The sequence below is a fragment of the Eubacterium oxidoreducens genome (assembly GCF_900104415.1).
GTDB lineage: Bacteria > Bacillota > Clostridia > Lachnospirales > Lachnospiraceae > Eubacterium_C > Eubacterium_C oxidoreducens.
This window is the reverse complement of sequence record NZ_FMXR01000013.1, coordinates 69,052-124,220: the sequence shown is the minus strand read 5'-3', so window position 1 is coordinate 124,220 and position 55,169 is coordinate 69,052. Positions and strand designations below refer to the sequence as shown.

The following is a 55,169-nucleotide window of genomic DNA, read 5'->3' as shown; positions in this document are numbered from 1 at the left end:
AAATCAGCAACAAAGTGCAGATTTCTGCCCAATATAACAAGTAAATAGTGCTGACGGTATCTGGGAGGAGCCAATATGACAAGACGGTTCGAGCCAACTGCGTTCTCCCTATGTGCGCACGGGAAACCGTGATCCACGATAATAGATAGCAGGGCTCTCGGCGGACCATTAGCCTGTTGGTAACCAATCCACGAATAACAGAGTGGCTACATGCCGGAGACTGTTAAACTGGCTCTTTCCAGATGCTGTCAGACAATAACAAATGTGACAATTATCAGGTGGAAAGTTTGTTGAGGCTTTCCTGCTTGACAAAGGTCACTTCATAACAGGGAAGAAGATTCTCTGAGGCAATAATCATATTGCATTCAATACTGTCCATGTCCTCATATTCCATTGCATTTTCATCGGAACTATCCGATGGGCAATAATTAAATATCTCATCATCGTCAAAATTTTCCATAAAGGCATTCATTTCATTTTGTTCCTCAAGACTAAGCGCCGCATGCTGTGTGCAAATATACCAATTATTCGCCTCTATCATTTCCGCGCATTTGACGCCGTCCTTTAATCTTAAAGCGTTATCGATCAATTGGGTTGATATAACAAATGCAACTACTGTCAAAATCACTTTAAACAATATAGTTGCAGAAAATATGAGCTTATTATTCTTTTTATTTTTTATAGAATCTATATATCCCGCATTTTTAATAAAAACAACCGCTACCGCTGCAACGCAAACATACACAAGATTCAACATCAGGAACAAAAAAACAGCATGGTCAAATAAGACGGTATTTTACTGATATCCCTAAATATTATGTATAAAACAAATACGATTGCTCCCGGAACAAATCCATATGCGGTATTCTTCAAAATATTTAAATACAACCGCACAGAAATCCTTTGTTCCGACCAGCCATTTAATTTTAATATTCCAATTTCTTTTAATCTGGAAATGTAATATACTACGGTACAAAACAAACTCAGACAAAATATTGACACAAAAAACCCTATATTAAGAGGACTCACCAACATGCTGGGCTTAAACACAATCGGTTCCAGATAAAGGACCCACGGCTCATATCCATTTTCTTCTAATAGGCTTCCTAATGCCTTGATTTTGTTGACATCATGATCTTGTACTATAAAATATCTAACTGTTCTTCCTTCCTTTTTTTCATTTGGCACAATTTCTATATGCTTATTGGGAAATAAGTCCTTCTTCGTCCCATATTGAATATCTTCCGTAGGATTAATAATCTCAATTTTACACTGAACATTCCCTAAGGAATACTCATTAATGGTTCTGATTTGAATCGACACTTCACTTTCTTTCGCAAATTTTTCAAGGCTGTCCAATCCAATTTGCTTTTCAAGGGAAAAATCAGCCTCCTCTTCATTGCTCATATAATCGGATTTATCCGCTACAAGCAACATAAAATATGCCGAAAAAACTACAAGTATTACACCAATTAGCCAAAAGATCTTTTTCATACGTCTCCCTACTTACTCCTCTTATATTTTATATTTAAAGAACCTTGATGTCTCCTTTCGTACAATTTTTATTGTACAGTACATTTTTATTGTTATCAACTGCAATAAATACTAAATATACGCCAAACCATTGTCCGTCATACTATATATAGAAAAGCCACCAGTATCTCTACTAGTGGCTTTCAAACTTTTTCATTTATTCTTTTTCCGCGTGACAATAAAACGACAATACATTTTGCAACCATTTTGCGACCACGCGTTTCTGAAATGTCCTATTTACAAGAGCCAGAAGGAATAGTAGTCTACTCCATCTCCACAGTTTCAAATCTGTTTCTCGTGTGAAATACCGATAAATTCTGCGTTTCTATTTTTTTATATTCCATGAAGCACCTTGTATTTCCTGTGCTTTTTGAAAAAATAGAATCATTTTAGAATCATTCATATGATTCTGTTATTCTATTTTTCCCCACCTTTGTGTGGTTCAGACAAATATTTTTTACAATAATTCATCCAGTCATTTTCTGACATTTCTTCAAATGCAGCTGTCACATCAGCGAAATCAATTGTTTTAACATAATCCTTAGCAATGTCAAAACTATTCTCAAGTGTTATTGCTCTTCCGTTCAAGAACTCCAAGTATTCGCTGTACATCGCCGGATCAGCTGATCCTATATCTGCCCACACAAAAGGATTCATATCGCTTAAAACAGTACTAATAAATGAATCCTCAATATCTTTTTCAAAATAAGCATCCAATACAAAATATATCATTGTGAATAGTTCATATTCGTTCATATTCGTCACCTACGCTTCACTATATTTTTGCTTAACCCAGTAAACTCATCCCAAAGTTTCGGTGGTCTATAAATGATATTTCAATCATATCACAATCACTCGTCCAACAGTATTTTTCCTTTTTTTGCCTTTGCTTTAAGCCTTGCCATCTGTTCCTGCTCAATCTGTTGAATGCTTTTCTCAGGTGTAGGTAAATCTTCCGGCATAGTGCCACCGATTTTCTTTATGGCTGTTCTTACTTCCTTTCCAACATTATAATGAATGCTTGTAGCATTCTCAGCTCCCTCAACTCTATCCTTGCGTAGCTTTTCTTCTGTTTGCGATATTCTGAATAAATTGGCAATCAATTCAGTACTGCCCATATAATCAAGAATCTTCTGTCCTACTTCAAGTTTTTTTCGCTTATGAATATCATCAACATCAAGGCCACCATACAACCCCATATATCCCGCATTTTGAAAAATTGCAAACTCCTCATTTGATATAACTCCTGCATCATATGCCGTCTCTGCAAGTAGCTGATTCCACTGCTTTATATCTCCTCGCACAACTAATCGTCGTCTATCCTCGTCAAGTTGATTAAAATGGTCCGCCACCTCTTGACGATAAGTCTGTATTGCAAAGTATGTCTGTCCCAATGCGATGACTTCTTTACGCGGATCACCATTTTGAACGATTAAATAACACGCGTAACGTGACAGCTCATAGTCTTTTACTGGCTTAGATGTTGCACCTGCATCAACGATTTTGCTGACCTCAGCAAAATCGTCCAAAACACTGTGTCCACTATTCTCACAGGCAATCATAGCCCTTCCTATTACTTTAGAAAAATTCCTCCATTGAGCATACTCCAATATCGGCGCAAGTTCTCTGGCGCTCCAATACTCGGTCCCATCATTTCTTACATGTTTAATATCCTCAAATCTCTTATACTCACTTGCTTTCAGTTCCATCATAACATCTCCACATCTTTATTCCCCACCAATTCCTCATATTTCAGCTGATATGCTATAAGTCTTGGTATGTACTCCGGAGGTGTACGACGACCAGCCTCCCAATCCTCAAGTGTCCTAACCGGAATCCCAGTGTGCTCTGAGAATTCTTTTCGATTCATTTTCACACCCTCACGTAATTCTTTAATCACCTTTGCAATATCCATTTCATTCTCCTCGCATTGCGTTTTTCTTGATTATATCACATCTGTCCTTTACACGCAATGTGTGGTTTGAGAAAGCGATTTATAGAATCAATTTAGAATCACTATTAGAATCATTACAAAAAAGAGCTGGGAGCAAATGCTCTCAGCCCTTGATCTTACTGGTTTTCAATGTTTTTTCGGATATATTTATTTGATTTATATTATTCCTCTGTATATCTTATTCTCCAATTCTGTCATAAAAATCCACATCTATAATTCCTCGTTTTAAAGTATATCCTGGACACAAACATTTATGATACTTTGTCTGATTTCAATGTGGAGATGATTAATTCTGATATATTGGGAGAAGCATTCGAGCCTGAAGAGAGATTCGAAAATCCGGACGTAAGTGATATTGCGTTTGATAGGGACTATTTTGGAAATACAAGAGGGTTTGATAATATTCCGAGACCTTTTGCGACTGCTAATAATATGATCAGCTTATAGGATACTAGTTAGGAAGTTTAACTCAGTCGGGGTACAAGGTCCGACTGAGTTAAACGCTCCGCGAGGATGCGCACGGATTCGGACAGGAATTTGTCTGCTGAAGCAGACCCGAATCCGGCGCGCAAGACTCGCGAGCGAGTCTTGACTAAAAATCAATTCAAGGTATATATATACTAATCGATAATCATGGCAGAAATGCCGGGATTATTGATATTTGCACCCATAAAATCTACCATAGCCTGATAAAATTCATCCAGGGATTCTTTACATTCATTTCTAAACCATTCCATAATTCCATTAAGAGTAGCGCCGGAGGCAAAGTAAAGATTATATCTCTTTATTGAATTATATGGTATTTCTCCTCCAAGTTCTATATTAGCCTCATTGAACATGGTTTGTACCATTCCAAGATAGCCTGTATTATCTAATAGCAGAAATTGTGCGCGATATTTTTTCATAATTGTTAGAAATACATAGCCATATTCTTTTGACCAAAATCCGCATTCTTCTGGTAAAGATTCTTTAATTTCATAAAAAACAGACTCAAGAAAATACAAAATAATATCGTTTTTGCAATTAAAGTTTCTATAATAAGCCATCCTTGAAACTTTAGATTGCTGTGAAATCATAGTGATAGAAATGTCATCAACGTTATATGACTTCAACAATTCAAAAAATCCTTCAACTATTGCATTTTTTACCCGTAAATTTTCTATGATTCTTTTATCCATTTTCTCGACCTTCTAAATAATATTTTATGATAATAGTAAGCTTATATATCTGTTACAAAAATGGGCTAATTGCTACGTGTTGTTATATTGATATATTCAGAATGGCTGATATGATATTAATATAACCCGTTACAAATTGTAACATATTATAAAGCGATATAAAAGTAGATTCTATAAGGAGGTCTAATATGAAATCCAAATTAGTACTATCAGCTGAGGAGGCCAGGTTAGAGCCTACGGCTATTATGGGCAATGAATCCGGTATTTATTTTACATTTAAGAGTGATTTAGCAGTAATAGCGGATATATTACCAGAACCTTTGGAACCGGCATTTCCACTTGTTTCAGGATATGTTGTGGAGATAAATAACCCTTCTTTTGGCGAACCCTATAAAGAAGCGATGCTAGGAGTGTATGTGAAAGTAAATGGAGTGGTTGGAATGTATCCGGTATCCTTTCTGTTAAGTGGCCCCGGGGCTGAGATGGCTACATATCTAGGAAGAGAAAAAACAGGACTTTCTAAGAAAATTTGTGATAAAGAAGATGACATTAAACTGGAACAAAAAGGAGATGTCCTTAGAGGTACTGTAAAAAGAAAGGGAGAATTGCTTTTAGATGTTTCCCTTAAACTTGGAGAATATAATGATCCTTCTGTAGGAAATATTTATAATAATCCGGCGCCGGAGAAAAAATGTAGTGGAACTAGCTTTTACTTTCATACATTTCTAGAACCGGATGAGAATGGAAAAGCAACATATAAAAAGGTAAATCTTATCTCTAATGAAGCGGAATATACCTATAAAGTGTGGAAACCGGGAAAGGTTTCAGTAAGACTGTATTCCAGTCTAAATGATCCATGGGGAATTTTCCCTGTGTTTGCAAACATGGGTGGAGCCTATAGTGAAAATGATCTAGAAATGAAAGATTTGTTTATTATAGGAAATCCTTCGCCTGAAAAAGTAATGCCAAAGTTAATGAGTGTGCGTTTTGATAAAGCAGCGTTGGTGAAAGGGGATAAGAAATATGGGTATAGAAACACAAGGCAAAATAGGAAATTTAACGATAAAAAATAGATTCATAATGACTGCTATGGGCGTCGGCTTAGGAGAACACGAGGGTCGCGCAACAGATGATTTTATAGCCTTTTACGGCAGAAGAGCTAAGGGAGGTTGTGGACTTGTCATAACAGAAATCACAAGAATCTGTGAGGGAAATGGAATAGGTGAATATGACCAGCTGTCATTATCCTCTGATGATAATATAGAATCATTTAGAAAACTTGCTGATGAGATTCATAAATATGGTTCAAAAATATTTGTACAGCTGCAACATCCAGGGCGTGAAACTTATCTTAAGCTAACAGGTACAGATATGCTGGTTTCATCATCGAGCATACCATCGGTGGTATCAAATGAGCCTACACGAGCACTTACTGTATCTGAAATTAAAGAGTTGGAAAATCAGTTTGGTGATGCTGCCTTCAGAGCTAAGAAAGCAGGTATTGATGGAGTAGAAATTCATGGTGCCCATGGATATTTGATACAGCAATTTTTCAGTGCAAATGATAACAAAAGAGATGATGAATATGGTGGAAGTCGCGAAAATCGAAGAAGATTTTTGATGGAGATAATAGAGAATATTCAAAATAAGTGTGGGAAAGATTATCCAATATCTGTGCGTCTTTCTAGCACTGAATTCCTGGATAAAGTAGGTATTAAATCGGGCATTACCGTCGAGGAAACTATAGAAACAGCAAAAGCACTTGAAAAGGCAGGAGTTGCGCTTTTAAATATTTCAGCCGGTACGCATTTTACGGGGTCAACAATTGTTGAGCCTACATCGTATGACCAGGGGTGGAAAATACCTTTTGCGGAAGAAATTAGAAGACATGTATCGATTCCGGTGGCAGCTACAGGTGTCATTAGAGAGGCGTCTTATGCCAGGGATTTGATTGACAGCGATAAAATTGATTTTGTTGCATTAGGTAGACCATGGTTATGCGACCCGGATTTTGGTAATAAGGCTATAGCGGGAAATGATGATGATATACGAAAATGTATGAGTTGTGTATATTGTTTTGATACTGCTGGTGAAAGCTTGGTTTCGGGAGGAGAGCATGCTAAATGCGCTGTGAATCCTGAAATGGGAAATGAAACGGTATATACAGAATTAAAAAAAGATGGAGAAAGAAAAAAAGTTGTTGTAGTAGGTGCGGGTCCTGGTGGACTAGAGGCTGCAATAACTTTGGCAGAAAGAGATTTTGAGGTAGTCTTATTTGAGAAAAATGAATATCTCGGAGGTCAGCTATATCTTGCATCTTTACCGCCACACAAGCAGAAGATGAGATATTTTATAGACTATGCTACAAAAAAATTAAAAGATGCTAATGTTGATATTAGATTAAATACAGAAGTATCTGCCGAAGAAATAAAAGCATTAAATCCTTATGCGGTGATTATAGCTACGGGCTCTTCGCCGGTTAAGCCTTCACGGATACCGGGAATCCATAATAAAAATGTATATACACCGGTAGAGATACTAAGAAAAGATGTAGAACTAAAGAATCAGAGAGTGGCAGTAATTGGCTCTGGATTAACAGGCATGGAAACAGCGATTACTTTGCAAACAGCTGAAAATGATGTTGTTATTGTGGAAATGATGGATGTATGTGGCACTGGTGGAGGACAAACAGTCATTATGGATGAGAGGAGCACCTTGGCAAAAATTGGTGTGAACACTATGCCTGGCCATCGTTTAATAGAAATAAAAGAGCACTCTATAGTGGTAACCGACAATGCAGATATTGAAATTGAGATAGCGTGTGACAGTGTTGTGGTATCACTTGGTGTGAAATCAGAGAATCCATATGTAGATACTTTAAAAGATATGGATAATGTATATGTTATTGGCGAAGCACAGGCAGCAGGGAGAAGAATCGGTGATGCTGTACATGCTGCCTATCAACTTGCCTATAGACTGTAGGATGATTCGAAGTTAAGAAAGGAAGTGCTAAGATGCGATATGAAGGAAATATTTATAGGCCACCAAGTGAATGGCAGAGTTATATACTACAGGTGACAATAGGATGCTCCCATAATGCCTGTACTTTTTGCGGAATGTTTAAGGATAAGAAATATCGTGTTCGTCAACTATCAGAAGTACTTGAAGATATCGATATGGCAAAGTCATATTATGGTTCGGTAGATCAGATTTTTTTATGTGATGGAGATGCAATATCCCTTGATACAAAAGATTTGCTGAAAATATTACATAAGATAAAACGAGTTTTTCCGGATATAAAAGAAATAGCTACATATGCAAGTCCTAAGGGAACCTTGAAAAAAAGCAAAGAGGAATTGGAACTTTTAAGGGAAGCCGGCCTGACTAAAGCATATCTTGGTGTAGAAAGTGGCGACGATCGCGTATTAAAGGCCACTCACAAAGGTGTAAATGTTGCACAGATGACAGAGGCTGGTAGAGTCTTAGTTGATGCAAATATAGAATTATATGCGATTATTTTGGTGGGACTAGCCGGTAAGGAAGGCTCAAAGGAGAATGCCAGGTTGACTGCTAAAATAATAAATGATATAAAACCCCAGCATTTGGCAGCTATGACTTATATGCCTGTTCCTGACACACCTATGTACAAGGATTTACAGGAAGGAAAATTTACAGTTCTAACAGAAAAGGAATGTCTCCAAGAAACAAAATGGTTAGTAGAAGGTTTAGATAGATTTCATATGCATTTTAACAGTTCTCATGCATCCAATTATCTACCAATTGATGGAGATATTTATAGTGAAAAAGATAAAATTATAAATATACTAAATGAAGCCTTACAACATGACATAACGAATCTAAACAAATCATATAGAGCTTTATAAGTGATTGAATTGCAAAGAATTTTACTAAATTTCTTTGTGACATCAACAATTACCGGATTTTGAGGTAACCCCAAAAAGCCTAACTTTTTGGGGTTACCTCATTTTCATTGCAAACTGCTTTTCCCCTTGTTCGAACTTAAGATACCATCATTAGAAAAACATTGGCGGCGGTTTGACCGGATAATCATCGATCGGTACGTCCTCTGTCGAGAACTTCATCTCGCCATTGTCGTTTTCTACAACGATCCACTTCAGCCAGTTTTCATTGTCCATACGCGGGAAGTCTTCTCTTAAGAACCAGCCGCGGGACTCTTTTCTCATGGACGCTGCCCTGAAATGCATCTCTGCTGAGAATACCATCGCCTCTGCTTCATGACAGGTCAGAAGGTAGTGGAAATCATCCGCCTTCATCTGATCCACCATGGCCTTTACCTTTTCGAGCTTGCGTAGGCAGACATCAATCCGGTGCTGACTCATGTATACGGAGTTCTCTACCGGGCACATGATGTCCTGTACCTTATCAATGACTTCTTTCGGATGGATGCCTTCTTCTCTGAACAATGGTGCATATACTGCTTCTTTGAGCTCTGCGACCTTTGCCTCATCGATTGGCTGCTGCAGGACGTCTGCAGCGGTTTTTGCTGCTTCCTGTCCGCTGACGATACCTGCAAATACCGCATTCAGGATACCTGATCCTCTGTTTCGTCCCGGAGGTGCCGGTACGGCGCCAGCTGCACAGGATCCGTCATAGCAGACATCTCCTGCTGCATACATGCCTTCGATCGTCGTCTGCATATCTTCATCAACTCTGACCGGAGACTGCTCGCCAACCAGACCCGGAACGACTTCAAGCGCACCATTGTACTCTTTGTCAACCAGCTGGTCTTTCTCAAAATCCACTTCCCAGAAACGCAGACCGTACGGACGCTCCCATGCATGGAACATCATCGTCTCATTATCGGTCATCGGGCTCTCATGCGGATGGATAAAGATCGGGCCTTTGCCTGCAGCCATCTGATTGTACCACTCTGCAATCGCACTCGAACTGATGTCTGCTTCCAGGAAACGGCGGAAATTCTTCGTGATGTTCTGTCCGTAATTGTCATACATAACGTTCTCGCAGAACACACACTCTCTGTTGGAGTTCACACGGAACAGCTGCATGAAGTTGCCGAATTCCGGATTCCGCATTTTCGCACCCGCACGGAATGCTGCATGGTATCCGTCACCGCGTCCGTTGCTCCACATCGATGCCACGCGATAGTTCTGGCTGCCGGTGCAAAGGATTACTTTCTTTCCTTCAAACACATAGAATGTACCGTCGATGATGCTGTAACCGACAGCGCCAGCGATCTTTCCGTCATTGGTTAAAAGATCGGAGATGGTTGTCTTATCAATAAAGCGTACGCCCAGCTTTGTTGCTTTCTGACGCATTTTTAATGTAATATCCAGATCCAGTCCGATCATATAGGTCATCGGGCCTGTCGGGATACGTTTCTTCGGAACATTCACGCCCCACTCTTCGAGCTTGTCAAGCATCTCGTTGTTCATTCTGACATATTTCATCAAAAGATTCTGATTTGCCAGATAACCGCCGACTGCGTTGGCATGATACTCGTTAAACATTTCCGGCGTTACTTTTTCCAGATCAAAATACTGCAGAACGCCGCCGCCTTTGTTGGCCTTTCCGGAATAACCGGATGTCTGCTTCTCAACAATCAGGACATCTGCATCCGGGTTCACTTCCTTAGCTCTGATCGCTGCGGTCAGGCCGGCAATTCCGCCGCCGATGATCAGGATATCTGCGGACATTCTCTTTGTTTCAAATTCCTGTTTCTGCATCGTTTTTCTCCCTTCCTAGCGAATGATCAGCTCTTTGTTGTTCTTTGAGTAAATGTCAAAGGTCTGGCGGAAGCTCTGGCTTGCAAAATCAGGAATGACTTTGATGCAGCCCTTCGGACATTTCACTTCACAATAGTTGCAGTGCTCACAGTCTTCCACATATTTGAAGACCGGTTTTTTCTTTTCGGCATCCCAGCGGATGACATCTACAAAGCAGGCTTTATAGCAGATCTGGCATCCGACACATTTGCTCTCATCAAATTCGATTTTATGATTGGTGTAGATCATCTTTTTACTCCTCCACGATTATTCCCAGTTGTCCTTTTCTTCTGCATAAAGGCTCGGCAGGATCGCTGCCAGATTGGTAAACTCTTTTACATTGTGGATCGCCAGTCCCATCACTGCAAAATCCGGATATCGGTCGCCATCCTCGATTTTCTTGACGTTGCGGCCATTTTCATAGTTCCATCCCATCCAGAAGCGGGAACGCAGCTCAATACCGCCCTCGATCTCACGTACAAAATGCGTCATGAATGTATTCGGTACCGCAAACGGAAGCTGACCATGACCGTAGCCCTTTCCGCATACAATCGTAGAGCAGGCTTCTGTGCCAAGCTTGGAAGCATCAAATCCGACATCGCCAGGATACTTGAAGTTGATTGCAAAACGGTCAGGACCCGCACCAGTATCTTCGAGGATCTCATGTGTCGTATCCCAGAGTTTCTCTTTATAAGTCAGATCCGGATCCAAAGCCTTAATACGGTTCTGTGTCACTGCTTCATAATGCTCCTGCGGATTCCAGATCTTGTAGCGCAGATTGTTGAGACCATGCCATGCAAAATACCAGTCAAACATATCTGTAGTGACGCCAGGCATCTTTGTCAGGTTTGCAATATAACCTGTTCCGTCAGGCATTACACACCATCCGGTCTCCACATCATGATAGCCCGGCTCAAACAGGCGGTTTCTCTCCGAAAATTTAAGTGCTTTATCCGGGGAGATCGGGCCTTTTAACATCATCCCGATGTGTTCCGGCGCAACCGGTGCCATCTCCTGCTCAAAATATTTATAATAGCTAAGCTTTTTCTCTTCTTCTGTTACCGGGACAAGATTCTTTTTTTCCATCGTAACCTCCTTTTTTTGTATCCCCACTGACGGATCTTTAGAACTCGAAGCCGCTGATTTTTGCCAGCACTTCTTTTGCTTCTGCGATCACGCCATCGATAATCTCTGCAACCGTTTTCTGCTCTGTAATGAGCGCTGCGATCTGACCAGCCATAACGGCACCGTTTTCCATGTCGCCTTCTGCCATCGCTTTACGAAGGGAGCTCATGGAGATTTCCTGAACCTTCGGTCCGGATACGGCTCTGACATTTTCTGCTTCAATCTTCAACAGCTCATCGGAAAGCTTGTTCTTAATCTGTCTGCATGGCTCACCTGTGCACATTCCGGTGATAACGGTATCCATATCACCACAGTCAAGTACTGCCTGTTTAACATTCGGATGAACCGGTGCGTCTGTCGCTGCCATGAAGATCGTACCCATTTCCACGCCTTCTGCGCCAAGTGCGATCGCTGCCGCTGCACCTCTGCCGTCAGCAATACCGCCGGATGCGATGACCGGTACGGAAACTGCATCTGCTGCCTGCGGCACAAGAACGGTTGTCGCTTCATAGGAAACATGTCCGCCGCCTTCCCAGCCTTTGAGCATAATCGCATCTGCGCCGGCTTCTTCTGCTGTAATAGCATCTGCTACGGTTGAAGCCTTTACGACAACCTTGCAGCCGAGATCATGCCAGTTCTTGAAATATTTCATCGCCAGATCTTTTTTCTCACAAAGATTGATATAGGTATCTGCGTAAATGACCGGCGGACGGAGATCTTTGATGATTCTTGTTGTCATCTCCAGATCACCGACATACATATCGACATTCATACCGAACGGTTTGTCTGTCAGCTCTTTTGTCGCAGCAACCTGCTCACGGATGAACGGTTCCGGTGCAAATGCAACACCCAGCACACCGAGTCCGCCTGCAATTGATGCTGCTGCTACAAGTGGTGCTGTAGAGATCCATGCCATCGGTCCCTGAATGATTGGTTTTTCGATTCCTAATACTTCACATACACGGTTCATAAGATATCTCCTTGTTTTGATCACTTTTTCGTTGGTTTTATGTTATCATCGATCTCTCTGATTCGTTCTTCCAACAAAAAGAAATTGCAACACCCAATCAGGTGTTGCGAGTTATCTTGTTCTTTATTATTAGATTTCTTACGATCCCTAGAGTTCCTTACTCCCCATCATTTGCGCAATATTCTTTGCCTTTACGGTATATTTGGGATCCTTCCATGCGACCACGACCTCTGCCCCTTCCATATCCGGATCTTCCAGCGGATAAAAGGCGAGCTTATCCTCCATGCCGTCGAGCACACGCTCATACATGACCCCGATACATTTTCCAGTCGCCAGAGCGATCTGCAGATTGTAAAACGAGTTAAACTCTCTGAGATCCAACGGATGTATGATATCATGTCGCAAAAACCAGTCCTGGATCCGATTTTTATGATCCCCTGATAACCCTTGGCCCAAAACCGCGATCGGTTCATTTTGAATTTGCTCGATCGTAATCTTTTTTCTCCTGCAAAGCGGATGTTTTTTACTCAGTATGATCCCTACCCGAAACGCCGTATCATTCACGGGCTGAACCGATAGCTCAGATTCATGCAGAAGCTCTGCACCGTAAGTAATGATCATGTGCAGGCGATCCTGTTCCAATGCCTCCCGCATCCGCGGGTAGGTGTCGATTTCATATTCCACATTCAGATCCGGGAATCTTTCATTGAACAAGAGAAGGGTACGTGCAACCTGCGATACAAGGTTCCCGATATCGGACACCCCAATCCTGACATTCTTTTGTTGTCCATAAAACAGGTCAGATGCCTGATCAACAGAACTTCGATATTCCGCCAGAATGTTTTCCCAACTGTGATAAAGAATACTACCCGCAGGCGTCAGCCGAACACCGACGTTTTTTCGTTCAAAGACCGGAAATCCCAGTTCTTTTTCCAGCGCCTTAATCTGACGGCTCATCGTCTGCTGACTGATATAAAGATGATCGGCGGCTTTCGTTAAATTCAGCCATTTTGCCGCTTCTACAAAACACTCCATCTGTATAATTGTCATGCCATACCTCTTTTTCTGCAGCGTAATTTCAATAGCCGCTACTAACTATTGTATCAAATCAACAGCAATAGTGAAAGAATTCCGGCCTCCTTATTAGAAAATCTGCTTGTAGTATAACAGAAGTTTGTGAAAAAACTGTCCACAAATCTTATTCTTTGTATATTACTGATTGATCTATTTGAGAAAGTGCTTTATCTATCTCTTCCAAATACTGAACACCTATTTTACTCATGACAGAGTTTTTCTTTGTGATATATCCAATCTCCATTATACTGTTTGGATTTTCTTCGTCCTCTTTATATGGCACAACGATGTAGCCATCACCGTTTAAATCACCCCACACAATTCCAGAGCAAAGAGTATATCCATTCATGCCTCTTACTAAGTTGAGCATGGTTGATCTGTCTGTTACACGAAGTGTTTGCGGATAAATATTTTCACTAAGAATTTCTTCTGCGAGAAACTCACTGTTTTCCCCCTGCTCAAAAGAAACACAAGGATAATCTTTCAAATCATCAAAACTGATTGATTCCATTTTGGCAAGTGGATGTTCTTTCCAAAGGTATACAAAAGCACTGCATTTAATAAGTGGGTGAAATTCCACAGAATGCTCGTTAAAAAGCTTAGTCATTGCTTTTCTGTTATGCTCACTTATGTATAAAACACCTATTTCGCTTTTTAAAGTGCTAACGTCATGAATAATATTTTGAGTAGTAGTTTCTCTTAAGGCAAAGTCAAACTGATTCATGTCGTATTCCTTTGCCATGTCCACAAAGGCCCGAACTGCAAATGTATAGTGCTGTGTAGATACACCAAATTTTCTTTTATAGGTGCCCTCATCTCTGTACTTTTGCATTACAATATCATACTGGCGATAAAATCCTCTGATATCCTCTAGAAACTCTGCCCCCTCCGGGGTAACAATTACGCCCTTGTTGGTTCGCATGAAAATAGTGATACCAATTTCGTTTTCAAGTTCCTGAATAGCACTAGTAAGTGTAGGCTGAACAATATAGAGCTTCTCAGCTGCCTTATTCATTGAACCATATTCTTCAATCGTTAGAGCATATAGTACCTGTTGGATTGTCATGTTTGCCTTCTTTCTAACGGGTGAATCCGTTTGTTAAGTCTTTTATCACTTCACTGGCAAGTACAAGTCCTGCCACCGCTGGTGTGAACGCTATGGAACCGGGAATATCTCTTCTTTCTGTACATTTGTGCTCTGCTCCCGGAGGGCAAATGCAGTTTGTTCTGCAACTGATTGCCATGTCCTCAATTGGGCGAGTAGGCTTTTCATCTGAGAATACTACCTTAAGGTGTTTAACACCTTTTTTTTCATCTCTCGACGCATGACCTTGGCAAGCGGACACATTGTTGTCTTATATATGTCTGCAACCTTGAATCTGCTAGGATCCAGCTTATTCCCCGCACCCATACAACTGATAACAGGCACATCCTCTGCCTTGCATCGCATAATGATTTCTATTTTAGCTGTTACAGTATCAACAGCATCAACAACATAGTCATATGACTTGAAATCAAAATCAGCAGCGTTTTCTGGCAAAAAGAAACATTTATGAATGGTAATATCCGCATCAGGATTAATTTCCAACATCCTTTCCTTCATTACCTGAACTTTATCTTTGCCAACTGTCTTTCTGGTAGCAATTATTTGACGATTAATATTTGTCAGGCATACCTGATCATCATCCACTAAATCAAAATGCCCCACCCCTGTTCTCACAAGTGCTTCGCATACATAACCACCAACACCACCTATACCAAATATAGCCACTCTTTTATTTTTTAAATCCTCCATGGCCTTTTCGCCAAGGAGAAGCTGTGTTCTTGAAAATTGATTTAACATAATAACCTCAACAAAAAAAGAAATACCCACTAACTTAGTAGGTATTCCTATGATATTTTTTTATATTAGATTTGTCAATCGTTTATATTCAACATTTAAAAAAGTGTCCTTTACGTTACTTAGACTTAGTCAAGACTCGCTCGCGAGTCTTGCGCGCCGGATTCGGGTCTGCTTCAGCAGACAAATTCCTGTCCGAATCCGTGCGCATCCTCGCGGAGCGTTTAACTCAGTCGGAGCTTGTACCCCGACTGAGTATAGTTTGTCATAACCCCCACCTACGCTAACGCTTAGTGAGGTGGGGGATTTCTCCGACTGAGTTAAATATTGATGTATCCAAATCTTTTTTTGCATATAGCAATACTACAATACCTACATCATTAAGCTCCACAGTAATAGCTCTCTGACCCTTCCAATTGCTTCTGGCTTCTCTGTCAATTACAGTAGCGGCTACTCCTGCCTCATCCTTATAAACCTGATTAACTACACCGCAGGCAGATGTCATATTGGTAATTCTATCAATGAGGATCAGCTCACCAAGTGTTTTGTGCTTTGCAAAGGTATCTACTACAATGCTATCAGCCAGCTGTAATTCACATACAGCTATTTCATTTTTTTCTAGAGAAGTAGCTTCCTTCTTCTCACCTGTATTTACATCGATTGTGATGCCCTGCTCTCGTTCTGCCATAAGTCCATCTAAAAGTAGGGAATAATCAATAGCACCGCCTCTACTACCTTCCTTTGAATCAAGCTCCAGTGCCTTTTCCTTATCTGCATAAAGAAGCTTTCTACTACAAGGATTAATAAACAAAAGAACAGACCTTGGAAAGACAGTTTAGTGATTTTTCAAGGTCTGTTACTATTGTTTTATTATATTCTTTCAGGATAAGACAGTTTACCTCTTGGAGGATAATCTGCTTTGCCATAACATCCTTTTCCTCTGGATTAGATTCTGCAATCATAAGTGTAAATTGTATAAGCTCATCATCTCTCTCCTTTTATCGTAGAATAGCAAACACCATGTCAGCCAAGTATATCAAGAGCATAATCGCCCCTTCTCGTTTTCCTATGGTTCTTTTTGTACAGGAAAAAATATATACAATTACACTTACTATGACCAGAATTATCAAATCCCACAATGATGCCATATTTACATCAATTGGATGAATCAGTGAGGAAATCCCCAGAATAAACATCATATTAAAGATGTTTGATCCAACAACATTTCCGACAGCCATTCCAGTCTCACCTTTTTTAGCTGCAACAATAGATGTAACCAATTCAGGGAGTGATGTTCCTACCGCAACTATCGTAAGTCCAATTAAAGTCTCAGTCATCCCAAAGGTTCTCGCAATTGCCTTTGCAGCATATACAACAGCCTGCCCCCCACCTATAATCAACATAATCCCAATGATTATCAATACAACACTTTTCCATAAAGGCTGTACATCTTATCACAAAATCTCCCACGTGTGAATTGCTTAGCATCACGAAATCCCCTTTATATCATCCTTCTTTTGTAACCTAAAAAGGCAATCCGCAGAGAAACGCGAACTGCCTTGGGATTCGTATTACCTGCAAACCACTGGGAACAACTCTACTCCATCTCAAGGATTTCATCCTTGTCACTGGTTGCTTGTCATTGCAAAATCGTTTATTTTTGGGGATTTTCCCCGTGTCTTTCTATTTAATTTTCGTGAGTTTCAAGAGAAAAGGTATCAAAATTCTAATCTTGTGATACCTGCTGAACCTTTCCTATTCCTCAGGTAAGTATATATTATTATACCAATTATTGCTCAGTTATTCTATATTTTTACAGTCTGGGACTTTTAATCAGCAAATCACCACTCCTGCATTTCTTTGTCAGATCCAAATGTTATCTCCAAAAGTTCTTCGGCTATTTCTCTGCTACAAACCCTCATAAGATTATCATCTGCATCTTCCTTTGATAGTAAATTCATACTTCCATACCAGACAATTTCATCGTCTATTACCGCATAATGCTCACATGAATCCTCAACAAGCCTGATTTCAAATCCTGCCTTACGAAGTCTCTCCATAAGCTCCATCCGGGTATCATCTCTGCCATATTTGTATGAGTCAGGATGCCATGTAACAACTGTCGCCTTGATGCCCAGTTCCAGTCGTTTTCCGAGCACTTTAATGATATGATTAACTTTTTGATTATTTAGCGTCGGGCTGGATACAATAATGGAAAACTTAGCCTCCTCGAGATCTCGCCAATAGACTTCTGCATAGTTTTCAATATCATAGATTGCGTTTACCTTTTGCTTTTCGCCATCCATGTTAACACAAAGTTCATATCCGATCTTTTTATACGCCTTCATCCGTGAAGCATACATTTTATCGAACTTAGGAATGTGGCTGTCCACATAATCATAAACAATTACATTTTCCTTGCCTTCATAATCCCTGTTAAGTCGACCGACATACTGCTCCACTACATTTTCTCCAGAAACCGGAGTCGCCATGAAGAGAGTATCAAGGCGCGGATAGTCAAAACCTTCCCCCAGCAGAGATCCTGTTCCAACAATAATAAGGCTTTCCGCATCATCAACATTATTCAATTTCTCAACCTGCGCTCTGCGTACTTTGGTACCGTTTGCACCCGTCAGAAGGATCAATCTGTCTGCATATTCCTTAAGCCTCGCGGAGAGTTTCTTTGCATGATCAACATATTTTGTAAGAATAACAGGAGTTCTTCCTGCCTGTACACACTCAACTACATCCCTGATGATTTGCTCATCTCGAACATCGTTATTCCTTATCAATTCAAAGGCCTCATTGCCATATGGTGTTTTTGACAGATGATGCGGCTTTACAGTCTTTGTAAAACGTGGATATACCAGATGATCTATATTCTGCTCCTCGGCTCTATCCTTTGCCGTAAATCTATATCTTATAGGGCCAAGCAGAAATTCATTTATCTTTTCCTTGCCATCACCACGTTTCGGAGTCGCCGTTACCCCATACACATATTTTGCATTTATCTCCTGAAGTACCTCTATTGCACTATTTGAGGCAGCGTGATGACATTCATCAAAGTATACCTGTGAATACTCCTTCAGCATAGGGTGGAACCCATCTTTTTTCTTTATAGATCGTATCATCGCCACATCAACTATTCCCGTCAGTGTATCGTGCGCCCCCTGAAGATTTCCGATCAATGTTTTTCTTTTTCTTGTGCGTCCGGACTTTGTCTGATATTCCGGCAAATCCTCATCGATATCAAGGAACTCATCCAAACGCTTAAGCCATTGATTCATCAGATCCGCTCTGTCTACAAGTATCAGAGTACTAACACTCCTTCTTGCGATCATATCGCAACAGACTACTGTCTTACCAAATGCCGTTGCCGCATGAAGTATACCCGTTTCATTTTTAAGCATCGTTTCCACAGCGGGAATCTGCGAGTCCCGCAAATTTCCTTTGAAAGAAATATTGAGTTTCCGCCCTACAGTTCGCTTATCTTCTACCTCATATCTAACTCTCGCATCATCAAGCTTCTTCAGAATTTCCTCTCGAAGTCCGCGAGGCAAAACAATATATTTTCCTGCATCCCTTCTAAGATAGATAAATCTGGACGCATCGTAGTTTGGAATATCCATAGCCTGGTTTTGGAAATACTGCTTATTTGCGAAAGTCGCCATACGTCGAAGCTGTCTCTTCGTTTTATTAGTCATTCCCGAAGAATCTATGTATATGCTATCAGAAAGAACGATGTGAACCACACCATCTACACCACCGGATTCAATTTCAGTACTCTTATCCCAAGGCGTATCGTTTCCATCATCTTTACTGGCAGACCCTGCACTATACCATAATGAAAGATAATCTTCGATTTCTTGCCTTGTCAGGCGTCTTGTACCGGCAAGCACTTTCAACTGATCCTCATACGCGTTCCAATTATCATCTACAAAAGCGCTGTTTCCGGATTTTAATGCCAAGCCCTGCAATGGAAGGGCAATCACATTTCCAAGTCCGCCATCTGGAAGAACGTCCTGAGTTGGTATCATCCGATCATAATACCTGAACGATTTAAGATTCACAGATTCTGCCCCTTTTTCAAGAAGTGCAAACCCAAATCTTCTCGCAAGTCTGGCAGGAATCATTTCTTTGAAGAAAATCCATAGATGCGCCCCTCGCCCCGATCTTGAACGTTCAACTACCGCATCTACATCCAGATTCTTACAAATACGTCGCAGAGCATTTATTTCTTCTTTCCAACTATCATCAATATTCGCATGGTCATCCTGCTCTGCCCCTTTTGCATGATTATCAAAATCAAACACAAGTAGCTGACAAAGATTATTCTCAAGCATCGGATAGATTGCTACCACATCATTTCCATTAGGATCCGTTCCCGTCATATGCGCTTTTATTAACGGCAATGTAATCGGCTTATATGCCCTCAGTTCACAATCTTTGCACCGAACGCCATCTCTTTTTTGAATATGGCAATCTCTATCCCACCTATTAAAACATTGCGTATAGTATCCATTTTTTCCTGTCTTGGGATTCGTATAACGAAGGTCATATACATCCTTCCTGCCGCGACAAAACATCACAAAAAAATCTCGTGCAACTTTATCTGTAATCTCAAATCTTTTAATACGTGCCCCCTGATTCTGATCATACGATTCCGCCACTACTTTATCATTATCTGATACTATATCCGCATAAGAAACACCGGCTTCATCCATACGTTCTTTCAAAAGCCGGTTCTCCATTTCCAGTTCAGATATTTTATTTCTTAATTCTATAATCTGCGTTTCTGAATAATCCATCATACTTCCAGCAACCTATATGGGTTACCTGCCAGTTCCTCCTTGAGTATATCAAGTACTACCTCGCGAGATTCCAAATAAAGCTCCGTTCCTTCATCCATCAAAGCTTCATATACGGTTGTCTTTATCAAAAATTCGACAGCCTCATCTCTTGAAAAGCCCTTGTTATTCATAATATATTCCACCAGGAATGTTGCTATATTTCGCATGGCTTTTTTCTGATCTGCGCCTGTAATCATTATCCAATCACCTGCCTTTTTATCCTATCAAAACTTAAGGTCTTTACTGCCTCCTGCGTTCTGAAGTAATACTGTTTGGGCAGATTTTTCGGCCGAAACATCGATCTCATCAAACTCGTAGATTGTCCCATGATATAACGGCTTCAATTAACTCTACATCCCTGCATTTCTATATAATCTTTAAGATCATCAATGATCCCCTGATTGCCTGTTGAATTATAATTCTCATAACAAACATCAATATAGCTTAATACGTCATATTTCTTAAAAATATCTGATAACTCTGAATACGTTTTCTTCCAGGCATCAGCCAAAATTGGTATTAGAACTAACTGCATATCAAGTACTTCTTTTTCTCTCATACTCATACTGAAGCCCTCCTTAATACTGAACGGTTACTACATATACAACCTTTCTGTTTTCATTAATTCTGAAAATAGCAATGTAGTTATCTATAACAAGCTGCTTGTATCCTTTTCCTGCGTATCTTCCAACTAGCCTATCCTGATGCGACTGCAGAAGTTCAGCTAATCCAAGAATTGCTTTTCTAATTCGGCTAACCTGTCCTTTTGCATTTTCAGGAGCTAGCTTTTCATGTGCAATATAAGCATATATATCTTCAATATCTCTATATGCTCTTTTCATCAATTTAACTTGATACTTATCCAAAATACTTTTTCTCCAATTCCGAAAAAGCCACTTCGGCATCAACAGCTTCTCCTGTTTCTGCAAATTCCTGTTCTGCCTCAAAAATCGCCTGGTCAATACGATTTTCTCTAGCAAATCGCTCAAAGTACTCTGCACTCATAACAACCAAATCACTATAACCATTCTTTGTTATAAAAATAGGTTCCTGTTTTTTATGCGCAAGTTCTGAAAGAGCACTTGTATTTCTCATGTCTCTAATAGGCATAATTGTTGGCATAAAAACACCTCCTTTATACAAATACAGTGTAGCATAATTATGCTACACCGTAAACAGAGTTTTATTTCGTATCTGTCATTGAAGAATCATCTTGTTTTTCTTGCATTTCGTCTTTATCATCTTTTTTTGCCCCGATTCCATACTCAAAACAAAATGCTAAAACGCCCATAGCAACTACTGCTACCGTACATATTATTACTACCCAATCTATATTCATAATACAGCGCCTTTCTATTCAAATTATTAATAGCCTGATATTGTATTATGATTTTTCCTTCCATCCTTTGCGTGCATGTAGTTTAGAATCCTACGCCTAAACGTAATGTAATCATCATGAACCACATCTTGATAAAACAGCCAAAACATTACTATCGGTAGAAACTTCAACATCCAAAACACGGCGTTCACAAAGAACATTAATAAAGGGCTCACTTGGTGAGATTCCAGTTCTAATTCCTGGCCAACTCGTATAGGTTCATCCTGCATATCAATGTTTATACTTGCTACAGAGATGATTCTTTGCGTACTATCTTCTCTTTTATCAAATGAAGAATCCGGAGTTCTCCCTATTTCATAGCTATAAGACACACCCACAATGATTAAAAGGAACACAATAAAAATAAAGCGTATTTTTTCATCGTTTTTCCTCTAATAAGCATAATTAACAATCTAGATCAATGACTCTGCTATATTTTGACTATGCTCTGTTATACGCCTTAGTCCTGAAAGATAATCTGAAATATAATTGTATAAGCTCATCATCTCTCCTTTTATCGTAGAATAGCAAATACCATGTCAGCCAAGTATATCAAGAGCATAATCGCCCCTTCTCGTTTTCCTATGTTTCTTTTTGTACCGGAAAAAACATATACAATTACACTTACTATGACCAGTATTATCAAATCCCACAATGATGCCATATTTACATCAATTGGATGAATCAATGAGGAAAGCCCCAGAATAAACATCATATTAAAGATGTTTGATCCAACAACATTTCCGACAGCCATTCCAGTCTCACCTTTTTTAGCTGCAACAATAGATGTAACCAATTCAGGGAGTGATGTTCCTACCGCAACTATCGTAAGTCCAATTAAAGCCTCAGTCATTCCAAAGGTTCTCGCAATTGCCTTTGCAGCATATACAACAGCCTGACCCCCGCCTATAATCAACATAATCTTGCAAAGTAATGCAATCATTGAAATAAGTTATAATAATCACTAGATGATACTTGAATAATCCGAAAATATATGTCTCAATTCTACCTTTCCTGACTGTATCTGATACAAGCACTTATAATTTTCTGTCACTCTTCCACTATTTACTAGTTCAAAATCACCATACATATGTTCATTGGAATCAGCATTTTGTATTCCTTCGATCAACTTAGCATTAGCGGAAATATCAATCTTTTTTACTACAAATGCAAGCATTATATTTCTTCCATAATACGAAGAATATTTTTCTGTAACAAATCTTGCCACACCCTCCTTCACGTACTTTTTATTCAAGTCAGATGACCCATCAATTCTCTTACATTCTACAATGTAGTATGCATCATCTTTTTCAAAATCGCTCTTTAACAAAATACGAATATCAACTCTTCCTATATGTTGTCCACCTCCAACATAATTCTCTGGCACTTCAGGTTCGAATTTATACCCTGACATGCCATGAACATCCTTATACTTATTCATATATTCTTCGAGCATAATACTTCTTATTTTATTTTCATCATTTGGTAACTTTAACTGCTTTTTTTCGTAATCTTCTACAATCAAGTCACATATATCGAGAATATAGGTTATAATTTTCTCGAAATTTGCACGATATAATGCCCTCAAAATGCTTCTGCTTAACATGCCACTCATATGCAGTCCTCCTTTCCTAGAAGTACTGCATTTAAAACCTTATGACTATCTTTAATAGCCATTGCGGGATGCCAATTCTTAGCCTCTATAGGTTTTACAATCACAAATGAATCTTCCGAAAACTCTACAATATTTTTCGTTTGATAAAAACTATCATTTAATTGATAAATCATAAAGTTGGTAAGCATGCTAACATCTTCATCTACATTATCAACAACACAAATATCCTCCATCTGATTTTCAAAAGAAAGTTTCACCTGTACTGCTGCAAACTTACCTTTTATATCTGGGTAAATAGTTATCGAATAATGCACATCGCTTTCCCCAAAATGTTCATCCCACATCCTAGATAATATTGATGTATACTCTTTAATCATTTTCACATCACATTTCGTCTCTCGATAGGTTCCACAAAGTAGCGGGATTTGAACCGATAAAACATAATCAACAAAATAATTATCTTGTAAATCGTACATCTTCATAACAGATTTGTTTAATTTGTCCTGTAATTCATTGCTATTTTCATTACAATCTTCTTGTTGAATTTTCTGAACTAATTCAACAAGCTCATCACTATACGCATATGGATAATAGGCTAACTCTTCCAAGAACACTTGTTCTCTTTCTATTCCCGCCGAAGATCCCAGCATTAAATTGAAATAAGAAAATAGCGTAGAATTAAGTAAACCACATAAATTTAACAAAATCTTTTTATCTGTTTTTTTACCTTTTATGCAGTTTATCGTCTCTCTATAAAGGAAATCTTTTTCCGTATACACTGCCCTTATAGAATAATTTGAGCAATCTAATCCTTTTTTAAAAAGAACATAAGGTCCGTTATATATCTCAGGTGTTCTAGGGCGATGTATTTTATTTTTGTTAAAAATTGAATATGCATTATCATTAAAGAAGAAATGATCAACCGCCCCATCCGAATCCAAAATTTTTCTTCCAACCAAATGAGATGAGTCTTTTTTATCACCATCATTATCCTGGAGCCCTTTTTTCATTATCAAATTATGTTCCGATGCAATATCCTTAATAGTTCTAAACTTTTCACGAATACTGTTAAGTATTTCGAAATCCCAATAACCACCATAAACCAGTATCTTCCACAAATCATCGTTTTCCAAAAATAATGTCTGTTTCACATACTTGATGTCATCCGATTCTATCATTATTACACCAAATAACTTCAAATATTTATTGGGCTTCAGACTTATATATTCCACTTTATGGTTCAGTGCACATTTTTTGCATAGAAACGAAAGCACTGCTGCCGGAGCCACAGCACCTTTAAAAATCTGTTTTCTTACAGCTGAAATTTCCAACACTTGTTCTAATTGCGTATCAGTCAATAATCTTTTTCTCAGGGCTACCGAAGGACTCTTTCCCTTATACAATATTTTTGATGGAATTACCAAACTACATTCTGTATTTGGATTCCCAATCTCCTGAACCTTCAACAAAAATGCAACACTGATTTCTCTGTCTTGAGCAATAACATTTCTATCATCACAATACTTCTTATAATTCTGCTGATTAACGATTCCCCATGGCGGATTTCCCAAAATAAATTTAAAGTCTATTTTTTCAATTGGTTTCATTTTTTCTTCATCAAAAAAATCTCCACAGAGAATATTCTCATTCTTTAATAAAGGCAATCTAAAATCTTCTAAGCTTTTGGGATCTTGATAATCAAACAGCGTGACATAAAGAGAAAAAACAGTAACATCTACAGCTTCCTCATTATAATCTACACCATATATATTCTCTTTAATTAATGTATTAATTTTATCTTTATCTTGCAAAAAACCATTCGTTTCTGCATTACGTTCTAATATTTTTTGAAGCGATTTAACCAAAAAAATGCCCGATCCACAGGAAGGATCTAATACTTTACACCCATTTTCCTTAATAAGATACTTTCCCACAGTCCGATCCACAATATAATCTACTAAATATTCTGGCGTATAAAAAGCCTTATCTTTGTTCTGCTTTTCTTTACCTAACAATATCTCATAAATATTACTTATCAATTCGATTGGAATAATATTAAAATCATAAAAAGGAAACAGGCACAACTGTCCTGTTTTCATTTCTTCTCTAGCCGTCAAAAAATCATGTAACACAGCAAGAGATTCTTGCGTTATTTCATTCTTTTCTTTCTGTTCATCTATTTCAAACAGATTTCCATTAAATCTTCCTTTCAAATATTTGACTAATTTCAAAAATTCATCTTTATCTTGAATAATGTTTAGAAATGTTTCCTGCGACTTTTTTACATTATCGTCAAGTCCCATATATCCGATATTAACACCACGATCAATCAAATAACGGATAAACAGTACCCTTAACATTAACTTGTTTGAAAAGGAAATATTATATTCATCCTTCAACCTTTTAGTAATGAATCTAAGATTGTCAATCAAAAAATCGTTTAAATTCTTTGTCCCCATACTTTTTTCGTAATGGTCTAGTGACAAACTATTAGTCACATTCCAATACGAAAATTCGGTTTTGTCGTCACATTGGCTCAAGTCGTATGAAACAATATCTCTCAGTCTGATTTTTTTATCAACACTTAAGTCCATGCTTTTTCCATTATAAATTTTTATAAAGTTACCTTCATCAGAAATCACAACCGGTATCTGTGCATTCCATATCTTTCCATGAAGATCTACACCCTCCCTATTGTTCAAATCATCAAAAAAAACTGTAAGCACACTACCATCTACAACATAAGTAGCATACGGAGCCAATTCACGCAAAACCCTTCTATCATGCCATGACAAATCGGTGCACTTATCAATTTCAGATAAATAGAATAGTTTTTCTGATTTATCATATCCTAATCTCTGAATGACAGTTTCGATAGTCCTCATTTATCCGCCTCCTTGAAATCTTTGGAATGTGTTTATATTCGTATCATTAATCTACCAAATATTGTGTACTATAAGGCGCTCTTATTTATTCAACAAATATCCCTGCTTTATGCCCCAATACTCCTAATATATTATAACACATATATCTTGCAAAATATATATTTACATGGTTTGAAACTTTGACTCAAGAATTCAAACTGTCATAGTAATCAACAAATTCCGCACTCCGATCAAACTCTTCCATTTCTTCCTTCGTTACATTTCCTATTCCATCATATCTGTAAAATCTGCCGGACTCTGCCTGGAATTCAATGATACAATAGTCTTCATCCTCCACGCCCTGCGGATAATACTGTTCATCTCCATCTTTCCAACACATCATTTTATATTCCTTGTCAAAATGAACCTTCACTTTTCCCGTAAAGCAAATCCTCTCAAAAGTCTTGCTATTATCAAAATAAAAGCTTGCAGATGGATTTTTCAAGAGCGCCTGAACATGCATGGAGGATGTGTTCGTGGAAATCAGATGCGTTCCCACGCCTTTATGCCATGTACAGAACACTTTTCTGATTCCGGGATTACCGTCCGCATCAATGAAACCGATATTTGCAAACATAGAATCGTTAATCAGTTTGCTTATCTCTTCTAAAGTCATACTTGAATCCCCCTTGCTTTTTCGTATTAAAGTTGAACCTTACCTTTTCTATATCTTCCAAAGAAAATGCCATCATCAACATACTTGGCTGTTTTAGACACCCACATAGGGAATTCACCCTTTTCCATTATAGTCTGTCCATTCAAAACACCTGCATGAAAAGAGAGATGCCTAAATTGTCTTAAAATCAATTCCATTCTTGTATATCTGCAGATCTCCAGTTTTACACAAAGCATTTCATCCGTCAGCGAATCCTGATATCCCCAATTATGCTCCTCTCATTTCCATGGTCTTTTCTTCCCACACCAGCCTTTTTATTTCCAATAGTCTACATCTCTTTTATTAAATCCATTTTTTGCATTAAATGCATTATAAAGAAGAATCCTTTTGTCTTAATTCCCGGTTTTGCTTTGCCATTTCTTTTTACTATTTTTCTCGCAAGTACAGTTGTTGCTTTATCTATGGACTGCTTGTTCCTTTCGTTCACCCCTCTCCAGTCAACTGCTGCTACACCTTTTCCATATTTATACATCCTTGCAATGCCCCCAAAAAACAGACTATCCGCCATATCTTTATTTGCAGATTTCATGCCTGCTCCTGCCGCAGTGCTTATGCACACTCCCTGTTTTGCAAACATACTTTCTTCCGGTCTATGATTCATCCAACGATATCCATAATAATCCAGAAACGCCTTCATCGCCCCTGTAGCGTGAAATACATAGACAGGGCTGGCCAATATAATAACATTCGACTTGTCTATTGTTTCAGTAATGTATTGAAGTTTTGCATAGTGAGGGTACTTCTCCTCTCCATCAATAAAACATGTTACACATCCAACACAGAATTCTCCGAAATCCTTTGGCAAGTAAAATTCTGTTATTTCTCCACCTATTTTCTCAGCTAAACTTTGTGCGATATGATATGTAGACCCCTTATGGATTTGTCCATGAATAATCACTGTTCTCATTATTTAACATCTCCCCCAAAAATGAATGGGCTTGCCACAAAATCTTTTTGTTCATCGTTCACGGACAGTTTCAAAATATCCCAAACGTTTGCTCCATTTACTTTTTCAAGTCGTAACATCTTTATTCCCCACCAATTCCTCATATTTCAGCTGATACGCAATAAGTCTCGGTATATACTCCGGAGGGGTGCGTCGTCCTGCTTCCCAATCCTCAAGTGTCCTAATTGGAATCCCAGTGTGCTCTGAGAATTCTTTTCGATTCATTTTCACACCCTCACGTAATTCTTTAATCACCTTTGCAATATCCATTTCATCCTCCTCGCATTGCGTTTTCTTGATTATATCGCATCCATCCTATGCACGCAATGTGTGGTTCAAGAAAGCTATTTATAGAATCAATTTAGAATCACTATTAGAATCATTACAAAAAAGAGCTGGGAGCAAATGCTCTCAGCCCTTGATATTACTGGTTTTCTATGCACTTGCAAACCACTTGGTATCCCTGGGCACATTACTTTATCCTCCCAAGGGCAAAGCAGCTTATCCTCCACCCATAGATAAAGAGTACCCATAATACTTATTAATGGTTATCTGTAAAAGATACTCAAATAAGAGTAATAAATCCCATCAACGCCTTATACTACAAGGATTAATAAACAAAAGAACAGACCTTGGAAAGGGGTCTCGTTGGTCCTTTTCAAGGTCTGTTACTATTGTTTTATTTTATTCTTTCAGGATAAGACAGTTTACCTCTGGGAGGATAATCTGCTTTGCCCTATGACAGCGGGTCTACTCCATCTCTAGTCACGATACTTTATATAGACTCTATATCGTACTATCGTGTCTAGATATTGTGGTGAAATTCCACTCATTCTACGTAATTTTGCTTTTTCTAAAAGTTTTTGCAACCAAATTGCAACCACTGACTTATGCTTCCGTATGTCTATCTTGCAATCTTTTATGCAGATCAGATGCACCATACAGCACATCGGTCACTGTTACTACACCCGGATCAATAACGTAACATACGATATAGTTATCAACCACCATTTTATGTACTCCCATAGAATGCTCCGGTTCGCATTCAAACAAACCAAACCTATCCGGAAAAGAATCTAATGTCAGTATTGCATCCGCAATACGATTGTACTGCCCCATCGCATTCTCCGGTGCCTTTAGTTTTACTACGATATGCTGATAAAGAGCTTCCATATCCGCGAGAGCTTCATCTGTAATGTCAACAACATACTTTTCCATCAACTATGACTCTCCCTGAATTTTTCAAATGCGGCAGCTGCATTCTGTGTTCTTCCAGCCTTATATGATTCATAACCTCTTTGTATTCTTGCATGAATCTGTTCATCCGTCATTCTTGTTGTGTCTATACCTTCCGGCGCATTAGGAAGTGTAACAGAAAATGGAATTCCACCTACTAATACGATTTGATTAAGGAACATATCCACCGCTGTGGACATCGGAATGCCCAATCGTCCTAATACTGATTCTGCATCCCGTTTCAATGCAGGATTCACTCTCAAATTCAATGTTGCTGATTTTTCCATGACAGCACCTCCATTCACTTATATTGTAACGACATTGTTGTTACTTGTCAATGCATTATTTACGCCTTACATGCATCAGTTACAACATAAATGTACCTTTTATGCTTTATTTTATCCATTCTGAATCTGTCTATTCCTTATATGAACTATAACCATCCCTATCAATCAAGGAAATGATTTAATCCAGTTCGGGTCCTCTGATTTTTTAGGTGTATCTTCATAAAGACACGAAAAGAGAGCCGCTGTTAAACGACTCTCCAACGAACTCTTGTTATCTTCAAAAATACTTATTTCTCTTTTACCGGAATCCAAACTTCTGCATAGTAGTTTGAATCCTGCATACCCTTTTCAAAATCTTCCGGATTGCTGTAATACTCGATATTATATCCTTCAGCAATCTCATAATTGCTTGCTGGAAGCCACTCGGAAAAGATTTTACGGTTAACTTCCTGAAGAGGAAGCGGCATTGCACCCAGGCACGGAAATACAGCCCATGTATGTTCCTTGATTTCATGCACATCCAGCTTCTTCGCCGTCCAGAACCTCGTTAAGGAAAAACAGCGATTCATCAATGTCCTGTTCAAGAAGTATTCCACGATGACGCAGGAGAAGGTATTTAGCGATACCTTCAGCACTACCGCCTTGGCTGTCTACGAAGAGTTTGAATCCGCAGAAGCCTTAGCTTCGATGGACTTACAAGAACTTACGGACTTCATTATGGAAAAAGGAAAGAACCGCTTCCCTGATCCGGATGCCGTAGCCTAAGCCATCCAGAAAGCTGCCAGGAGCTCTTACCGCTTACCCAAGACGGTAAATGACTCCGTTAATCAGGTGCTTTCTATATCCATAACCTCAATAACGGCATTGGATGCTCAAATCAAGGAGTTTGACAAGGCTATAAAAGCCCAGATGGAACTCCTTCCAAACGTATTGACCTCCATTCCCGGTATTGGTCCGGTATACTCCGCAGGTATTATCGCAGAGATTGGAGATATCAACCGTTTCCCGTCTCAGGCACAGCTCGGTAAATATGCTGGTCTTGCCTGGACTCAGAATCAATCCGGTGACTTTGAAGCTGAAAACACAAAGCTCATAAAATCCGGAAACCGATTCCTAAAATATTACCTGTGTGAAGGTGCCTTGTCCCTCGTGAGATGCGACACGGAGTACAGCAACTTCTATCACTTCAAGTATAAAGAAGTGAACAGGCATCAACACAAACGTGCACTCGCATTAACTGCCCGTAAATTTGTGCGGTTAGTCTTTCGACTGCTGAAAGACAATCGCCTATATCGAGCAGCGGAATAGATAACTATTCCTGCTGATGAATACCCTGCTTCAAAAAAAGCAGATTTCGCAGGGCTTATTAAGGTTACCCATTTTCCGGCAAATGGTATGAAAGCAGTTCAAAAATAGTTTCAATTTACTCTTGACATATCACCGCTGGACTTTATATAAACACAGCGTAGCACAACTATGCCACGCCGTAAACCCAAAAGAAAATAGACTACCCTCATCCACCTAGAGATCATCTAAGAATCTCATCAATCGTTGACACTGTGCAAAACGAACCTTTATTTCTTGCTATTATTTCTTTCATCTTCTGTAATTCAAAATAATTAATGTAGCAAATTAAGGTCTTGTTTTCGCCAGCAATAACACCATACGAGTCCATAATTGTACATGTTTTATTTAATTCCGTTTTAATCTCTTCTACGATATTCTCCGGATTCTTTGTAATAATAGTCACTTGTTTTATTGCCTCAAAATGATCTGTAACATTATCAATCACGAATGTAGCTACAACATATACCAAAAGACTCATTAATGCAGCATTTGTATTTATCAATAAAAAGACTGCCATATACACGCATGCATTAAAAATCAGTAGGATAGATGTCATCCCATAATTTTTCCCAGTACGTTTTGTCATCTCAGAAATTATTATATTAGCAAAAATCTCTGATCCATCAATACAACCGCCAAACTTTAATATTAATGCAAGACCTGCGCCAAGAATAGCTCCACCAAAAGCAACTGCCAAAAAATGTTCTGTATTTAATTCGAATGGAACTCTCTCGAAAAAATAAAGTCCAAGAGAATAACTGACCAATCCTATTAAAGCACGTATTCCAAAATCTTTACCAAGAATCTTTATTCCCATTAGCCAGAATGGCAAAAAAACGATTGCCACACATATCGACAGATTCCATCCCGATAGCTTGCTGATAATAATCGCTATTCCTGCGGTGCCATAATCAATTGCATCATTCGGAATCAAAATACAAATAACAGAAAAGCTTGCTACAAGTGCACCTATGATTATCATCAGATATGATATGATTCGTTTCATTCCCCTATTCATCCGCCCTCCTTTTCACAGTTGCCACCAATCTCCTCTTATTACTAATTATTGGTAAAATTATCGGCATATAATGCTTCCTATATCCAAGTACAGCGTAGCATAATTGTGCTACGCCGTATACAAAATCTTATTTCTTACTAACCATTGAAGAATCATCTTCTATTTTTTGTGTTTCATCTTTCTTATCTTTTTCTACTCCAATCCCATACTCAAGACAAAATGCTAAAATGCCCATAGCAACTACTGCTATCGTGCATACTACCACTACCCAATCAATATTCATAATCCAACACCTTTCTATTCTAATTATTAATAGCCCAGTATTGAATTAAGAGTTTTCTTTCCATCCTTTACATGCATATAGTGTAGGATATTGTTTACTTCTTTTTACTTCCTGTTCGTTCATATATTATTCCTCATCCGCCAACTCACACAGTCCTGTAAAGAAACCCTCTGTATTTTTCGTATTTAAATAATTAAAAACAACATATCCCTCATCATAACGAATCAGAATATACTTTTTTGATGATGGATAAAGATAATATTTCACATCACCATAGTTCTCACTATATGCATTTCCGTATATATAGCCGTCTCCCTCAATTTCTTCAGTAGATTGATAATCGAATTCATCTAACAATTGAATTTGTGTAATTCCCGGAATATATATACTCAGTTCTTCATCATTTTCAGGAGAAAAAACAAGTTCATTTGCTTCTGTCACCGATATGATATTAACGGAATGCTTTGATAATCCTATTACAACAGCCAAAGTAAGAATCAGTACAAACAATAATAGCGACATTTTTTGATATGTCTTCATGATCTTTTTATTTTCACTTTCTCCATCGTAAATTGGATGTCTCATATTCTTATGTTTTCTCCTTTTGTCATAATAATAAATTATAGCAAATTAGCGTCATACACCAATGTAACCTGTCCCGACTTGTGTTCCATCATTTTCTTTCCTTGTGCAGCTTTCCTTTTTGCAAACGGCGAGTTGCTTTCCTTATCGTTTTCCAACTGCCCTTCAAGCACTTCATTTAAAGCCTTTAGCATATCCGTTGCCACAGAATAAGGAAGTGGTTCCCTGGAATGTCCATACCAAAAAACTGTTTTTTCTGTTGTATTTCTTAAAAAGTTCTCTAATCCATCCCGATACAATTCCATGCCAACACGTTTTTCTTGCGGCAAATTGACAAGAGCTGTTCTTACGCCAACTGCATCACTGATTAAAGCATAATCTTTTTTTCTGTTTAATAAAGCAATGGATCCCTGTGTGTGTCCGGGTATTTCAAACACTTCAAAAATATCATCATCCAATTCAATGATCTCTCCCATCCCGATATGTTTCCACTTGAAAGTTTTTCCTCCGGGATCTACTATATGTTCCTTTGCGTATTCGAATAATTCTGAATCCACCTCACCTCGGCCAAACACATCTTCCATTCTACGTTCATACGAAAGTGATACCGGCAAAAGCATTTCATCTTTTCGATTCATGTACACATCATCAAACAGTGGCGCACCTCCCACGTGATCCGGATGCCCATGTCCAACTACACATGTGATTGGCATATCAGTGATTGTTTCAATTTCTTTTTTTAATGTATCTACAACACCAAATCCGGAATCAAATAGCAGCGCCCTATTCTTCCCCACAACAAGAAACATGTTCACACCGGGCCCCCCAGCCTCAGTGCATTCTGTTATCATATAAACATTTTCCGCGACCTGTTTTTTTTCATAAATATTTCTCACAAAAACCTCCTTCTCCGCGCTCTTTAAGCATTTATCTCCTTTTTTTGTACTTTGATTATAGAATTTGACTTTTTTCTTTTCAATTCCGTGTCTCCTCCTTATATTCCATTTTGGAAAACAATAAAAAACCAGGACTTAGCACTTCGCTATACCCTGGTTTTATATAATTCTGATTTCTAATAATCCCTCACAAATTTCGACAACTCCAGCGATCTATAAAGCCACCCGATTCTCCTCGTGCCCTATAACTGTATCATCTACAGGCCCTTCGAATTTACCAGTGCCTCCAATCTTTTAAGGTCGCTCTCCAGCCTCATCAGTTCCTCCGGGGAGAACTCCTCCGCTACCACATCGTTGATATGCTTTAATTCTTTCTTGACTAATTGATATGTTTTTAATCCATCTTCTGTAGGAAAAACCCGATTGATTCTCCGATCGGTTTCATCCTTTTGGCGGGAGATAAATCCGTTGCCCTCTAAGGATTTTATAACCCTTGTCACAAATCCCTTATCAACAAAACTTACCTCTGCAATTTTATCCTGAGAAATCCCGGGGTTGGCGCAGATTGCCATAAATATAGGCTGCTCCCCCGCCGACAAATTGTATTTTGCCAGTTTTCTGGTGAGATTTCCCTGGTGCCTTCTCATTAGTATTGAAACATCTCTCAGAATCTTTATATCTTCAGCCACAAATTAAACCTCCATTCGCCTAAATTCTCTTACTACGAATAATGCTGAAACTACTGCTGCAGCGAAATCTGCAATTGGCCCTGCCAACATCAAACCATTGATTCCCCAAAAGATTGGGAAAATAACAAGCAATGGAAGAAGGAAAATAATCTGTCTTGCCAGTGACAAGAATCCACCAATCTTTGCCTTTCCAAGGGCTGTCATGAAATTAGCTGTGATCGGTTGCAGGAAATTTACCATTGTAAAGAAGAGATAAATTCTAAAATATTTTGCAGCAAACTCGTAGTACATCTGGCTTGATCCTTTTCCAAAAATAGAAATAATCTGATTTGGGAAAAAGAAGAACATGCCCCATGCAACAATTGCCATTATAGCACCTATTGTAATCGTTTTGTAATAGGCCTCCTTTACTCTTGAATAGGAACGCGCGCCGTAATTAAAACTGGCAATCGGCTGTAGTCCCTGGGCCATACCAATGATAAATGACATAAATACCTGATTTACTTTGCTGGCAATTCCCACAACTGCAATCGCAGTCTCTGCACCGTAAGCAGACATTGCTCCATAGTACTTAAGAGAATTGTTCATCACAATCTGTACAATCATCATGGCCATCTGGTTAATGGATGGTGCGATTCCAAGGGACATGATTTTTGCTGCAGTTTTTCTTTCCGGAATAAGGCTTGCTTTATCTAATTGAATTGTCTTGCCATGGGCCAAATAATAAATCGACATAAGCACAGCGACAAACTGACCAAGTACTGTCGCAATGGCTGCACCAGTCATTCCCCATCCCAAAACAAACACAAAAATTGCATCTAAAATCGTATTCACAATCGCCCCCACCAGGTTGCAGATCATACTGGCCCGTGGTCTTGCATCTGCACGAATAAGGTGAGCAGCCGATGTTGAGAATATCACCATCGGGAATCCAATTGCTGTGATTCTTGTATATTCTGTGGCATATGGCAAAATAGCCTCTGATGCCCCAAATAATCTAAGGGATGGCTGCAAAAAGATTTCTGCAATCACGAAAATGACCAGTCCGAAAATCAGACTTAAGCTAATGGCATTTCCCATATATTTTTTAGCATCTCTCGATTTTCCTTCACCCATCGCAAGATTAAAGGTAGAGGCTCCACCAATTCCAAATAAAAGTGCAACTGCCAGGCAAAACATGCTGTATGGAAAGGCGATATTTGTCGCCGCATTTCCTAACTCTCCCACCTTTTGTCCTATAAAAAACTGATCCACGATATTGTAAAGGGATCCTACCAGAAGCGAGATGATGCTAGGCAAAGCATAGTATCTGATTAATTTATTAACCGGCTCAACCGCCAGCGGGTTTTGATTTGTGTTTACATTACTCATTTCTTAATTCCTCTATTATTTTATCATTCCTTTTAGTTGACTTGTCAACAAATACTATATGCTCATTTCGTTGACTTGTCAACTATTATTTTAAAAAATTATTTTCCCTCCATCCCGTCTGCCTCCAAAAGCTTCTTCTGAGCCCGGGGATTGCGGTTAATATCCCCTAAATTGCTCTACTGCCTTATTGTTCCCTCTTCAATATTTATTACTCTATCAAAACATTTGACCTGCTCATCATTAAGGGAATGTGAAGCAACAACGATTATCTTTCCTTTTTCCTTTTCTTCTTTCATTTGCTCTAACGCAACTTTAAAATTATTTTCATCTAAAGCATTAAACGGTTCATCTAATAATATTACATCCGGATTTTCCATAAATGCCTGAACCAGTCCTAGTCGCTGTTTCATCCCAAGCGAGTACTTTTTGACCTTGATTTTTTTGCATCACTCAAATTAAATTTATCCAGCATTACTTCTATTTCTTTAGTAGTAATAATATTATTAATTCTTGCTAAATACTTCAAATTATATAAACCGGTCTCATCTTCCATAAAACTGGGATATATACTCATATAGCATCTATGTCAATAGCTTCATCACTCACCTCTTCCCTTCTTTCATTGTTATTGAACTCACAATCAACTCCCTACTACAATTTGAGCGAGAGTGAGTCGTGAGTCAATAACGCCTGCAAAATGTTTACACTTTATATTTTTCTTTCTTGGTCCAACCTCTCTGAGATTTCCTTCTGCACTCCCGGAAATAAATGAGCATAGTAATAGGTTATCCGCTCACTCTTATGTCCAACACGCTTTCCAATAGCAACCGCACAGGGTAACGCTTCTTTAGAGGGTGCAGAGTTCGTCTGGAAGTATTATGACGGTTATTACACAAAAGATAATCTTCCATAGTAGTATAAGAAAAGCGTGCATTTCTCTTATACGAGATTTGCACGCGCCTTATTAGGTGAATTTTTTAATATTTCTGGTAAAGATGAGCGGAAAATAATAGAAAGATATTCTACAATTTGTTCTTTATATTGATTTTGTGGATTTTTAAACCATTCTATTAAAATACCAGCTAACGATTCTGTATAAAGATTACATAAAAAATGTTTAAACTCTTTGTCAATACATAGACCTAATTCCTTTTCCACATTATCAATGATTGTTTCAATGACACTTATAAAATCCTGATATAAAAAACGTCTCATTTCTTCTCTGCCTAGAGTATCATAAGCACAGGCTAAAATATGGGCGTTATTCTCAACATAGTTTATAACAAATAAAATAGCTTCTTTGTAATCAACCATTAAATCATACTTTTTAACTACTTCAACTGCTTCTTGTTCTAAAATCCATTTTAGTAAATCATAAATATCTTGAAAGTGATAATAAAATGTTTTTCGGTTCACGCTACAGTCTTTAATAATATCTGTAACCGTAATTTTATTCAAACTTTTAGACATCATAAATTTTTTCAATGATGTAGCCAGTTTTTTCTTTGTTTGTAGTGATATTTCATTATGTGTCATAAAAAATCATCCTCCTGCCTATTTATTATACACTTGACCATCAAATTTACAACCTGTAATTGACCATCAAATTAGTATCATTTGTCCGTATTTGCTCAAAGGCAGTACAATTGTCCGTTGTTCTCTACATTATGTTTCAATATACTTAATCCTCGTACGAAGGAGAATTAAATTGGGAAATATACATACCGTATCAGTGGAGAGCGAAAGATGACAGAATTATTGTATGAAATACAAATGCACACTTTGATTGGAATAAAATATGGTTCTATGTATGCAAAAATATTAGATGATGAAGTAAAAGGAATTATGAATTTGATGAAACAATCCACGTCATTTTATGGAAAGATAAATAAAAATGGTGATTGTGAAATACAGGGTCAAATAATCTCTTTGACAAAAACCATACCATATCAAGCGATAGGAAAAATAAAAAAAGAAACAGTCGAACTTGATATGCATACAAATCAGGGCGAATTTCACATAGCTGGAAAGGGGACGCAAAATGAGAAAATTCTACAATTATATTGTTAATCATCCAAAGTTGATTTTGATGTTTTTTTCAATAATATTTATCATTTGTTTGATTTCAAAACCATTTATTTCTGTAAATTACGATATGAATGATTATCTTCCATCAACAAGTTCTTCTACGGTTGCACTTGATGTTATGGAACAAGAATATGATGGTGGAATACCAAATGCCCGTGTTATGTTGGAAAATGTTTCAATACCAGAAGCTTTAAAGTATAAAAATAGCATTCAATCAGTAGAAGGTGTTAGTGATGTTACGTGGCTTGATGACGTTGTTGATATTACAGAGCCATTAGAAACTATGGATATAAGCACTGTCGAAACATACTACAAAGATGAAAATGCATTACTTTCAGTCACGATTGACGAAGATAAACGTATTCAGGCAGTAGAAGATATCAGGGAAATAATTGGTGACGAAAATTCTATGATGGGAAGTGCAGTTTCAACCGCTGTCGCTACATCTAGTACAGTAAATGAAATCAAAAAAATCACAGTGATTGCCATTATTCTTGTGTTAGCAATTCTTCTTTTGACAACAACTTCATGGGCGGAACCATTTATTGTTTTAGTTGGATTAGGGGTTGCTATTATCATAAATGCAGGAAGTAATCTTATTTTTGGTGAAATCTCTTTTGTTACAAATGCGGCAGGAAATATTTTGCAATTAGCTGTTTCTTTGGATTATTCTGTGTTTTTGATCCACCGCTTTGAAGAATGTCGCAAAGAGGAAAAGAATGTAAAAAGCGCAATGGTAAATGCACTTTGTATGTCAACAACCTCTATCCTTTCCAGTGGTTTAACAACGGTTATCGGATTTCTGGCACTTTGCCTGATGAGGTTTCAAATCGGTCCAGATTTAGGTTTGGCTTTAGCAAAAGGAATTTTGATAAGTCTGATTACAGTATTTGTATTCATGCCGGTTCTTATTCTTTATACTTATAAATTTATTGATAAATTTGCTCACCGTTCCTTTATGCCATCTTTCAAAGGTTTTGGAAAGGTTGTCTTTCGTGTCATGATTCCAATACTATGTGTATTTGTGATTTTAATAGTACCATGCTATTTAGCCTCTAATTCAAATGATTTTTATTATGGTTCATCACATATATTTGGCACAAAAACAAAGTTAGGTACAGACATACAAAAAATAGATTCTATATTTGGAGAGAATGATACGTATGTTCTACTTGTTCCAAAGGAAAGCACAGCAACGCAGAAAGACTTATCCAATGAGTTGAAAAATTTAACTCAAGTTACCAGCATAATCTCTTATGTTGATACAGTTGGTGCAGAAATACCAGAATCATATCTTGATTCAGAAACACTATCAAAATTAAATTCAGATAATTATACCCGAATGGTAATATCTGTTGAAACGGGTTATGAAGGAGATGAAACTTTTGAATTAGTAGAAAATATTCGAGCTATTGCAGAAAAGTATTATGAAGGAAACTGGTACCTTGCAGGAGAAGGAGTATCTACTTATGATTTGATGAATACGGTCACTTCTGATATGACAAAAGTCAACCTGCTAGCTATCGCAGCAGTGTTTCTTGTACTTTTATTAACAACAAAGTCTATTGCATTGCCGATTATTTTAGTATTAGCAATTGAAACAGCAATTTGGATCAACTTGTCTATTCCATATTTTATGAATAACGCAATTTTCTACATTGCTTACCTGATTATCAGTTCTATCCAGTTAGGAGCAACGGTAGACTATGCCATATTATTTTCTGCCAGATATAAAGAAGAACGAGAAGCAAATAGCAAAAAACAGGCTGTAATTAGAACGATTTCCTCCGTTATGGTTTCTATTCTGACTTCCGGAGGCGTTCTTACAATTATTGGATTTTTACTTGGAAACATATCTACGCATGGATTGCTTTCACAGCTTGGATTCTTTCTTGGAAAAGGAACGCTTTGTTCTCTTACCATTGTGCTTTTTGTTCTTCCAGCTCTGTTATATATTTTTGACGGACTAATTATGAAAAAACACAAAAAAACATAAGGAGGTATTACAAAATGAAAACATATAAAAAAGGGATAGCTTTATCTCTTGCTATTTTAATAGCAGCAAGTACATCAGTGCCTGCATTTGCTGCGGAAAACACTTCTGCTAAAGAAGAAGTTATTTATATAATGACGCAGGCTGACGGTACAGTAGATAATATCAATGTCGTTAATCTCTTTTGCGGTGGTAATATTACAGATTATGGTGATTATTCATCCGTTAAAATGTTGACTACAACGGATGAAATCAATCAAACGGGCGATACCATTACGTTCTCGTCTTCTGCTGAAAAAGTATATTATCAGGGAACATTAAAAGAAAAAGAAATACCATGGAATATTTCAATTCAATATTTTTTAGATAATAAAGAATATACCGCAGAAGAAATCGCAGGTAAAAGCGGTTCGCTAGAAATAAAGATTTCGATTACTGAAAATAGCGATTGTAAAGGTTCTTACTTTAACGATTACGCCTTACAATCAACCTTTGTACTAGATACAGACATTTGCAGCAACATACAGGCAGATGGAGCAACCGTTGCGAATGTTGGTTCAGATAAACAGTTACTATATACAGTACTTCCAGGAAAAGGATTGGAAGCTTCAATTTATGCAGACGTTAAAAATTTTGAAATGGATTCTGTATCTATAAACGGAATAAAACTGAATTTGAATGTTGAAATTGATGATGAAGAATTAACAGAGAAAGTTGAAGAACTAATGGAAGCAACGCAAAAATTGAATGACGGTGCAACAGAAATTTATGATGGAACAGAAGATTTAAAAACAGGAAGCAGTTCCCTTGATACAGGTATTTCTTCACTAAACAGTGGAGTAAGTGATTTGGATTCTGGTATTGCAACACTTCAAAACGGAATGAAATCTATGCAGACAGGACTTAATACTTTGAACGGTCAATCATCTACTTTGACAAAAAGTTCAACGCAAATAAAAACTGCTTTAGAAACAATACAAAATAATTTAAGTGCAGTTTCTATTTCAGCAGACCAGCTTCAGCAACTTACTTCTGCTTCCAGTAAAATAAAAAGTGGTATCAGCAATTTGTCTGAAGGTATCTCATCTTTAAAAAACAATTTGGGATATGCACAATATAAAGCAGTGATGTCACAAAATGGTTTAGATATTGATTCGTTGAAAAATAATAATCAACAAGCCATAACAAATTGTTCTAATCAGATAGAATCATTAAACCAAACGATTGCTACTTTGGAAAATCAGACAGGATATGAAAGTCAAGTTACACAATTAAGAGAACAGGTTTCAAATTTAGAAAACATTATACAGCTACTATCTGCAAACAACGTAGCAATAGGTGGTACTGAAAGCTATTTAAACAGCGTTTCACAAGGAGTTGATGACTTATATAATGGAGTAGCCACATTACAAAATGAATATGATAAATTTGATACAGCAATATCTGAACTCGCAGATAGCCTTAGTGGCATGGTCACAAAAATGTCAGAATTAACGACGGGAATCAATCAACTTGTTACCAATTATAAAGAATTTGACAACGGACTGAATACATATACAGACGGAGTCGCTACGATTGTTTCTGGCTACAATCAAATGGTTAGCGGAATTTCTTCTTTAGCTTCTGGAAGTAAAGAATTATTAAACGGTTCAGACAAACTTTCATCTGGTTCGTCAGAATTGTATGATGGAATCGCAGCTCTTTGTGATGGTGCAAAAGAGTTAAATGATGGTACAAGTGAGTTAAATTCTGAAACTTCAAAAATGGACACAGAAATACTGGATAAAATTGATGAAATACTTTCTTCCATAGAGGGAGAAAAAACAGAAACCAAATCCTTTGTTTCAGAGAAAAACAAAAATGTTGATAACGTACAATTTGTTATCAAAACTTCTGCCATTGAAAAAGAAGAACCAGAGGTTGAAAAAAAAGAACAATCAGAAACTAAATCCTTATGGCAGAAATTTATTCAATTATTTGGATTTTAAATTAAGAAGTGGGGGAAAAACTACTCCTCCACTTCTTTTGTATTCGTCAACCGAAAAATCAATCTCTACATATCTTGCATACTATAAAAGCATTGGAAATACACCAATGCTTTTATACACATATTAACCCACTCCGTTTTCCTTCATAAATTTTTCCATCTTGTCAAATGGAATTACATCAAGGTTATCATATAAATCTATATGCACTGCTCCTGGAATGGTAAGTAATTCCTTGTTTTCAGTATACTTACTATCCTTAACTATAGCTTCATAAGCATCCTTACCAAAGTAGTAGCTGTGAGCCTTATCTCCATGAATAATTAAAACTGCACTTCTAATCTCATTACTATACTTAAGAATTGGCTGGTTCATAAAGGACTGGCATCCAAGACTGTTCCATCCTTCATTGGAATTAAGACTTCTTGAGTGATAGCATCTTCCCTTATAGTATTCACTGTAATCCTTAACAAAGAAAGGTGCATCCTCTGGAACTGGAAGCGATAAACATCCACCGGCTCTAGAATACTCTCCTTTAATATATTCCTCTGTTCTAAGAGCATTCATAGCCTTCTTCTTCTCATACCTCTGTTCCTCAGTATTCTCAGAATCAAAATATCCATTTGCATTTACTCTTGCCATGTCATACATTGTAGATACGATTGTTACCTTGATTCTAATATCAAGAGCTGCTGTATTAAGAGCCATTCCGCCCCATCCACAGATTCCGATAATACCAATTTTCTCTGTATCAACATTCTCCTGAACTGTTAAAAAGTCAACTGCAGCCATAAAATCTTCTGTATTAATATCTGGGGACGCCATATATCTAGGCTGTCCACCACTTTCTCCTGTAAAGGATGGATCAAATGCAATCGTTAAATAACCTTTCTCCGCCATTATCTGTGCATAGAGCCCTGAACACTGCTCCTTTACAGCACCAAAAGGTCCACAAACTGCAATTGCTGGAAGCTTATCCTCTGCGCTCTTTGGAATATACATATCAGCGGCAAGAGTTATGCCGTATCTATTTACAAAAGTAACCTTCTTGTGGTCCACCTTATCACTCTTAGGAAATGTCTTATCCCACTCTGTAACTAAATTTAACTCTTCTGTCTTTAACATTTATTTTTACCTCCACTTAACAAAATTTTCTTGATAAAACACTGGCCATGTTTTAAGATATTATAAGAATACGACCTAAACCTAACTTTAGGTCAAGCACTTTTTTATTTTTTTGAAAGCAGGTAATACTATGTACACAATTGGACAGGTTTCTGAGATGTTTAATCTCCCAATTTCAACGCTAAGATATTATGACAAGGAGGGATTCTTCCCAAATCTCGAAAGAAAAGGTAATATCCGTTACTTCAGCGATAGTGATATCGAGGCTATTCATGTTATCGAATGCCTTAAAAAATCTGGTCTTGAAATAAAGGATATCAAACAGTTCTTTAAGTTGGTTGTTGAAGGTCCTTCCAGCTATCCGGACAGAAAAAAACTTTTTGAAACACGAAAAGAAGCTGTTCTGTCTGAAATAAAGCATCTTGAAAAAACATTAGCCATGCTGGAATTCAAATGCTGGTATTATGACAAAGCTATTGCTGATGGCAATGAAGATTCCATTTATGCTATGCTCCCTGACAAACTTCCAAAAGATATTCAAAAACTATACAATAAAGCTCACAAGTAACAACAATGCCAGGTCACTTGTCTGGCATTAACTGTATCCTCTATTCAACGGAAAATTAGAATTTAGCAGAGCAAACCACTCTCGGTTCACCTACCGGCCATACTAAATATGCCAAAAGAATTTGATGAAGAAAATAGTGCGTCTTCGTGTTCAGGAAGGAAGAACTCTCAGGAGCCTTTATGATGAATATGGTGTTCCCAAATCTACCATCAATATCTTGCGAAATTGACTTTCTATTACGACATTTATTATGTCATCTATTATGACATTTTGCAAGTCCTATTTTATGACGTAATGACCAAATCGATTTGATCCTACATGTTCTATCTTGCCTTCGTCCATCAGACGCTTCAAGGCTCTCTGAACAGTTCTTTGAGAAGAACCTACTATCTCAGCAAGCCCAGCAGCTGATTGGTTGCCATTCTCCTTCAACAGATCCAGCAATTTTTCATCTAACGTTTTTGCTTTGTTCATTACGCCATTATGAGACAATTCTTTTAGAAGATCTCTAATTAATTCCAACATAAACTGAACAAATATCGTTGACTCCCCGTCCATATTAGATGCATTTAGCACCTTATAATAGTCATTTTGCCGCTCATGAATAATAGTCTCAATCGGAATCCATAAGAAAAACTCCTGCCACTTTGCAAGAATCAAAGTATGCCAAAGTCTTCCTGTCCTTCCATTTCCATCTGCAAAAGGATGAATGAACTCAAATTCATAATGGAAAATACACCCCTTTACTAATGGATGCAACTTTGATTTTTTCAACCAATCGAAGAGTTGTCCTATCAAATCCGGCACATAATTAGCAGGTGTTCCAGCATGTATCAACTGATCTCCGCCATAAACGCCTACGCCTTTGCTTCTAAATACTCCAGCTTCCTTCACCAAGTCATCCATCATAATCTTATGTGCTTTTAATAGATCTTTGACTGAATAAGGATTCAACTTCGTCATAATCTCATATGCTTCATAAGCATTCTGAACCTCTCTGATATCCTGAGGTGGTCCAAGGACACGCTTTCCATCTATTACGTCACTCACCTGTTCTTCGGTCAATGTATTTTGCTCAATCGCCAAAGATGAATGGATAGACTTAATACGGTTCTCGCGCCTCAGCTTAGGGTTCTTAGAAAGCTGTTCTGACACCGTCATTGCTCCAGTAAGCTCTGCTATCTCAATTACGAGATTCGTAATCTCGTCTGTCATTGTAAATGGTGGGATATATGCATCCAACATAAGCCTCCTCCTTGGTTATTTCAATATAAAATATTATAAGTTAAACCTCGAATATCATCAATTGTACTGACGTAAAAAATGTCGTAAATAGATTTAATTAATTTAGTGTGGTTTATTTTGATTTTAAAACCATGCTGTTTATGCTAATCTAAATATAGTTCAAAGAAGTAATTAGTCTTGTCATCAAACAACGAATCATCCTTGCACACATCGATAGTATGAGCAATCGAGCCACAACAAATGTTCTCCATCATAGAAAAGATACCGTTAACAAATATATTAACGAGGATAATGAAAAGTGAGAAGAATTACTTCGCATGCATCCGGATATGGATATATCAGGAATCCTACAGGAATCGTATGAGAACTTATTTATACGATGAAAAGATTAACAAAGAACAATATTTAGATTGGAAGTTCAACTGGTTCGAAAGGAAGTGCGAACCTACCAGTCAGATCAAATATCCTACGGAAGAATTATTCCCCGATTAGAGCAGACAGTACTGCAACAGTACTTTGAGAAAAAGCAAAAGCCGTGAACCCCCTATATTTCAAAGGTCTCACGGCTTATTACGTTACTACTCCAGTTCAATCGTTCCAGGTGGCTTACTCGTCAGATCATACATTACTCTGTTCACCCCGCGTACTTCATTGATGATTCTACTCATAACCTTCTGAAGCACTTCCCACGGAATATTGGCAGCTTCCGCTGTCATAAAATCGATAGTGTTAACCGCACGAAGAGCAATCGCATAATCGTAAGTTCTTTCATCACCCATAACACCAACCGACTGCATGTTCGTAAGAGCTGCAAAATACTGGCCGATGGTTTTGTCCAGGCCGGCTCTTGCGATTTCCTCGCGATAGATTGCATCAGCATCCTGCACGATACGAACCTTATCGGCCGTCACTTCACCGATAATACGAATACCAAGTCCCGGTCCCGGGAATGGCTGACGATATACGAGATGATTCGGAAGCCCCAGTTCAAGACCGGCCTTACGCACCTCATCTTTAAATAAGTCGCGAAGCGGCTCAATAATTTCCTTAAAGTCAACAAAGTCAGGAAGACCACCGACATTGTGGTGAGACTTAATCACAGCAGATTCACCGCCAAGTCCCGACTCAACCACATCCGGGTAAATGGTTCCCTGCGCAAGGAATTCCACATGACCAATTTTCTTAGCCTCTTCCTCAAAGACACGGATGAATTCCTCCCCGATGATCTTACGCTTGCTCTCCGGTTCTGTTACACCTGCAAGCTTGGCGTAATAACGCTCCTGCGCATTGACACGAACGAAATTAAGGTCGAAATTACCCTTAGAGCCAAATACGCCTTCGACCTCATCACCTTCATTCTTACGAAGAAGACCATGATCAACGAACACACAGGTAAGCTGCTTTCCGATTGCCCTTGCAAGCAAGGCAGCAAGAACAGACGAATCCACGCCACCGGACAGGGCCAAAAGGACCTTACCATCGCCAACCTTCTCACGAATATTGGCAATTGATTCTTCCACAAAAGAATCCATCTTCCAGTCACCTGCGCAGCCGCAGATATTTAACACAAAGTTAGAGAGCATTGTCTTACCATGCTCTGTATGAAGCACTTCCGGATGGAATTGAATCAGATACAGATTCTGATTGGTATTTTGCGCTGCCGCATAAGGACAATCGGCAGTATGTGCGCTTCCTTCAAATCCCGGAGCAAGCTTCGAGATGTAATCAAAATGGCTCATCCAGCAAATGCTTTCATAAGGTACATTTTCAAAGAGCTTACATCTAGGATCCACCGTCACCTTCGTCTTACCATACTCACGAACGGCAGCGCGTTCTACAGTTCCGCCAAGCACATGTGTCATAAGCTGCGCACCGTAGCACAGTCCCAGGACAGGAATTCCCAGTTCAAAGAGCTCCTTGCCACAAGTCGGAGAATCCGCTTCATAGCAGCTGTTTGGACCACCGGTTAAGATGATTCCCATCGGATCCATCTCTTTAATCTTCTCAATATCTGTTTTATACGAATAGATTTCGCAGTACACACCGCATTCACGAACACGGCGAGCAACCAATTGGTTATACTGACCACCAAAATCAATTACAATCACTCGTTGTCTTTTCACTATCATTTCCTCCATCGTGAAGACTTTTAAACATCAGGCCTTATTATACCGCGTATAAAGTTCTATGACAAGTCCGTGCTATCGCATTCCTTGCTTTTTGAGTCTCGACCGGCAAGCCCCTGCGCAGACTATGTGACAGTATATCCAACCAAATTCCTGCGCACTAAAAATAAATCATTTCTCTTAGGCAAAGACACTTCATCCGCCTAAGATAAATTCGGCCAATTTATCACTTGGCATCGGCTTCGAATACATATATCCCTGTAAATAATCGGCATGGGCATTTCTGCAGATCTGCTCTTGATCATCCGTTTCAATCCCTTCAAATAAGATCTTATAATCAAGCTGTTCAAACGCCTCCGCAAAATGATGCAGGATAAATGAATTATTCTTATCTTCCTTTACCGACAAAAGCAACGTCCTGTCGAATTTTACAATATCAAGATTCATGCGAAGCACTCGTTCAAAATTCGTGTATCCAGTTCCAAAATCATCCAGATAAAATACAATACCATACTCTCGAAGCTGATCAATACGATCCATTGTGACTTCAAAGTCCATTGCAGTCTGAGACTCTGTAATTTCAATTGCAATCTTGTCAAATGGAACGTGATTTTGTGCAATAATCCCAATCACTTCCTCAACAAAATGTTCCTTTTGCAGATCTCGCATCGTAAAATTAATAGAAACCCGTTCCATCTTGATTTTCTTTTCCTCAAGCTCCCGAATCAATCTGCACACTTTATTAAGCATAATCAATCCAAGCGAATGAATGTAGCCATATTGCTCCGCCAGCGGTATAAACCGGTCTGGATAAATCATTCCAATCCCGGGTAGCTTCAATCTCATAAGAGCTTCCGCCGTATCGAACTCACCCGTAACGACATTTTTTACAGGCTGCACATAACACAAAACACGTTCATCATTCAAATCCAGATTATTGTGAATCATACGAAGTTGATTGATAATCACATTAACATTTCTAAGTTTTATCATCATTTCGTCGTCACAAATAAGCGTTTTATTTCTAGCTACTTTAGTTTCAAAATATGCAATGACCCCCTCAAGCTCATTCGTTCCTTGAATAAAATCCTTACATTCCATCAACATAATCCGATACGGGATCTGAAAGCGCGCATATTGTTTTGGAAATTGCTGCTCAATCAATTCCCGCACACACTCCATCGTATCCCTTTTTGGAGCTTCATCCGGCACTCCTAAAATGTAGGTATTTCTTCCAAGTCTAAACAACGATGCCCTATTCAACGATCCACGATAGAACGTATACATAACATGCCCAAGTTCTTGTGGAATCTTTTCATCATTCTCCATATATAATTTTAAAACCAAAAGCATGGTTTTTTTCCCTCTATGATTTGTTTTGGCAAGATAATGATTTAAAGCAAGACCATATCTTGCGCCTGTTTCCAGTTCATATGGCAAACTGTGAATCATAATCAAAAGCGCAAGCATTGGGAAGAAAAATGTAATAGTTGTAAATGTTCCACGATAAAAACTATTCGGAACCATCATTATAAACATGCAAAGCCCTTCAACAAGACATAGACATAGTCTTACCTGCGCAATCAAACGAGTTTTAAAATAGATCAGCGCCACTGCAAGTAGCACGATAAAAAACACATATGTCACCACAAATGGACTTAATTTCAGAGTTTCATACCACATGCCATTATCTGCCTTATATAATCCCCAATGCGTAATCGGTGAAATCAAATTAAGAACACTTCCACCAATCGTCGCCACCCATGAAATCCAGCAGATCTTCCTATCTTTTTCTTTTGTCAAAGCAAGCAAACGTCTCACATAATTCGCAAAAATCAAAAAGACAAAATTCAACAAAATATGATATAGCTCTCGCGACAGATAAATTCCAACTCCATAATCGGGAGCGAATTTTACCAATTGCGAATAGATAATGTTAAAATAAGATGCCAAAAAAACAAGGATAATGGCCCGCTTGTGCAGTTTCAATCCATAATCCTCAGAAAACGAAAGATTCGAATATATAATTATCATTAAGACAACACTAATAAGCATTGCCGTAATGTCTCCCACAATCGAGTAACGTGCAACACATTCTTGTATCAACATAACCCTAACATCCTTTCATTCTCCCATTATATATCCTTCTTCCCATTTTATCAATCATAAGTACTATTTCTTTTTCTACATGCATTGCCCTTTTCCCCATCCTGCTATACAATGGGCTCATGAATAAAATTAATTATCAAAAAATATTAGACCAGACAATTGAACAAATCAAAGACTCCGGGCAACTTCCCTCATTACTTTTACACAGTTGCTGCGCCCCATGTAGTTCCTATGTCATCGAATATCTGTCACACTACTTTGAAATTACGGTTTTTTACTATAATCCCAATCTTTATCCGGATGAAGAATACACCAAAAGAGCTGCCGAACAACAAAGGCTGATTGCGTCTATGCCAACGGCCCATCCGGTTCACTTTGTTTTGGGTGATTTTGATAAAAACGCTTTTCACGAAGCCATCCGTGGCTGCGAAAAGATTCCGGAGGGTGGCGAGCGCTGTTTTCGTTGCTATCGTCTTCGACTTGAAAAAACAGCTAAGCTTGCACAAGAAATGCAAATGGATTACTTTACCACCACGCTTTCCATCAGCCCTCTTAAAAATGCCCAAAAATTAAATGAAATTGGCTGTGAACTAGCCGAAAAATACACTTCCAAATATCTAATTTCTGATTTCAAAAAACGTGATGGCTACAAACGCTCTGTTGAGCTTTCCAAAGAGTATGATATGTATCGACAGGACTACTGTGGCTGCGTCTATTCCAAACAAGAGCGCGAAAGCAGTCGCAGTTAGTACCTGATCGAATGACTACCTTTCTGCAAAAACAAATCCCTTTGTAACACTTTGTTTACAAAGGGATTGCTTCGTTATCGTTCTATTTTTTTCTTTCCTTCTTCTGTAATGGAAAGTGTGGCTTTTGGTCTTTCACCATCTTTATCCACTGCAATCGTAATCAAGCCTTCCTTTTCAAGCACTTCACAAGTATGCTCAAACATCGGTCTTGGAATACCCAGTAATTTGCCCGCCTTTGGCTTTGCAACTTCGTCCACAAGAGAAAGAAGTTCCAAAGTACGTCTACGATCCAATTCCGGATTAAGCTCAACTCCCATCTTTGGCGGTCCACCCTGCGGACCTCCCTGTGGCGGCATCGGTGGCATTGGAGGCATTGGCTGTCCCATTGGCATACACACCGGCATCATTACCGGCATATACATCATCTGCATCGGCGGCATTGGCGGAATCGCAGGTCCTCCTTGCGGTCCACCCGGTTTTTTCTCTCCTTGCGGGCCGCGTCCATAGCCTCCAGCCCCATGATTATTTCCGGCTCCGTATCCTCCGGCTCCATATCCTCCGGCTCCATAGTTTCCCCCCTGATGCTCCGGTTTTGGCGGCATCGGTGGCATTCCATTTCTACTTGTTCTTTCTTCCATCAATATAGCTCCTCCTATTTTAATCTCTATCATGAAAATAATCTACAATCTCATTCACCACATCGTCCACTGACGGCATTCTGCATGGATTTGTAGAATCATGATTATCAATAAAATAATATCCATCTACAGCCAATTGCTGCACATTTCTTTGCACCGCTGCGTTTCGATAAAGCATCGGGCTCATATTCATTGCAATCAATTTCGGTCCTTCAAAAGAAAGAACATTGGTTGAAAGCAAATCATCTGCAATACCATTTGCAAGTTTCCCTAGCATATCAGCCGACGCCGGTGCAATCAACAGTAAATCTCCATCCAGCGTCCAGGATTGGTATGTCCGATCCCAAATCACCGGCGAGTCAAATTGGTCTATCTGAATCGGATTGGCACTCGCTCTTTGTAACATTAATGGCGTTACAAAGTTGAGCGCATTCTTCGTCGGGATGATTTTAACTTCAGCACCCAAACTACGAAGACTTGTTGCAATATCAACTGCTCGTCCAGCCGGTGTACATCCGCATACTCCAAGTAATATCGTTTTATTTTCTAACATAGTTCCTCCTTATCTACCATAACGCGCCTCTGGATAATAACAAGACAGGCCTTCTCGACAATAGTCACTTTCATTTTCCGGTCGAATCATTTGATGCAAATATTGCTCCTGACAGGTACATTTTTTTGCAATTTCAATATTATCTCTCGTCAGCTTTACATCGCGCATCACATCGGTCATCTGATCTAATCGTCCAACAATTTTCACAGCATGAACCCCCATCTCATTAAGTGCATAAATCGCACACTGACCACAGGCATATTCATGATAATAGCGCCCGATCATTGCATTTGTCTGCAATACCTTTACCGCATTTTCATAAACATCCGGAGTATAATAGCCATAATAACGGGCTGCCTGACTTCGAATTGTTGCACAGATAGCGCCACATTCGCCTCCATGAATGCCCAGACAATTTGCATCCATATAGCGGCAGCCATTTCGCATCAAAAATGCTTCATACTGCACATAAGGTACCTTTGTCATAATGCTCTCAATTTCCTGCAACGATAATTCTCTTGGCAATATCAATCGCTGCACTCCACGTTCTGCATAAATTCCGGCTATTTCCGAATTGACAACGCCACACATGGTGCTGGCAACCGGTTGTAGATGATGCTTTAACACAAGCGGTATCAAATCCGGCGTGCTTATAATTATGCCATCCACACCATATTCGGATAATTTCTCCAAAAATGCTTCAAGATACCTTTCTTGTTCTCTTAAATACCCCGGCGCATTAAGTGTTATGTAGATAGCGGCTTTCAATGCATGTACTTTTTTTGTAATTTTCTCAATATCCTGCAAGGTATAGCGGTTCGCAACGTCTTTAAACAAGGTCAAACGATTAATATCACTATAAGATCCAAATTGTTCTTGCCAACTCTTGCCGTAAAAGCCCATATAAAACTCTTCCGCTCCGCTGCGATGCATATCCTCTATCGCTTCTAGCCGGTTACAAGGTGTTAAGATCTTCATGGGACTGCCACCATATCCTCTCCCATAATGCATATTAATCCCAGCACATAATCGACCGGCCAGTACCAATAGCGATCTGCTTTTTTGCTCATCCACGTAATCGGTGCCGCTTGAATATACACACCTCTCCCCACCAGATACATCGGAAAATGTTCTTCTAATTTCAGATATCCAGCCATACAGGTTGTTTTACAACGTTGATTCTGTTGGAAATACAAGTTCTTTGGATTAGCAGCTGCAGCATAGCTGCATGCACCACTGCACGTCTGATACGTGTACGGATAATGCATAACAACCTCGACCCCCGATGGAATCTCAGTCAGATTCATTCTCTGTGCGACATATTCTAATTCTACCGCGTCCACTTTTCCCTCTAAATATACCGGGAAAAATACCTTTACCTCCGAATCTGTATATTGCTCATATCTGGCATCTCTAAAATTCTTAATCAGCAACCGCCCGGCTGTAATCTTCCCTCTATACAAGCCTTCTGATTTCCAGGCAGAAACCTTTGCAAGCATCGCAATATCATTTACTACAATTTCTGAAACAAAGAAAAGACAGCTCATCAGCTGTCTTTCAATCCGCGAAAGCATACCCTCTCCCAGCTGTGGAACAACCAATGTCAACTTACAGGATAAAGAATCCAGAATCCTTTCCCATCCTTCTTCTAACATCCGGAGTGTTTTTGCAAAATATATATCACAAAAATTGGATCCCATCGCAAGTTGTGTCACTCTTAGTTCTTTTAAATATTGCTCCAGCATCGGGGCTTGATGCCAATATTTTAAATTAAGATCTGCCAGATTCAATCCGACTTCTTCCAAATCACCTTGTTCGCAAAACATAACAATAGTCCTCTATCCGTTGTAACTTATTGTTATTTTATCATATCGCAAAGCGTGTTATCAATGTTTATTTTTGTTTTATGCTGTTTTGTCTTATTTCTGTCACGTTTTAAGCATCGTTTTAGGAAGCCTTTTTTTCATATCCCATCAGATATTCGCTCATTTGCAACGGCTTTATTTTCTTGGTTTTAAATAAGCTTGCCAGCCAAAACGGGCAAAATCCTTTTCTGCTGACAGTCATAAATACTTGACCATTCGTTAGCATTAATTTGCCGGCACTTCCCATTTCAAAATCAAAATCCTCAAATCGATGGCGCAGATTCTGTTTCATGCTTACTACAAGTTCTTCCTTTCCTCCTACATGAAACTGCACTTCATCCCATGCAAGATACATAGTCGGAACCAGATTCTCCTTTTGCTCTTTTGAAAGTACTATACGATTCTCCTGCTCGTAAACCAGCTTGGTATGACCAGGATCTTTCTTTTCATGCTTTAGAATTTCATGCTGAGCCGTGTCATAATAAATCCTCGCACAGATTCCACCTTTATGCATGCGAATTGCCCTTCTTGAAAATTCCTTCAATAAACAACGATATTGTTCTGCCGTGATGATATAATTTATTTCCTTTTTTTTCATATACGTCACCTTTTTCTCTGCCTTTTCAATTATCACTGTAACCGAAGTATAAAAAGTTAATTTGAAGACCGATTGTTTCCTAAGTGAAGATTATATGAAAAAAAAGAGTTGATTCATATCCTGAATCAACTCTCTATATACAAGAGCGGGTGATGGGAATCGAACCCACGTATCTAGCTTGGAAGGCTAGTGTTCTACCATTGAACTACACCCGCAGATGCCCAGTTCCGGAATCGAACCAGAGACACGAGGATTTTCAGTCCTCTGCTCTACCAACTGAGCTAACTGGGCTCACAGCAAGTATTATCTTACACGAATGAGCCCATAAAGTCAACAATTTCTATTCATTTTCTATTAATTTTTTTACAAGTTTTAAAATCGTATCGCATTCCGCTTGATTTCGCCCCTCGACATTAAGTACAAGCACCGGATCGTGAAGAGAAGCTCGAAGAAGTGCCCATCCTTTTACCCCTTCTTGATCTACGGAAATTCGGACTCCTTCATAGCTTTCCACAAGCGCGACCCCTTCCTTTTGTGCATTTGTTTTAAACTTCTCTAACATCTGCCGGCCATATTCCTTGTAATCTTCTTCTTCAATCTTAATACGCTGTTCGACATCCGCAAATGCAAAGGACATCTTCTCGGTCAACGACTCAATACTCTTTCCTTCCTGTCGCCTCTTTGCAAGTGCAATCAAAAGTTTCACTGCCTGGTAAGCGCCATCATCCAAATAATAATTCTCTTTCATAGCGCCATGTCCAGAAGTCTCGATTGCAAGCGGACTTTCGATTCCTTGTTCATTCAGCTCTTTACATTTATTGATAACATTTTTGTAACCACGTTTAAAGCACAGATGTTTCAATCCCAATTCAAGTTCCAGAAAATCCTTCAGACGATCTGAGGTCACCGAATCCGTTACGATTGTCGATCCCGGATAATCCGGTGCCAGAATCGCTGCCATCATCGCAATCAAGCCATCTCTGTTAATTGGTGTACCATCTGCCAAAACCGCTGACATACGATCCACATCCGTATCAAAAATCAAACCAAGATCTGCTTTGTTTTCCACCGTTGCCTTTACAACTGCTGCCATTGCTTCTTTATCTTCAGGATTTGGCACATGATTTGGGAACATACCATCAGGCTCAAGGAACTGGCTTCCTGTGATATCTGCACCAAGCGGCTCCAAAATCTTTGTTGCAAAGAATCCGCCTTCTCCATTACCTGCATCCACAATAATCTTAAGATTACAAAGAGGATGCTCATAATCCTTCGCCTGTACACCTGCTTTGATCTTCTCACGCAAATCTGCCGCATACAATTCAATCAGATTGAATCGGTCAAAATTCTTTGCTTGCTCTTCGTTTGGGAATAGATCGTCTTTTGTCGCAGCATTTTTTAAAATTGCTGTGATATCACCTTTATCAAGACCTCCGTCTTTCGTAAAGAATTTCATCCCGTTTCGATTGTACGGAAGATGAGACGCCGTAATCATAATCGAAGCATCAAATTGTGTTTCCGGATACAAAATCGACATAAACATACTTGGCGTTGTTGCATGTCCACAATCCACCACATATGCCCCCGTGCTCAAAATCCCATCGCAGATGGCACCGCACAGTTCTTCTCCACTGATTCTTGAATCACGTCCAATTCCAATCTTAATCTCACTTGCCGGCTTGCCAAGCTTTTCGCTTACCCAGTCCACATAAGACTGTCCGATATTGTTAGCTGCGCCAAGTGTAAGGTTAATCGGTGCCTCACCCGGAACGCTCACTGCGACACCTCTGATGTCACTACCATTTTGCAATTTTAAAAAATAAGCTTCATTCATGATGATTAAAATCTCCTGTCCTAATTTATTTGCTGTCAAGACTCGCTCGCGAGTCTTGACAGCCGGATTCGGGTCTGCTTCAGCAGACAAATTCCTGTCCGAATCCGTGCGCATCCTCGCGGAGCGTTTAACTCAGTCGGAGCTTGTACCCCGACT

General features: G+C 38.6%; 59 protein-coding genes, 2 tRNA genes and 2 pseudogenes. 10 read left to right on the top strand and 53 right to left on the bottom strand.

The window, feature by feature from the left end; genetic code table 11:
* Positions 1 to 274: 274 nt before the first annotated feature.
* From BLS20_RS09535 to BLS20_RS09510, 6 genes are all read right to left on the bottom strand, one after another.
* Positions 275 to 757 (bottom strand): hypothetical protein, encoded by a 483-nt coding sequence (locus BLS20_RS09535; RefSeq protein WP_090174139.1) that lies wholly within the window; start codon positions 755 to 757, stop codon positions 275 to 277.
* On the bottom strand, positions 757 to 1,494 hold the full coding sequence (locus BLS20_RS09530) for a hypothetical protein (RefSeq protein ID WP_090174138.1): 738 nt from the start codon (positions 1,492 to 1,494) through the stop codon (positions 757 to 759). The genes BLS20_RS09535 and BLS20_RS09530 overlap by 1 nt, the downstream gene beginning before the upstream one ends.
* Positions 1,495 to 1,950: 456 nt before the next feature.
* The gene (locus BLS20_RS09525) at positions 1,951 to 2,289 is read right to left on the bottom strand and encodes a hypothetical protein (protein WP_090174137.1); all 339 of its coding nucleotides are present in this window, start codon (positions 2,287 to 2,289) and stop codon (positions 1,951 to 1,953) included.
* A gap of 95 nt (positions 2,290 to 2,384) precedes the next feature.
* Complete coding sequence (dinD, locus tag BLS20_RS09520; protein ID WP_090174136.1) at positions 2,385 to 3,245, bottom strand: DNA damage-inducible protein D; 861 nt, start codon at positions 3,243 to 3,245, stop codon at positions 2,385 to 2,387.
* Positions 3,242 to 3,448 (bottom strand): helix-turn-helix domain-containing protein, encoded by a 207-nt coding sequence (locus BLS20_RS09515; protein ID WP_027104867.1) that lies wholly within the window; start codon positions 3,446 to 3,448, stop codon positions 3,242 to 3,244. The genes dinD and BLS20_RS09515 overlap by 4 nt, the downstream gene beginning before the upstream one ends.
* Before the next feature lie 659 nt (positions 3,449 to 4,107).
* Positions 4,108 to 4,665, bottom strand: coding sequence for a TetR/AcrR family transcriptional regulator (locus tag BLS20_RS09510; RefSeq protein WP_090174135.1), 558 nt, complete (start codon positions 4,663 to 4,665; stop codon positions 4,108 to 4,110).
* A 188-nt stretch (positions 4,666 to 4,853) separates the two neighbouring features.
* Between BLS20_RS09510 and BLS20_RS09505 the strand changes: the two genes are divergently transcribed.
* Genes BLS20_RS09505 through BLS20_RS09495 form a run of 3 tightly spaced genes read left to right on the top strand, consistent with a single transcriptional unit; the run spans position 4,854 to position 8,549 of the window.
* Positions 4,854 to 5,738: an acetoacetate decarboxylase family protein gene (locus tag BLS20_RS09505; protein ID WP_090174134.1), complete on the top strand. Its 885-nt coding sequence runs from the start codon at positions 4,854 to 4,856 to the stop codon at positions 5,736 to 5,738.
* Positions 5,689 to 7,647: an oxidoreductase gene (locus BLS20_RS09500; protein WP_090174133.1), complete on the top strand. Its 1,959-nt coding sequence runs from the start codon at positions 5,689 to 5,691 to the stop codon at positions 7,645 to 7,647. The genes BLS20_RS09505 and BLS20_RS09500 overlap by 50 nt, the downstream gene beginning before the upstream one ends.
* Positions 7,648 to 7,679: 32 nt before the next feature.
* Positions 7,680 to 8,549, top strand: a complete 870-nt coding sequence (locus BLS20_RS09495; RefSeq protein WP_090174132.1) for a B12-binding domain-containing radical SAM protein — start codon at positions 7,680 to 7,682, stop codon at positions 8,547 to 8,549.
* 150 nt (positions 8,550 to 8,699) lie between these two features.
* On the opposite strand, the gene BLS20_RS09490 is transcribed toward BLS20_RS09495, so the two are convergent.
* The 26 genes and pseudogenes from BLS20_RS09490 to BLS20_RS09365 all read right to left on the bottom strand — a co-directional run.
* The gene (locus BLS20_RS09490; protein WP_090174131.1) at positions 8,700 to 10,391 is read right to left on the bottom strand and encodes an FAD-dependent oxidoreductase; all 1,692 of its coding nucleotides are present in this window, start codon (positions 10,389 to 10,391) and stop codon (positions 8,700 to 8,702) included.
* Positions 10,392 to 10,406: 15 nt separating this feature from the next.
* A complete protein-coding gene (locus BLS20_RS09485; protein WP_090174130.1) occupies positions 10,407 to 10,679 on the bottom strand; it encodes a 4Fe-4S dicluster domain-containing protein in 273 nt (90 codons plus the stop codon).
* Between the two features lie 18 nt (positions 10,680 to 10,697).
* Entirely contained in the window at positions 10,698 to 11,543 is an 846-nt protein-coding gene (locus BLS20_RS09480; RefSeq protein WP_242870570.1) for a DAPG hydrolase family protein, read from the bottom strand.
* A 10-nt stretch (positions 11,544 to 11,553) separates the two neighbouring features.
* Positions 11,554 to 12,525 carry a nitronate monooxygenase gene (locus BLS20_RS09475; RefSeq protein ID WP_090174128.1) on the bottom strand — a complete coding sequence of 324 codons (972 nt, stop codon included), beginning with the start codon at positions 12,523 to 12,525 and terminating at the stop codon, positions 11,554 to 11,556.
* 147 nt (positions 12,526 to 12,672) lie between these two features.
* Positions 12,673 to 13,575 (bottom strand): LysR family transcriptional regulator, encoded by a 903-nt coding sequence (locus BLS20_RS09470; RefSeq protein WP_090174127.1) that lies wholly within the window; start codon positions 13,573 to 13,575, stop codon positions 12,673 to 12,675.
* 148 nt (positions 13,576 to 13,723) lie between these two features.
* Entirely contained in the window at positions 13,724 to 14,665 is a 942-nt protein-coding gene (locus tag BLS20_RS09465) for a LysR family transcriptional regulator (protein WP_090174126.1), read from the bottom strand.
* Positions 14,666 to 14,678: 13 nt separating this feature from the next.
* Positions 14,679 to 15,442: pseudogene (locus tag BLS20_RS09460) on the bottom strand (tRNA threonylcarbamoyladenosine dehydratase).
* 280 nt (positions 15,443 to 15,722) lie between these two features.
* Positions 15,723 to 16,100, bottom strand: a complete 378-nt coding sequence (locus BLS20_RS13835) for an elongation factor 1-alpha C-terminal domain-related protein (protein WP_423230180.1) — start codon at positions 16,098 to 16,100, stop codon at positions 15,723 to 15,725.
* 139 nt (positions 16,101 to 16,239) lie between these two features.
* The gene (locus BLS20_RS13775) at positions 16,240 to 16,401 is read right to left on the bottom strand and encodes a hypothetical protein (protein WP_176762360.1); all 162 of its coding nucleotides are present in this window, start codon (positions 16,399 to 16,401) and stop codon (positions 16,240 to 16,242) included.
* A 36-nt stretch (positions 16,402 to 16,437) separates the two neighbouring features.
* A complete protein-coding gene (locus BLS20_RS09450) occupies positions 16,438 to 16,842 on the bottom strand; it encodes a sodium:calcium antiporter (RefSeq protein ID WP_090174145.1) in 405 nt (134 codons plus the stop codon).
* Between the two features lie 438 nt (positions 16,843 to 17,280).
* A complete protein-coding gene (locus tag BLS20_RS09445) occupies positions 17,281 to 20,250 on the bottom strand; it encodes a TOTE conflict system archaeo-eukaryotic primase domain-containing protein (protein ID WP_242870569.1) in 2,970 nt (989 codons plus the stop codon).
* The gene (locus BLS20_RS09440; protein WP_090174125.1) at positions 20,247 to 20,486 is read right to left on the bottom strand and encodes a hypothetical protein; all 240 of its coding nucleotides are present in this window, start codon (positions 20,484 to 20,486) and stop codon (positions 20,247 to 20,249) included. The genes BLS20_RS09445 and BLS20_RS09440 overlap by 4 nt, the downstream gene beginning before the upstream one ends.
* Before the next feature lie 143 nt (positions 20,487 to 20,629).
* Complete coding sequence (locus tag BLS20_RS09435) at positions 20,630 to 20,854, bottom strand: DUF3791 domain-containing protein (protein ID WP_090174124.1); 225 nt, start codon at positions 20,852 to 20,854, stop codon at positions 20,630 to 20,632.
* A gap of 13 nt (positions 20,855 to 20,867) precedes the next feature.
* Positions 20,868 to 21,155, bottom strand: coding sequence for a type II toxin-antitoxin system RelE/ParE family toxin (locus BLS20_RS09430; protein WP_090174123.1), 288 nt, complete (start codon positions 21,153 to 21,155; stop codon positions 20,868 to 20,870).
* Positions 21,148 to 21,411: a type II toxin-antitoxin system Phd/YefM family antitoxin gene (locus BLS20_RS09425; protein WP_090174122.1), complete on the bottom strand. Its 264-nt coding sequence runs from the start codon at positions 21,409 to 21,411 to the stop codon at positions 21,148 to 21,150. The genes BLS20_RS09430 and BLS20_RS09425 overlap by 8 nt, the downstream gene beginning before the upstream one ends.
* A gap of 61 nt (positions 21,412 to 21,472) precedes the next feature.
* The gene (locus BLS20_RS13770) at positions 21,473 to 21,628 is read right to left on the bottom strand and encodes a hypothetical protein (RefSeq protein ID WP_176762359.1); all 156 of its coding nucleotides are present in this window, start codon (positions 21,626 to 21,628) and stop codon (positions 21,473 to 21,475) included.
* A 553-nt stretch (positions 21,629 to 22,181) separates the two neighbouring features.
* A complete protein-coding gene (locus BLS20_RS09415) occupies positions 22,182 to 22,610 on the bottom strand; it encodes a sodium:calcium antiporter (RefSeq protein WP_090174120.1) in 429 nt (142 codons plus the stop codon).
* Between the two features lie 21 nt (positions 22,611 to 22,631).
* A complete protein-coding gene (locus BLS20_RS09410) occupies positions 22,632 to 23,282 on the bottom strand; it encodes a hypothetical protein (RefSeq protein WP_090174119.1) in 651 nt (216 codons plus the stop codon).
* Positions 23,279 to 26,167 carry an HsdM family class I SAM-dependent methyltransferase gene (locus BLS20_RS09405; RefSeq protein WP_090174118.1) on the bottom strand — a complete coding sequence of 963 codons (2,889 nt, stop codon included), beginning with the start codon at positions 26,165 to 26,167 and terminating at the stop codon, positions 23,279 to 23,281. The genes BLS20_RS09410 and BLS20_RS09405 overlap by 4 nt, the downstream gene beginning before the upstream one ends.
* A gap of 184 nt (positions 26,168 to 26,351) precedes the next feature.
* Positions 26,352 to 26,822 (bottom strand): pyridoxamine 5'-phosphate oxidase family protein, encoded by a 471-nt coding sequence (locus BLS20_RS09400; RefSeq protein ID WP_090174117.1) that lies wholly within the window; start codon positions 26,820 to 26,822, stop codon positions 26,352 to 26,354.
* A 26-nt stretch (positions 26,823 to 26,848) separates the two neighbouring features.
* Entirely contained in the window at positions 26,849 to 27,019 is a 171-nt protein-coding gene (locus tag BLS20_RS09395) for a hypothetical protein (protein ID WP_242870568.1), read from the bottom strand.
* Between the two features lie 131 nt (positions 27,020 to 27,150).
* Positions 27,151 to 27,780: a flavodoxin family protein gene (locus BLS20_RS09390; RefSeq protein ID WP_341443215.1), complete on the bottom strand. Its 630-nt coding sequence runs from the start codon at positions 27,778 to 27,780 to the stop codon at positions 27,151 to 27,153.
* Positions 27,781 to 27,894: 114 nt separating this feature from the next.
* The gene (locus BLS20_RS09380; RefSeq protein ID WP_090174116.1) at positions 27,895 to 28,098 is read right to left on the bottom strand and encodes a helix-turn-helix domain-containing protein; all 204 of its coding nucleotides are present in this window, start codon (positions 28,096 to 28,098) and stop codon (positions 27,895 to 27,897) included.
* A gap of 618 nt (positions 28,099 to 28,716) precedes the next feature.
* Positions 28,717 to 29,046, bottom strand: a complete 330-nt coding sequence (locus BLS20_RS09375; protein ID WP_090174115.1) for a type II toxin-antitoxin system RelE/ParE family toxin — start codon at positions 29,044 to 29,046, stop codon at positions 28,717 to 28,719.
* Entirely contained in the window at positions 29,046 to 29,351 is a 306-nt protein-coding gene (locus BLS20_RS09370; RefSeq protein WP_090174114.1) for a type II toxin-antitoxin system RelB/DinJ family antitoxin, read from the bottom strand. Before BLS20_RS09370 ends, BLS20_RS09375 begins: the two co-directional genes overlap by 1 nt.
* A gap of 287 nt (positions 29,352 to 29,638) precedes the next feature.
* Positions 29,639 to 29,869: pseudogene (locus BLS20_RS09365) on the bottom strand (GyrI-like domain-containing protein); the annotation flags it as partial.
* A 79-nt stretch (positions 29,870 to 29,948) separates the two neighbouring features.
* Here BLS20_RS09365 and BLS20_RS13950 point away from each other — a divergent pair.
* Entirely contained in the window at positions 29,949 to 30,116 is a 168-nt protein-coding gene (locus BLS20_RS13950) for a hypothetical protein (protein ID WP_242870567.1), read from the top strand.
* A 3-nt stretch (positions 30,117 to 30,119) separates the two neighbouring features.
* Positions 30,120 to 30,659, top strand: a complete 540-nt coding sequence (locus BLS20_RS13945; RefSeq protein ID WP_278286164.1) for an IS110 family RNA-guided transposase — start codon at positions 30,120 to 30,122, stop codon at positions 30,657 to 30,659.
* A gap of 220 nt (positions 30,660 to 30,879) precedes the next feature.
* Here the strand turns inward: BLS20_RS13945 and BLS20_RS09355 are convergent, their stop codons facing one another.
* The 9 genes from BLS20_RS09355 to BLS20_RS09325 form a co-directional block, all read right to left on the bottom strand.
* The gene (locus BLS20_RS09355; RefSeq protein WP_090174112.1) at positions 30,880 to 31,716 is read right to left on the bottom strand and encodes a YitT family protein; all 837 of its coding nucleotides are present in this window, start codon (positions 31,714 to 31,716) and stop codon (positions 30,880 to 30,882) included.
* A 127-nt stretch (positions 31,717 to 31,843) separates the two neighbouring features.
* On the bottom strand, positions 31,844 to 31,999 hold the full coding sequence (locus tag BLS20_RS13765) for a hypothetical protein (protein ID WP_176762358.1): 156 nt from the start codon (positions 31,997 to 31,999) through the stop codon (positions 31,844 to 31,846).
* 126 nt (positions 32,000 to 32,125) lie between these two features.
* Positions 32,126 to 32,584: a hypothetical protein gene (locus tag BLS20_RS09350; protein WP_090174111.1), complete on the bottom strand. Its 459-nt coding sequence runs from the start codon at positions 32,582 to 32,584 to the stop codon at positions 32,126 to 32,128.
* A 35-nt stretch (positions 32,585 to 32,619) separates the two neighbouring features.
* Complete coding sequence (locus BLS20_RS09345; RefSeq protein WP_176762357.1) at positions 32,620 to 33,396, bottom strand: MBL fold metallo-hydrolase; 777 nt, start codon at positions 33,394 to 33,396, stop codon at positions 32,620 to 32,622.
* A 338-nt stretch (positions 33,397 to 33,734) separates the two neighbouring features.
* The gene (locus tag BLS20_RS09340; RefSeq protein WP_090174109.1) at positions 33,735 to 34,166 is read right to left on the bottom strand and encodes a MarR family winged helix-turn-helix transcriptional regulator; all 432 of its coding nucleotides are present in this window, start codon (positions 34,164 to 34,166) and stop codon (positions 33,735 to 33,737) included.
* Positions 34,167 to 34,169: 3 nt separating this feature from the next.
* Positions 34,170 to 35,537 (bottom strand): MATE family efflux transporter, encoded by a 1,368-nt coding sequence (locus tag BLS20_RS09335; protein ID WP_090174108.1) that lies wholly within the window; start codon positions 35,535 to 35,537, stop codon positions 34,170 to 34,172.
* 176 nt (positions 35,538 to 35,713) lie between these two features.
* Positions 35,714 to 35,947: a P-loop NTPase family protein gene (locus BLS20_RS13830; RefSeq protein WP_207645160.1), complete on the bottom strand. Its 234-nt coding sequence runs from the start codon at positions 35,945 to 35,947 to the stop codon at positions 35,714 to 35,716.
* A complete protein-coding gene (locus BLS20_RS13825; protein ID WP_207645159.1) occupies positions 35,944 to 36,090 on the bottom strand; it encodes a hypothetical protein in 147 nt (48 codons plus the stop codon). Before BLS20_RS13825 ends, BLS20_RS13830 begins: the two co-directional genes overlap by 4 nt.
* A 386-nt stretch (positions 36,091 to 36,476) precedes the next feature.
* Complete coding sequence (locus tag BLS20_RS09325; RefSeq protein WP_090174107.1) at positions 36,477 to 37,073, bottom strand: TetR/AcrR family transcriptional regulator C-terminal domain-containing protein; 597 nt, start codon at positions 37,071 to 37,073, stop codon at positions 36,477 to 36,479.
* Positions 37,074 to 37,283: 210 nt separating this feature from the next.
* Here BLS20_RS09325 and BLS20_RS09320 point away from each other — a divergent pair, with 210 nt between their 5' ends.
* The 3 genes from BLS20_RS09320 to BLS20_RS09310 are packed head-to-tail and all read left to right on the top strand — an operon-like array spanning position 37,284 to position 41,606.
* Entirely contained in the window at positions 37,284 to 37,607 is a 324-nt protein-coding gene (locus BLS20_RS09320; RefSeq protein ID WP_090174106.1) for a hypothetical protein, read from the top strand.
* Complete coding sequence (locus tag BLS20_RS09315) at positions 37,579 to 39,621, top strand: efflux RND transporter permease subunit (protein WP_090174105.1); 2,043 nt, start codon at positions 37,579 to 37,581, stop codon at positions 39,619 to 39,621. The genes BLS20_RS09320 and BLS20_RS09315 overlap by 29 nt, the downstream gene beginning before the upstream one ends.
* 14 nt (positions 39,622 to 39,635) lie before the next feature.
* Positions 39,636 to 41,606 carry a YhgE/Pip domain-containing protein gene (locus BLS20_RS09310; RefSeq protein ID WP_090174104.1) on the top strand — a complete coding sequence of 657 codons (1,971 nt, stop codon included), beginning with the start codon at positions 39,636 to 39,638 and terminating at the stop codon, positions 41,604 to 41,606.
* A 123-nt stretch (positions 41,607 to 41,729) separates the two neighbouring features.
* Here the strand turns inward: BLS20_RS09310 and BLS20_RS09305 are convergent, their stop codons facing one another.
* Positions 41,730 to 42,728, bottom strand: a complete 999-nt coding sequence (locus BLS20_RS09305; RefSeq protein ID WP_090174103.1) for an alpha/beta hydrolase — start codon at positions 42,726 to 42,728, stop codon at positions 41,730 to 41,732.
* Between the two features lie 130 nt (positions 42,729 to 42,858).
* Between BLS20_RS09305 and BLS20_RS09300 the strand changes: the two genes are divergently transcribed.
* Positions 42,859 to 43,296, top strand: coding sequence for a MerR family transcriptional regulator (locus BLS20_RS09300; RefSeq protein ID WP_090174102.1), 438 nt, complete (start codon positions 42,859 to 42,861; stop codon positions 43,294 to 43,296).
* 279 nt (positions 43,297 to 43,575) lie between these two features.
* Here the strand turns inward: BLS20_RS09300 and BLS20_RS09295 are convergent, their stop codons facing one another.
* The 3 genes from BLS20_RS09295 to BLS20_RS09280 form a co-directional block, all read right to left on the bottom strand.
* A complete protein-coding gene (locus BLS20_RS09295) occupies positions 43,576 to 44,541 on the bottom strand; it encodes a Fic family protein (protein WP_090174101.1) in 966 nt (321 codons plus the stop codon).
* 578 nt (positions 44,542 to 45,119) lie between these two features.
* Entirely contained in the window at positions 45,120 to 46,664 is a 1,545-nt protein-coding gene (guaA, locus tag BLS20_RS09285) for a glutamine-hydrolyzing GMP synthase (RefSeq protein ID WP_090174099.1), read from the bottom strand.
* A gap of 198 nt (positions 46,665 to 46,862) precedes the next feature.
* Positions 46,863 to 48,776, bottom strand: coding sequence for an EAL domain-containing protein (locus BLS20_RS09280; protein WP_090174098.1), 1,914 nt, complete (start codon positions 48,774 to 48,776; stop codon positions 46,863 to 46,865).
* 119 nt (positions 48,777 to 48,895) lie between these two features.
* Here BLS20_RS09280 and BLS20_RS09275 point away from each other — a divergent pair, with 119 nt between their 5' ends.
* Positions 48,896 to 49,525, top strand: a complete 630-nt coding sequence (locus tag BLS20_RS09275) for an epoxyqueuosine reductase QueH (RefSeq protein WP_090174097.1) — start codon at positions 48,896 to 48,898, stop codon at positions 49,523 to 49,525.
* Between the two features lie 74 nt (positions 49,526 to 49,599).
* On the opposite strand, the gene BLS20_RS09270 is transcribed toward BLS20_RS09275, so the two are convergent.
* From BLS20_RS09270 to BLS20_RS09235, 8 genes are all read right to left on the bottom strand, one after another.
* Positions 49,600 to 50,163: a hypothetical protein gene (locus BLS20_RS09270; protein ID WP_090174096.1), complete on the bottom strand. Its 564-nt coding sequence runs from the start codon at positions 50,161 to 50,163 to the stop codon at positions 49,600 to 49,602.
* Positions 50,164 to 50,182: 19 nt separating this feature from the next.
* Positions 50,183 to 50,716, bottom strand: coding sequence for a flavoprotein (locus BLS20_RS09265; protein ID WP_090174095.1), 534 nt, complete (start codon positions 50,714 to 50,716; stop codon positions 50,183 to 50,185).
* A 9-nt stretch (positions 50,717 to 50,725) separates the two neighbouring features.
* On the bottom strand, positions 50,726 to 51,694 hold the full coding sequence (locus BLS20_RS09260) for a peptidase U32 family protein (protein ID WP_176762356.1): 969 nt from the start codon (positions 51,692 to 51,694) through the stop codon (positions 50,726 to 50,728).
* A complete protein-coding gene (locus tag BLS20_RS09255; RefSeq protein ID WP_090174093.1) occupies positions 51,691 to 52,542 on the bottom strand; it encodes a hypothetical protein in 852 nt (283 codons plus the stop codon). Before BLS20_RS09255 ends, BLS20_RS09260 begins: the two co-directional genes overlap by 4 nt.
* 121 nt (positions 52,543 to 52,663) lie before the next feature.
* Positions 52,664 to 53,179 (bottom strand): hypothetical protein, encoded by a 516-nt coding sequence (locus BLS20_RS09250; protein WP_090174092.1) that lies wholly within the window; start codon positions 53,177 to 53,179, stop codon positions 52,664 to 52,666.
* Positions 53,180 to 53,323: 144 nt separating this feature from the next.
* Positions 53,324 to 53,394: transfer RNA gene (locus BLS20_RS09245), tRNA-Gly, on the bottom strand.
* A gap of 3 nt (positions 53,395 to 53,397) precedes the next feature.
* A tRNA-Phe gene (locus BLS20_RS09240) sits at positions 53,398 to 53,470 on the bottom strand.
* Between the two features lie 49 nt (positions 53,471 to 53,519).
* Positions 53,520 to 55,013 carry a phosphohexomutase domain-containing protein gene (locus BLS20_RS09235; protein WP_090174091.1) on the bottom strand — a complete coding sequence of 498 codons (1,494 nt, stop codon included), beginning with the start codon at positions 55,011 to 55,013 and terminating at the stop codon, positions 53,520 to 53,522.
* Between the last annotated feature and the right edge of the window lie 156 nt (positions 55,014 to 55,169).

What these genes read in the sequence shown, in the direction of transcription:
- BLS20_RS09535 (WP_090174139.1), bottom strand. Translation starts at nt 757, where the DNA reads ATGTTGAATCTTGTGTATGTTTGCGTTGCAGCGGTAGCGGTTGTTTTT.
- BLS20_RS09530 (WP_090174138.1), bottom strand. Translation starts at nt 1,494, where the DNA reads ATGAAAAAGATCTTTTGGCTAATTGGTGTAATACTTGTAGTTTTTTCG.
- BLS20_RS09525 (WP_090174137.1), bottom strand. Translation starts at nt 2,289, where the DNA reads ATGAACGAATATGAACTATTCACAATGATATATTTTGTATTGGATGCT.
- dinD (WP_090174136.1), bottom strand. Translation starts at nt 3,245, where the DNA reads ATGATGGAACTGAAAGCAAGTGAGTATAAGAGATTTGAGGATATTAAA.
- BLS20_RS09515 (WP_027104867.1), bottom strand. Translation starts at nt 3,448, where the DNA reads ATGGATATTGCAAAGGTGATTAAAGAATTACGTGAGGGTGTGAAAATG.
- BLS20_RS09510 (WP_090174135.1), bottom strand. Translation starts at nt 4,665, where the DNA reads ATGGATAAAAGAATCATAGAAAATTTACGGGTAAAAAATGCAATAGTT.
- BLS20_RS09505 (WP_090174134.1), top strand. Translation starts at nt 4,854, where the DNA reads ATGAAATCCAAATTAGTACTATCAGCTGAGGAGGCCAGGTTAGAGCCT.
- BLS20_RS09500 (WP_090174133.1), top strand. Translation starts at nt 5,689, where the DNA reads ATGGGTATAGAAACACAAGGCAAAATAGGAAATTTAACGATAAAAAAT.
- BLS20_RS09495 (WP_090174132.1), top strand. Translation starts at nt 7,680, where the DNA reads ATGCGATATGAAGGAAATATTTATAGGCCACCAAGTGAATGGCAGAGT.
- BLS20_RS09490 (WP_090174131.1), bottom strand. Translation starts at nt 10,391, where the DNA reads ATGCAGAAACAGGAATTTGAAACAAAGAGAATGTCCGCAGATATCCTG.
- BLS20_RS09485 (WP_090174130.1), bottom strand. Translation starts at nt 10,679, where the DNA reads ATGATCTACACCAATCATAAAATCGAATTTGATGAGAGCAAATGTGTC.
- BLS20_RS09475 (WP_090174128.1), bottom strand. Translation starts at nt 12,525, where the DNA reads ATGAACCGTGTATGTGAAGTATTAGGAATCGAAAAACCAATCATTCAG.
- BLS20_RS09470 (WP_090174127.1), bottom strand. Translation starts at nt 13,575, where the DNA reads ATGACAATTATACAGATGGAGTGTTTTGTAGAAGCGGCAAAATGGCTG.
- BLS20_RS09465 (WP_090174126.1), bottom strand. Translation starts at nt 14,665, where the DNA reads ATGACAATCCAACAGGTACTATATGCTCTAACGATTGAAGAATATGGT.
- BLS20_RS13775 (WP_176762360.1), bottom strand. Translation starts at nt 16,401, where the DNA reads ATGATTGCAGAATCTAATCCAGAGGAAAAGGATGTTATGGCAAAGCAG.
- BLS20_RS09450 (WP_090174145.1), bottom strand. Translation starts at nt 16,842, where the DNA reads ATGTTGATTATAGGTGGGGGGCAGGCTGTTGTATATGCTGCAAAGGCA.
- BLS20_RS09445 (WP_242870569.1), bottom strand. Translation starts at nt 20,250, where the DNA reads ATGATGGATTATTCAGAAACGCAGATTATAGAATTAAGAAATAAAATA.
- BLS20_RS09440 (WP_090174125.1), bottom strand. Translation starts at nt 20,486, where the DNA reads ATGATTACAGGCGCAGATCAGAAAAAAGCCATGCGAAATATAGCAACA.
- BLS20_RS09435 (WP_090174124.1), bottom strand. Translation starts at nt 20,854, where the DNA reads ATGAGTATGAGAGAAAAAGAAGTACTTGATATGCAGTTAGTTCTAATA.
- BLS20_RS09425 (WP_090174122.1), bottom strand. Translation starts at nt 21,411, where the DNA reads ATGCCAACAATTATGCCTATTAGAGACATGAGAAATACAAGTGCTCTT.
- BLS20_RS13770 (WP_176762359.1), bottom strand. Translation starts at nt 21,628, where the DNA reads ATGAATATAGATTGGGTAGTAATAATATGTACGGTAGCAGTAGTTGCT.
- BLS20_RS09415 (WP_090174120.1), bottom strand. Translation starts at nt 22,610, where the DNA reads ATGATTGCATTACTTTGCAAGATTATGTTGATTATAGGCGGGGGTCAG.
- BLS20_RS09410 (WP_090174119.1), bottom strand. Translation starts at nt 23,282, where the DNA reads ATGAGTGGCATGTTAAGCAGAAGCATTTTGAGGGCATTATATCGTGCA.
- BLS20_RS09405 (WP_090174118.1), bottom strand. Translation starts at nt 26,167, where the DNA reads ATGAGGACTATCGAAACTGTCATTCAGAGATTAGGATATGATAAATCA.
- BLS20_RS09400 (WP_090174117.1), bottom strand. Translation starts at nt 26,822, where the DNA reads ATGACTTTAGAAGAGATAAGCAAACTGATTAACGATTCTATGTTTGCA.
- BLS20_RS09395 (WP_242870568.1), bottom strand. Translation starts at nt 27,019, where the DNA reads ATGGAATTGATTTTAAGACAATTTAGGCATCTCTCTTTTCATGCAGGT.
- BLS20_RS09380 (WP_090174116.1), bottom strand. Translation starts at nt 28,098, where the DNA reads ATGGATATTGCAAAGGTGATTAAAGAATTACGTGAGGGTGTGAAAATG.
- BLS20_RS09375 (WP_090174115.1), bottom strand. Translation starts at nt 29,046, where the DNA reads ATGGAAAAGTATGTTGTTGACATTACAGATGAAGCTCTCGCGGATATG.
- BLS20_RS09370 (WP_090174114.1), bottom strand. Translation starts at nt 29,351, where the DNA reads ATGGAAAAATCAGCAACATTGAATTTGAGAGTGAATCCTGCATTGAAA.
- BLS20_RS13950 (WP_242870567.1), top strand. Translation starts at nt 29,949, where the DNA reads ATGACGCAGGAGAAGGTATTTAGCGATACCTTCAGCACTACCGCCTTG.
- BLS20_RS09355 (WP_090174112.1), bottom strand. Translation starts at nt 31,716, where the DNA reads ATGAATAGGGGAATGAAACGAATCATATCATATCTGATGATAATCATA.
- BLS20_RS13765 (WP_176762358.1), bottom strand. Translation starts at nt 31,999, where the DNA reads ATGAATATTGATTGGGTAGTGGTAGTATGCACGATAGCAGTAGTTGCT.
- BLS20_RS09350 (WP_090174111.1), bottom strand. Translation starts at nt 32,584, where the DNA reads ATGAGACATCCAATTTACGATGGAGAAAGTGAAAATAAAAAGATCATG.
- BLS20_RS09335 (WP_090174108.1), bottom strand. Translation starts at nt 35,537, where the DNA reads ATGAGTAATGTAAACACAAATCAAAACCCGCTGGCGGTTGAGCCGGTT.
- BLS20_RS13830 (WP_207645160.1), bottom strand. Translation starts at nt 35,947, where the DNA reads ATGAAACAGCGACTAGGACTGGTTCAGGCATTTATGGAAAATCCGGAT.
- BLS20_RS13825 (WP_207645159.1), bottom strand. Translation starts at nt 36,090, where the DNA reads ATGGAAGATGAGACCGGTTTATATAATTTGAAGTATTTAGCAAGAATT.
- BLS20_RS09325 (WP_090174107.1), bottom strand. Translation starts at nt 37,073, where the DNA reads ATGACACATAATGAAATATCACTACAAACAAAGAAAAAACTGGCTACA.
- BLS20_RS09320 (WP_090174106.1), top strand. Translation starts at nt 37,284, where the DNA reads ATGACAGAATTATTGTATGAAATACAAATGCACACTTTGATTGGAATA.
- BLS20_RS09315 (WP_090174105.1), top strand. Translation starts at nt 37,579, where the DNA reads ATGAGAAAATTCTACAATTATATTGTTAATCATCCAAAGTTGATTTTG.
- BLS20_RS09310 (WP_090174104.1), top strand. Translation starts at nt 39,636, where the DNA reads ATGAAAACATATAAAAAAGGGATAGCTTTATCTCTTGCTATTTTAATA.
- BLS20_RS09305 (WP_090174103.1), bottom strand. Translation starts at nt 42,728, where the DNA reads ATGTTAAAGACAGAAGAGTTAAATTTAGTTACAGAGTGGGATAAGACA.
- BLS20_RS09300 (WP_090174102.1), top strand. Translation starts at nt 42,859, where the DNA reads ATGTACACAATTGGACAGGTTTCTGAGATGTTTAATCTCCCAATTTCA.
- BLS20_RS09295 (WP_090174101.1), bottom strand. Translation starts at nt 44,541, where the DNA reads ATGTTGGATGCATATATCCCACCATTTACAATGACAGACGAGATTACG.
- BLS20_RS09280 (WP_090174098.1), bottom strand. Translation starts at nt 48,776, where the DNA reads ATGTTGATACAAGAATGTGTTGCACGTTACTCGATTGTGGGAGACATT.
- BLS20_RS09275 (WP_090174097.1), top strand. Translation starts at nt 48,896, where the DNA reads ATGAATAAAATTAATTATCAAAAAATATTAGACCAGACAATTGAACAA.
- BLS20_RS09270 (WP_090174096.1), bottom strand. Translation starts at nt 50,163, where the DNA reads ATGGAAGAAAGAACAAGTAGAAATGGAATGCCACCGATGCCGCCAAAA.
- BLS20_RS09265 (WP_090174095.1), bottom strand. Translation starts at nt 50,716, where the DNA reads ATGTTAGAAAATAAAACGATATTACTTGGAGTATGCGGATGTACACCG.
- BLS20_RS09260 (WP_176762356.1), bottom strand. Translation starts at nt 51,694, where the DNA reads ATGAAGATCTTAACACCTTGTAACCGGCTAGAAGCGATAGAGGATATG.
- BLS20_RS09255 (WP_090174093.1), bottom strand. Translation starts at nt 52,542, where the DNA reads ATGTTTTGCGAACAAGGTGATTTGGAAGAAGTCGGATTGAATCTGGCA.
- BLS20_RS09250 (WP_090174092.1), bottom strand. Translation starts at nt 53,179, where the DNA reads ATGAAAAAAAAGGAAATAAATTATATCATCACGGCAGAACAATATCGT.
- BLS20_RS09235 (WP_090174091.1), bottom strand. Translation starts at nt 55,013, where the DNA reads ATGAATGAAGCTTATTTTTTAAAATTGCAAAATGGTAGTGACATCAGA.